This window comes from Sphingobacterium sp. GQ94 (assembly GCF_059758715.1).
Genome location: NZ_JCAXEC010000001.1, coordinates 230,687 through 288,357 on the forward strand (window position 1 = coordinate 230,687; position 57,671 = coordinate 288,357).

At 39.6% G+C, this 57,671-nt stretch carries 41 protein-coding genes (2 of these 41 running past the window's edge); 38 read left to right on the plus strand and 3 right to left on the minus strand.

The features are described 5' to 3' along the window. Positions 1-1,266, minus strand: partial view of an ATP-binding protein gene (locus AC6CHH_RS00995; RefSeq protein ID WP_498278795.1) — the 5' portion only. It extends 174 nt beyond the left edge of the window; the window shows 1,266 of its 1,440 coding nt (coding positions 1-1,266); it begins with the start codon at positions 1,264-1,266; its stop codon lies beyond the left edge, outside the window. 308 nt (positions 1,267-1,574) lie between these two features. Here AC6CHH_RS00995 and AC6CHH_RS01000 point away from each other — a divergent pair, with 308 nt between their 5' ends. The 3 genes from AC6CHH_RS01000 to AC6CHH_RS01010 all read left to right on the plus strand — a co-directional run bounded on the left by AC6CHH_RS01000 (position 1,575) and on the right by AC6CHH_RS01010 (position 3,751). Next, positions 1,575-2,567 (plus strand): sensor histidine kinase, encoded by a 993-nt coding sequence (locus tag AC6CHH_RS01000; RefSeq protein WP_498278797.1) that lies wholly within the window; start codon positions 1,575-1,577, stop codon positions 2,565-2,567. Beyond that, positions 2,564-3,322: a LytR/AlgR family response regulator transcription factor gene (locus AC6CHH_RS01005; protein WP_498278799.1), complete on the plus strand. Its 759-nt coding sequence runs from the start codon at positions 2,564-2,566 to the stop codon at positions 3,320-3,322. Before AC6CHH_RS01000 ends, AC6CHH_RS01005 begins: the two co-directional genes overlap by 4 nt. A gap of 165 nt (positions 3,323-3,487) precedes the next feature. Continuing rightward, on the plus strand, positions 3,488-3,751 hold the full coding sequence (locus AC6CHH_RS01010) for a hypothetical protein (RefSeq protein WP_498278801.1): 264 nt from the start codon (positions 3,488-3,490) through the stop codon (positions 3,749-3,751). Between the two features lie 29 nt (positions 3,752-3,780). Here AC6CHH_RS01010 and AC6CHH_RS01015 read toward each other — a convergent pair whose 3' ends face one another. After that, positions 3,781-7,041 (minus strand): PVC-type heme-binding CxxCH protein, encoded by a 3,261-nt coding sequence (locus AC6CHH_RS01015; protein ID WP_498278803.1) that lies wholly within the window; start codon positions 7,039-7,041, stop codon positions 3,781-3,783. 836 nt (positions 7,042-7,877) lie between these two features. On the opposite strand from AC6CHH_RS01015, the gene AC6CHH_RS01020 reads away from it, so the two are divergent. The 21 genes from AC6CHH_RS01020 to AC6CHH_RS01120 all read left to right on the plus strand — a co-directional run bounded on the left by AC6CHH_RS01020 (position 7,878) and on the right by AC6CHH_RS01120 (position 43,342). Then, positions 7,878-9,449, plus strand: coding sequence for an ADP-ribosylglycohydrolase family protein (locus tag AC6CHH_RS01020; RefSeq protein WP_498278805.1), 1,572 nt, complete (start codon positions 7,878-7,880; stop codon positions 9,447-9,449). Between the two features lie 54 nt (positions 9,450-9,503). After that, positions 9,504-12,662, plus strand: coding sequence for a SusC/RagA family TonB-linked outer membrane protein (locus tag AC6CHH_RS01025; protein ID WP_498278807.1), 3,159 nt, complete (start codon positions 9,504-9,506; stop codon positions 12,660-12,662). 11 nt (positions 12,663-12,673) lie between these two features. Beyond that, positions 12,674-14,263 (plus strand): RagB/SusD family nutrient uptake outer membrane protein, encoded by a 1,590-nt coding sequence (locus tag AC6CHH_RS01030; RefSeq protein ID WP_498278809.1) that lies wholly within the window; start codon positions 12,674-12,676, stop codon positions 14,261-14,263. A 198-nt stretch (positions 14,264-14,461) separates the two neighbouring features. After that, entirely contained in the window at positions 14,462-15,481 is a 1,020-nt protein-coding gene (locus AC6CHH_RS01035) for a LacI family DNA-binding transcriptional regulator (protein WP_498278811.1), read from the plus strand. A gap of 120 nt (positions 15,482-15,601) precedes the next feature. Continuing rightward, positions 15,602-16,534, plus strand: a complete 933-nt coding sequence (gene rbsK / locus AC6CHH_RS01040) for a ribokinase (protein ID WP_498278813.1) — start codon at positions 15,602-15,604, stop codon at positions 16,532-16,534. A gap of 28 nt (positions 16,535-16,562) precedes the next feature. Then, positions 16,563-17,567 (plus strand): GRP family sugar transporter, encoded by a 1,005-nt coding sequence (locus AC6CHH_RS01045; RefSeq protein WP_498278815.1) that lies wholly within the window; start codon positions 16,563-16,565, stop codon positions 17,565-17,567. Between the two features lie 95 nt (positions 17,568-17,662). Further along, positions 17,663-19,204, plus strand: coding sequence for an ADP-ribosylglycohydrolase family protein (locus tag AC6CHH_RS01050; RefSeq protein WP_498278817.1), 1,542 nt, complete (start codon positions 17,663-17,665; stop codon positions 19,202-19,204). 352 nt (positions 19,205-19,556) lie between these two features. After that, positions 19,557-20,111 (plus strand): RNA polymerase sigma factor, encoded by a 555-nt coding sequence (locus tag AC6CHH_RS01055; protein WP_498278819.1) that lies wholly within the window; start codon positions 19,557-19,559, stop codon positions 20,109-20,111. 57 nt (positions 20,112-20,168) lie between these two features. Then, entirely contained in the window at positions 20,169-21,344 is a 1,176-nt protein-coding gene (locus AC6CHH_RS01060; RefSeq protein WP_498278821.1) for a FecR family protein, read from the plus strand. Between the two features lie 201 nt (positions 21,345-21,545). Next, entirely contained in the window at positions 21,546-24,920 is a 3,375-nt protein-coding gene (locus AC6CHH_RS01065) for a TonB-dependent receptor (RefSeq protein ID WP_498278823.1), read from the plus strand. An 18-nt stretch (positions 24,921-24,938) separates the two neighbouring features. Then, the gene (locus AC6CHH_RS01070; RefSeq protein WP_498278825.1) at positions 24,939-26,609 is read left to right on the plus strand and encodes a RagB/SusD family nutrient uptake outer membrane protein; all 1,671 of its coding nucleotides are present in this window, start codon (positions 24,939-24,941) and stop codon (positions 26,607-26,609) included. A gap of 248 nt (positions 26,610-26,857) precedes the next feature. Then, the gene (locus AC6CHH_RS01075; RefSeq protein WP_498278827.1) at positions 26,858-29,641 is read left to right on the plus strand and encodes a DUF1553 domain-containing protein; all 2,784 of its coding nucleotides are present in this window, start codon (positions 26,858-26,860) and stop codon (positions 29,639-29,641) included. A 2-nt stretch (positions 29,642-29,643) separates the two neighbouring features. Then, positions 29,644-31,158, plus strand: coding sequence for a DUF1501 domain-containing protein (locus tag AC6CHH_RS01080; protein WP_498278829.1), 1,515 nt, complete (start codon positions 29,644-29,646; stop codon positions 31,156-31,158). Between the two features lie 20 nt (positions 31,159-31,178). Further along, a complete protein-coding gene (locus AC6CHH_RS01085) occupies positions 31,179-32,105 on the plus strand; it encodes a sugar phosphate isomerase/epimerase family protein (RefSeq protein WP_498278831.1) in 927 nt (308 codons plus the stop codon). 38 nt (positions 32,106-32,143) lie between these two features. Beyond that, on the plus strand, positions 32,144-33,538 hold the full coding sequence (locus tag AC6CHH_RS01090) for a c-type cytochrome domain-containing protein (protein ID WP_498278833.1): 1,395 nt from the start codon (positions 32,144-32,146) through the stop codon (positions 33,536-33,538). A gap of 30 nt (positions 33,539-33,568) precedes the next feature. Then, a complete protein-coding gene (locus AC6CHH_RS01095) occupies positions 33,569-34,768 on the plus strand; it encodes a cytochrome-c peroxidase (RefSeq protein WP_498278835.1) in 1,200 nt (399 codons plus the stop codon). Positions 34,769-34,929: 161 nt separating this feature from the next. Next, a complete protein-coding gene (locus AC6CHH_RS01100; protein WP_498278837.1) occupies positions 34,930-36,003 on the plus strand; it encodes a FecR family protein in 1,074 nt (357 codons plus the stop codon). A gap of 133 nt (positions 36,004-36,136) precedes the next feature. Further along, positions 36,137-39,502, plus strand: coding sequence for a SusC/RagA family TonB-linked outer membrane protein (locus tag AC6CHH_RS01105; RefSeq protein ID WP_498278839.1), 3,366 nt, complete (start codon positions 36,137-36,139; stop codon positions 39,500-39,502). Positions 39,503-39,512: 10 nt separating this feature from the next. Beyond that, positions 39,513-41,378, plus strand: coding sequence for a RagB/SusD family nutrient uptake outer membrane protein (locus tag AC6CHH_RS01110; protein ID WP_498278841.1), 1,866 nt, complete (start codon positions 39,513-39,515; stop codon positions 41,376-41,378). Positions 41,379-41,393: 15 nt separating this feature from the next. Continuing rightward, positions 41,394-42,413: a BT_3987 domain-containing protein gene (locus AC6CHH_RS01115; RefSeq protein ID WP_498278843.1), complete on the plus strand. Its 1,020-nt coding sequence runs from the start codon at positions 41,394-41,396 to the stop codon at positions 42,411-42,413. Positions 42,414-42,505: 92 nt separating this feature from the next. Beyond that, entirely contained in the window at positions 42,506-43,342 is an 837-nt protein-coding gene (locus tag AC6CHH_RS01120; RefSeq protein ID WP_498278845.1) for an endonuclease/exonuclease/phosphatase family protein, read from the plus strand. A gap of 54 nt (positions 43,343-43,396) precedes the next feature. Here the strand turns inward: AC6CHH_RS01120 and AC6CHH_RS01125 are convergent, their stop codons facing one another. Continuing rightward, complete coding sequence (locus tag AC6CHH_RS01125; RefSeq protein ID WP_498278847.1) at positions 43,397-44,011, minus strand: RNA polymerase sigma-70 factor; 615 nt, start codon at positions 44,009-44,011, stop codon at positions 43,397-43,399. A 173-nt stretch (positions 44,012-44,184) separates the two neighbouring features. On the opposite strand from AC6CHH_RS01125, the gene AC6CHH_RS01130 reads away from it, so the two are divergent. From AC6CHH_RS01130 to AC6CHH_RS01195, 14 genes are all read left to right on the plus strand, one after another. Beyond that, the gene (locus tag AC6CHH_RS01130; RefSeq protein ID WP_498278849.1) at positions 44,185-44,730 is read left to right on the plus strand and encodes a hypothetical protein; all 546 of its coding nucleotides are present in this window, start codon (positions 44,185-44,187) and stop codon (positions 44,728-44,730) included. 150 nt (positions 44,731-44,880) lie between these two features. Continuing rightward, positions 44,881-45,936: a dTDP-glucose 4,6-dehydratase gene (gene rfbB / locus AC6CHH_RS01135; protein ID WP_498278851.1), complete on the plus strand. Its 1,056-nt coding sequence runs from the start codon at positions 44,881-44,883 to the stop codon at positions 45,934-45,936. Positions 45,937-45,966: 30 nt separating this feature from the next. Beyond that, a complete protein-coding gene (gene rfbC, locus AC6CHH_RS01140) occupies positions 45,967-46,518 on the plus strand; it encodes a dTDP-4-dehydrorhamnose 3,5-epimerase (RefSeq protein ID WP_498278853.1) in 552 nt (183 codons plus the stop codon). A 32-nt stretch (positions 46,519-46,550) separates the two neighbouring features. Beyond that, a complete protein-coding gene (gene rfbD, locus AC6CHH_RS01145) occupies positions 46,551-47,414 on the plus strand; it encodes a dTDP-4-dehydrorhamnose reductase (protein WP_498278855.1) in 864 nt (287 codons plus the stop codon). 52 nt (positions 47,415-47,466) lie between these two features. Continuing rightward, on the plus strand, positions 47,467-48,336 hold the full coding sequence (rfbA, locus tag AC6CHH_RS01150) for a glucose-1-phosphate thymidylyltransferase RfbA (protein ID WP_498278857.1): 870 nt from the start codon (positions 47,467-47,469) through the stop codon (positions 48,334-48,336). A 110-nt stretch (positions 48,337-48,446) separates the two neighbouring features. Next, the gene (locus AC6CHH_RS01155) at positions 48,447-50,177 is read left to right on the plus strand and encodes a tetratricopeptide repeat protein (protein ID WP_498278859.1); all 1,731 of its coding nucleotides are present in this window, start codon (positions 48,447-48,449) and stop codon (positions 50,175-50,177) included. A gap of 182 nt (positions 50,178-50,359) precedes the next feature. Continuing rightward, positions 50,360-50,872, plus strand: a complete 513-nt coding sequence (locus AC6CHH_RS01160) for a hypothetical protein (RefSeq protein ID WP_498278861.1) — start codon at positions 50,360-50,362, stop codon at positions 50,870-50,872. Between the two features lie 143 nt (positions 50,873-51,015). Continuing rightward, positions 51,016-51,558, plus strand: coding sequence for a winged helix-turn-helix domain-containing protein (locus AC6CHH_RS01165; protein WP_498278863.1), 543 nt, complete (start codon positions 51,016-51,018; stop codon positions 51,556-51,558). A gap of 7 nt (positions 51,559-51,565) precedes the next feature. Then, positions 51,566-52,057: an adenylyltransferase/cytidyltransferase family protein gene (locus tag AC6CHH_RS01170; protein WP_498278865.1), complete on the plus strand. Its 492-nt coding sequence runs from the start codon at positions 51,566-51,568 to the stop codon at positions 52,055-52,057. Positions 52,058-52,069: 12 nt separating this feature from the next. Next, a complete protein-coding gene (locus AC6CHH_RS01175) occupies positions 52,070-53,410 on the plus strand; it encodes a nucleotide sugar dehydrogenase (protein ID WP_498278867.1) in 1,341 nt (446 codons plus the stop codon). Positions 53,411-53,469: 59 nt separating this feature from the next. Beyond that, entirely contained in the window at positions 53,470-54,852 is a 1,383-nt protein-coding gene (locus tag AC6CHH_RS01180) for a nucleotide sugar dehydrogenase (RefSeq protein ID WP_498278869.1), read from the plus strand. A gap of 3 nt (positions 54,853-54,855) precedes the next feature. After that, positions 54,856-56,043, plus strand: a complete 1,188-nt coding sequence (locus tag AC6CHH_RS01185; protein WP_498278871.1) for a UDP-N-acetylglucosamine 4,6-dehydratase — start codon at positions 54,856-54,858, stop codon at positions 56,041-56,043. Positions 56,044-56,045: 2 nt separating this feature from the next. Continuing rightward, positions 56,046-57,188, plus strand: a complete 1,143-nt coding sequence (locus tag AC6CHH_RS01190) for a LegC family aminotransferase (RefSeq protein ID WP_498278873.1) — start codon at positions 56,046-56,048, stop codon at positions 57,186-57,188. 5 nt (positions 57,189-57,193) lie between these two features. Then, positions 57,194-57,671: the 5' portion of a metallophosphoesterase family protein gene (locus AC6CHH_RS01195; protein ID WP_498278875.1), read on the plus strand. Its footprint extends 161 nt past the window's final position; only the first 478 of its 639 coding nucleotides appear in the window; it begins with the start codon at positions 57,194-57,196; its stop codon lies off the right edge, out of view.

Consider the following 57,671-nt stretch of genomic DNA (forward strand, 5'->3'; position numbering starts at 1 on the left):
TAACGCCTGAGGTTTTTCAAAATATCGGTTGCTCCATTTTACTTCTACTCCCCAAACAGGTCTGAATTTTTTATCATCAACTAAAACTAAGTCAACCTCTCCTTCTTTCCAACGAGCATATGTTAAATCAAGGTTCTCACGATGCATCCATTGTGATAGTATAGCAGTTTCTATCATATTACCTATTTCAGAGTCAGTCTCCTTTATTGGAGAAAACAGCGCCGTACGTAATGATGGGTTTGTGAGATACACTTTAAAACTGGTTATACGTTTAAATCTTTTCGCATTTACATCTACTTTGTTCAATACTTTTATTAAGAAAGCAGCTTCTAGATATTCTAAATATTTTTTCAAAGTTTCTTTCACGATACCGCTTTCTCTGGACATTGTCTCATATGAAAATTCGTTAGCTGTGTTATAAGCAATATAGGTAAAGAAACGATTCAATTCTTGAACATCTTTGATTCCGTATAAACTTGGAAGATCTCTTAATAATACTTTATCTACAATATCATTTTTGACATATCTACCCATATCCTTTTGAATTTTCTCGGATAAAACAACTTCTGGATAGCCTCCGAAATTCAGATATTGCAAAAACTCTCTATTGAGCTCATCGATGTCATGAGTAATATAATATGGAATTTGTTTATTGGCATAAGTTATATTACCTTTTTTTATCAAATGATTTTTATTTTTTAAATGAATAAATTCTTGGAATGTTAATGGCGGTAACATAAAGTCCGTAAATCTCCCCGCTCCACTTTCTGTGCTATGCCATTTTAAAGCTGCTGCTGCAGAGCCAGAAACCACGAATTTTGTTTCTGGGTAGGAATCTACTAATATTTTTAAATGCCTTTCCCAATCTTTCAAATATTGAATTTCGTCAAAGAAAACATAGCAACCTTTTAAACTATTAAGTTTTAAAGCTTCTAGACATAAATCCAAAATCTCCTGTAAACTAAGGTGAATATAGATTGGGTTGTCTATGCCTACAAAAAAGATATTTTGTGAATCGACTCCTTCTTCAATCAGCTGATTAATCGTGTGAAACATCATAACCGTTTTTCCCACTCTCCTTGGTCCCATTAAAACCACAGCACGTCGGATCTCTCTTTCAATAACAAAAGGATAAAACAAATCAAAATATAAGCGTTTTGACATTTCCTTATATATCGTTGTAATTTGTTTGGTAATCCACCAAGGGTTTTCATACTGTAAACGTTCGACGATTTTTTCAGAAGGAATAAGCCTGGAATTTCTCATAATATTCTTTATTTATACAAATATAAGTAAAATAAGCTGATCGTAATAGGCTTATTTGTTAGTTTTTGTATCAAATAAGCAATTTATATACTTTTATATTGCTTATTTTTTGATTTAAGAACACATTCTCAATTTACTTTATTGATCTTCTATTGGTGGAAACTCTTATTTTCCGGGTCATTTAGTTCCAATGTAAAACGGGCCATTTTTGATTTCTTAAGATTCCACTATATTTGTTTATCCAAAAAGAAGAAATGAGCGTTTGTTTTAATAATAAATATAATTATCCATTAAGACACTGGATCAAGATGAGTGCAGTTTTTGCACTTTGTCTGGTGTCTGTGTTAATTATGGATTCCTTGCAAAGTAATCAGGGGAAATTTTGGGTAGGTACTCTCATCGTCTTCTTTGGTCTGTATGCGGTTATCTTGGGAAATCTTTTCCTTCATCTCTATCTGGATGAAAAGGATCCAATCAAGTCCCCTTTTTGGGTAAAGATTCTGGCTTATTTAATCACGTTCAGCGTGTGCTTTGTGATGCTTCTGGTTTCCAACCGAATGGGGCTTCTCTCGGGGGAGGAGGCTGATTTGGTGAACGGACCTCCCATAAATTTCATTTTGCTGATCGGTTTTCGGGCTGCAGTGTTAAACATCATCGTTTTGCTGTGGCTATATTTTGTACTAAGTGATCATTATAAGAAAGTTTTGGAGCTCGAACGCTCTAACTTAGATAAATTAAATGAGCGCGCAGAAAATCAGATGCTCCGCCAGCAAGTACAACCCCACTTTGTCTTTAATGCACTCTCGAGTTTAAAAGCACTGATCAAAAAAGATAGTATAGCTGCTGAATCATATCTATTACAGTTGTCCGATTATCTGCGAGATAGCTTTAGCAGATCCGAGGATGATCTGGCCACGGTTGCGCAAGAGCTCAAATTATGTGAAGACTATTTAGCGATGCAGAAAGTCCGCTTTAAGGAGGCGATACAATATGAGGTTAATATCTCACAAAACGTATTGCATGGGAGTTTGCCTGTGTTTTCCTTACAACCCTTAGTGGATAACGCTTTAAAACATAATTTGTATTCTCTGGAGAAACCTCTGATTATTCACATCCTAGAAAGGGATGGATGGATCATTGTCAAAAACAATTATAGCCCTAGAAAGGGGCCAAATGATGAGGCGAATAATTACGGTTTGAATAACCTTCAGGAAAGATTCAGTTATTATTTAAAGGATAGCGTCATAATTCAACAAAACGGAACTTGTTTCGAGGTACATGTTAAAATTATTCCATCATGAGGGTAGTCATCATTGAAGACGAAGATCTAACGGCTGAAGACTTAGCACAAACCTTAAGAAGAGTAGACCCTTCTGTTGAAATTCTTCGCAGATTATCCAGCGTGAAAGAAGCGTTGGAATATCTAAAACTTGGGGAGGCTATCGATTTGATTTTTAGTGATATCCAATTAGGAGATGGGGATTCATTTGAAGTATTCATGAAACACCCTCCTGTAGTTCCAATCGTTTTTTGTACAGCATATGATCAATATATGCTCGAGGCTTTCAAAAACTTTGGAATCGATTACATCCTTAAGCCTTTCTCTGATCAGCATATCCTTCGCGCAGTACAAAAGTATTATCTGATGAAAAGAACTTTCAATATGGGGGTGAAGGATTTACTTGGAGAAATGGAACACAAGTCCATCGCGGTAAAAAATGAACCTAAATCACTTATTGTAAGTAGTGGAGAGCGAATAATTCCCTTGAAAATAAAAGATATTGCTCTTTGTTATATTGAATTTGATAATGTTTTCATAAAGACCTTCTCAGGGAAGGATTATTTGATTAATAAGACCTTAGAGGAACTAGAACTTTCTTTAGATGCAGACTTTTTCCGGGTCAATCGCCAGCATATCATCAGCCGCTCGGTCGTTGATTTTGCGTCCACCGGTTTTTCTAGAAAATTGATTCTTAAGCTCCATGTGGAATACCCCAAGAAAATAACCGTAAGTCGAGAAAAACAACCTGTTTTTGTGGATTGGTTACAAAAATAGTCATCTGAAAATCAGAATAATTTGACGCTGAAATAATATTGCCGTTTCAGCCTCATTTTTGTCCGTTTCAACTGTTTTTTATGTGTATTATTTCACTTACATTGACATATTTGTATTCCTAGTTAATAAAGAGGCGTGCGTTTGGTGTACTATTAAAAAATTGTCATGAAAAAGTATGTATTAATCTTCAAAACCTCCATCCGAACTGCAATTGAGCGGTCGGTGTTGATTACTAAATTATATCAACTCTCAAAAGAGATTATCAATGCAACTGTTGATTTAGATGATGAGGAATTTATCTTAAGAATTGAGGCTGAAAACTTGAACAAACATTTGATTATTCAAACGCTTCAACAAGAGGGCTACGAAGTTGATTTTCTTGCCGCATATGCTCAAAATGAAATAGGTGCACCTCTTCTTCAGAATTAATTTTTAATTTCTCCGTATTCAATTCATCATTACCTGACCTGCATTATCCCGTGCATAATCTGCCAATGTCCCGGAAAAGTACAGATAAAAGGATAATCACCTTTTTGCTTAGGAGCCATAAATTTCAGTTGATAGCTTTGTGCAGCCTGCACCAATGGTGTGGCAAACAAAACTTCTGGCATATCTGGGATAAAATTCTTTTCATAGGCATCCGCTAAAACAGACATCGCATCTGCGGCCTTTCCAACTTTGTCCTTAGCTTGAGGCGTCGTAAATACGATGTTGTGTGGCATCTGGTCATTGTTGTCAAATTGCAATACAACTTGTTCCCCTGCATTAACTCGAAATGTCTTTTTATCGAAAGCCATTTTTCCAGGCAAAGACTTGATCACGTGGGTTGCCTTTAAGGTTTGATTCTCGGACTCCTTCTTTTGAGGTTCAGCGGGTGCTTTTTCTTCTTTTGGCGTTACTAAATCTTTGTGTTGCTGCAGAAATTTCTGAACAGCAATAGATTTTTTCATTTGGTCAAATTCTGCTGAAGAGAGCTGCGGTTCACTATATTTTGCATAGGTAGGATCTTCAGCCACAAATCCAATATACAAGGACTCTCTTTTGGTGGCTACAGAGCTTAAAAGTAGATTTGCCTTTTTATCCTCATCGGCAAGAAAGTTGGGGTCGTTGCTGAACATGTTGACCCAGAGGCCTCGCAGATGTCTAAAGGATTCGTTTAATGCGTAGTCAATATACTCATCCCTTGGGAGTTCGCTTGCCGACAATAATGCTTCAACTGATTTTGGGTCTTTAAAGTGACTAAGGGCAATGATTGCCTCCAGTCTTACCCGCTCAGAGGTATCTTTTGACATATTAATAATCTGCTGCAAAGCTGTAGGAATGCGCTCTCTCCAGTAAAAAAGAACCCGAGTTGATGCAGCACGAACAGAATGGTTTTTACTTTGTAATAATTCTTTTAACAGCTCCTTGTTCACCTTGTTGAATTGCTGGTAGACCCATAGCCCTTCAAGTCTATGTTGTTCCAATTGGCTGTCGGATGGATCTAGTTGTTCAATCCATTTCTCTAGCTCAGGGAGGACTTGATTTTCAGGATACTCACGAAGCATTCTTCTTGCTCTATATCTTGTACGATCCTCAGGAATCCGGAGTTGCTCTAAGAGTTCCGGGATGCTGAGCTTGGTCAAATCAACCCCTTTTAACTTGGCTTTATTTTTATAGGTAATTTTCCAGATTCTTCCCTTGGTATGATCTCGTTTGGCATCTCTGAAATTCTGTTCACCATGCTGTATGATCGGATTATACCAATCCACAACATACAGCGCTCCATCAGGACCAAACTGTAAGTCCACTGGTCTGAAATTAGGATCTTTAGATTGTAGAAGAGGTTGGGTCTCTTTTGCGGTGAGCCCGCTACCTTGCTGATATACTTTGTGCTGACGAATGCCCTGAAAACCAATAAAGGTATTGAAGAGCACATCCCCCTGCATACTATCAGGGAACGCTCGGCTGGAAATAATTTCAAGACCACATGTTTTGGGCTTGGCTTGTGAGGTTAAAAAATCCTTCATTTCCAAATGCTTTTTTGGGTAATCTATGGCAACGGTAAGCGGCGGAGCAAAATAATTCAAACCAGTAGAAACATCAGCAATCAGCTGGGTTCCATCCCGCATAAAAACATCCCCCCAAGGGTTAGCAAAAAGATAAGAGATGTGTTGGTCAAATTTCTTCGTTTTTGGTTCGTATCGCCACACATTTCCATAATCTCCCCTGCGCGGTCCATAAGGAGTTTCAACTTGCGTATGAAGAAACGTTCCCATATTCATATACAATGCTCCATCGGGTCCCCATGTATAGGTATTAAGCGTATGGTGGGAATCTTCCGTCCCGAAGCCTGAAAGAAGGACTTGTTTGGAATCGGCAACGTCATCTCCATTGGTGTCCTTTAAGAAAACGAAATCCGGAGCCTGGGTGAGGTAAACTCCGCCATCGCCAAGTTCAAAACCCAAAGGAAGGTATAAACTATCGGCAAAAACGGTATGTTTATCTGCTTTTCCGTCTCCATCGGTATCCTCAAGAATAAGGATTTTGTCATTTGGCGGATTGCCCGGAGTGTAGTTTGGATAAGACGGCATTGTCGATACCCACAGCCTGCCTTTGGCATCAAAAGTGGCTGCGACAGGATTGGCCAGTGGGAAATCTTTCTCGGAGGCAAAAAGTTCAATTTCAAATCCCTCAGGTAAGACAAATTGGGATTTAGCCAGTGCTAGTTCTTGCTCGCTGGTGGGCGTAATTGTTTGGGTATCACTCTTCTTTTTTCCGGAATTGATGATCGCCGAGATTGCTTGCTGATCAATTGTTTCAGGTGATTTTGCCCCTTCCCAAAGTAAACTATCCAACTGGGCAACCATCTGGTCTATCTTAGCAAGTTCTGAGGGTAATTCCTGCCCTCCGGCCCACTCTTTACGGCGACCATAAATATATTCTCCATTCTGGGATTTGTATTTATAGAAGAAATGTTGATTTTTTTCTTTGACAAGATTTCTCAAACGCTCACTTTGGGCAGAGCCCGACCACTCCGAGACAGAGAAACCCAATGCCTTTGCCATAATCTCGCTAACAAATTTATAACCCGAAGCTGTCAGGTGAATCCCATCGCTAGTCATCGGCTCTTTTGCGCTTGCCATCTGTTTCTTGGTTGGGCCGAATAGATCGATAAAAGGAATGTTCATGGATTTAGCCAGCCGGGCCATTTCCTGGGTGTAGGTTTTCAAGGATTTGTTGTGTTCTTGCGGGTCTGGCAAATCACCTCCCAATTCCTCATGGTAAATGGGGGAGACTAAAATAATCTTTGCAGAATCATTCGCTGCATTTTTCAATTCTTTCAGACTCAATAGAAACGTTTTCAGATCCTGTTTAAATGTGTTTAAACTATCCGGACCCTTAAAAGATTCATTCATACCAAAACAGGCAATAATGATGTCCGCCTGATGCGCTTTGATATGGTCTTGTAGCCCCCCAAAATGTAAAGGTCTTGGACGCAGGTTCACTTCATCAGCATCCCAGCCCAAATTTCTTACATACAGTTTGTGTTCGCTAAAACTCTCATGCAATAACGTCTCAAAATAATTATTCCGCTGCAATCCTTCGGCAAACGAATTACCAATGATCACAAGACTACTTCCCGGTTCTGGTTTAAGAGGGAATACTTCGAGCTTTTGCTCGCAAGACATTAAAAGACAGAGCGAGAGAAAAAATAATAAATTGACTATTCTATTCATAATTTTGAGTTTAACCCAAATTGCCGTTTAACACGTGGGTTTAGGATTTATTCAGTACAACGTCAAAAAACAAGATTGTATGTTAAAAAGGATCCGTGTTTTTTTTGAATTTATAATTGTGACTAAAGAAATAAAAAAAAATGGGATCTGGCATCCTGTACCTCCCTGTATAAGAAGCTGTTTCCCGAATATATTTTACAGTTTCAAGGCTATTAAAGGAAACAAGCAAAATATACATATAACGGATCTGCTCAGGACAGTCCTCCTTGGGATGATGTTACAATCAGGGCATATTCTAAATTTTCATGGAATCCCTTTCTTAAGCAAACTCGAAAAGCCCATTTGAGTCCGGTTATTTCACGATTTTGTGCTTTTGCACAATCGTTTTTACAAAACAAACATCATTTAAATCAATTAAATGTTATTTTTATTTTGTTTTTTAATCAAAACTATATAAATTGCGACAACGTTGGTGCAAATTGTTTTACACCCGTCAACCAAAAGTAAACTATAATTCACCAGTTTCGATTGTTCACGATTGTTCAATACCGCTTGCTTAAAAAGCATAAGCGCGATATATTTTAAATTGAAATTTTAACCTGTCCAAGAAAAAAGTTTCTTGTGCTGTTTAAAATCAATCAATCTTGAATCAGGTAACTTGAAAGATACCCTTGGACGCACTGCAAAAATATTGGAGCAAGTTCGGCAAAAGAGACCAGGTGATAAGAACGTAAATAAAACCTGTTTTTAAATTGAAATACGGGTCAATCATAGGTAATAATGGGGTGAAGAATACCACCAATTTTATGATTGATACCAAACTTAAACTTTAAATTATGAAAAAAAATCATCTTAAAACCTATGTAGCGTATCTTCTATTTGGCGCGACGTGCTTAACGGGCTTCTGCGTTTCGCAATCCCATGCTCAAGAAATAAAATTAAGCCCCCAAACCCTAAAAGATAAAATTAAAGGAGGGTGGGCCGGTCAGGTTATTGGTGTAACCTTCGGAGGTCCGACTGAATTCCTTTATAACGGGACCTATATCCAAGATTATCAATCTATACCTTGGCATGAAGGTTATGTTAAGCAAACTATGGAAAAACAACCGGGTTTGTTTGATGATATTTACATGGATTTAACCTTTGTGGATGTTATCGAAAGGCTCGGTATAGAGGCCCCGGTAGACTCTTTTGCAAACGCTTTTGCGTATGCTGATTATCCATTATGGCATGCGAATCAAGCGGCCAGATACAACATCATTCATGGAATCACAGCGCCAAAGTCTGGACATTGGCACCATAATCCTCATGCCGACGACATCGATTATCAAATTGAAGCTGATTTTGCAGGATTAATGAATCCTGGAATGCCAAATTCTGCATCCGATATCAGTGACAAGGTGGGGCATATTATGAATTATGGGGATGGATGGTATGGAGGAGTTTATGTGGGCGCTATGTATTCCTTAGCCTTTACTTCTAATGACATTCAACAGGTGGTCCAAGAGGCTCTAAAAACGATACCTAAACAAAGTGATTTTTATAAATGTATTCAAGACGTCATTACATGGCATAAACAATACCCAAAGGATTGGAAGATGACCTGGTTTGAACTACAGAAAAAATGGACCGAAGAAGTGGGGTGTCCTGAAGGCGTTTTTGCGCCAATGAATATCGATGCCAAAATCAATGCGGCTTATATTATTTTAGGCTTGCTGTATGGAGAAGGTGATTTTTCTAAAACCATGGAAATATCCACTCGTGCTGGCTTTGATTCGGATTGTAATCCTTCGAGTGCGGGTGGAATTTTAGGAACTATGTTAGGGTATGAAAACATTCCTGATTATTGGAAGAAAGGCCTTAAGGGATCAGAGGATATGGATTTCAAATACACACGTATCTCGTTGAATAAAGTGTATGAACTGGGGTATAAGCACGCTCTGGAAATGATTAGAAAGAACGGTGGTAAGGTGGGGGAACAAGAAATATCCATACGCTCACAGGTACCTCAGACGGTTCGCTACGAGAAAAGTTTTGAGGGTGTTTTTCCAATAGAAAAGATACAGATTGGTCGTAACATTGATTCAGAATATTCATTTGACTTTCAGGGTACAGGACTCGCTCTACGTGGCGGTGCTCATCGGAACCGTGCTGATTCAAAAGAAAACCATTCCTTTAAACTAAAGGTTTTCATCGATGGACAACAGGTTGAGTCTTTTGAGATGTCAACAGATGGGCATAAGCGCAGACACGATATCTTTTGGAAATACGATTTACCCAAAGGAAAACATCAGGTAAAGGTCATCGTGAGCAATCCAGATAAAAATTACCGGTTACATGCCCATGATGTTATCATTTATTCTGATGAACCTAACGATGGTTTCAACAAGCACAGTCATAAGCATTAAATTTTTATAACCAGTTTGATTAAAAAAAAGAAATAACCATTTAATCTTAAAAATATGATGTTTCATTTTCATCAATCTAGCTCGAAAATTTTCGAGACAGGAGCCTTACGGCCCAAATTGCGGGCTAAAGGAATCCATTTTAAAACCACGGCATATTTCATTTTGTGCCAGGTGTTGATTTGTAATACCCTGCAAGCCAGTGAGCTTATCTCTGGCCGGGTTTCTATAACAGCAAACAATTTTCCTTCTTTGGCCGCTCAGGATGATCAAATTTCGGGTAAAATAACCGACTCGGAAGGCCAACCTCTGGAAGGCGTTACGGTCAGTTTGAAGAATTCAGATAAACGTGTGTTGAGTGACTCACAGGGGAGATACTCAATTGAGGCCTCCCCTGGAGATTCATTAATTTTTTCCTCTATAGGGATGCTCACTAAGGAAGTCCTTGTTGGGAAAGTCAGTGTACTTGATGTGGTTCTGCAGGGAAGCTCTACATCCATAGAGGAAGTGGTGGCCATCGGATATGGTGTTCAGAAAAAAGTAAGTATCACTAATGCGGTAAGTAGCATTAATGGGGAGGATATTGCGACAAGAAACTCTCCTAATTTAACCCAGGCCCTACAAGGTAAATTATCGGGTCTGACCATTATTGACAGGGGAGGAGCGCCAGGGGCTCAGGGTTTTACCGCCAGAATCAGAGGAATCACTTCGCTAAACGATAACAGCCCACTTGTCTTAATTGATGGGGTTCCAGGGGATATGTCTTTAATTAACCCCTCAGACATAGAATCTGTATCTGTTCTAAAGGATGCAGCTTCCACAGCAATTTACGGTTCCAGAGCGTCTGCTGGAGTGATATTGGTAACCACTAAAGGGGCAAAGAGTGGAAAGCTGAGCGTAAGCTATGATGGATATGCCGGTTTGGGGAGAGCGAATAACAAGCCAAAGCACATGGATGCTGTGACCTACATGATCCACCAAAATCAGGCAAATATGAATACAACCGGTACAACTGTATTTACCGAAGAGTATATTCAGCAGTGGCCAGCTAATCATGCTCAAGATCCTGAGAAATATCCCGAACCAAATGTGTGGCAGGATGTGATGCTTAGAGATGCGTTTCAACAAAGCCATACATTAACACTTGCTGGAGGAAGTAATGAAAAAATGAGCAACAGACTGTCTGTACGTCATTTACGTGAAGACGGTGTTCTTCCTAATTATGGATTCAATGTCACCGAACTTCGGACCAAAAATGACTATAAAATAGGGAATAAATTAACCCTTAGCTCCAATATAAATATCCGGTTAAATGAACGCGAATATCCAGTTAGTGAGTGGGATACATATAATCGCATGTTTCAAAATAGTCAATGGGGCGTTCCGTATTATAATGATGGCTCTTATGGGCTTTCAGCCGATGGTAACAGCCCTTTAGTCAATGCCAAGGAACGTGGACAATCCAATTCCAAAAAAATGTATTCAGTAGGTATCTTTAAGGCCGATTATCAGCTGAATGACGTATTTAATTTTCTTGCTCAATACTCTACTCAATACGGCCAGGAACTGTTTAATTCTTTCGAAAACAAGTTTGAATTCACCGATAAACTACACCCAGAGAGGAGAATGTTCAATGCGGTAAATAAAATGAGGGATTATAGGAATTGGTCTCGTGAAGACGGAATTGATTTGCATATGGGGGTAAAAAAATCCTTCTTGTTGCATAAGATTAATGGACTTCTTGGGTATTCTGAAATCAAACGTACAGATAGTTGGGGACAGGGATATCGCCAAAACTTTTATAACAATGAGCTTCAAGCAATCTCCATGGGTGCAGATGACCCAACTCAGTCCGCAGACGGAGGAAACTCTCAATGGGGATTAAGGTCTTTTTTCACGCGCTGGAACTATGAATACGATGACCGCTACCTCTTGGAAGCAAATGCAAGGTACGATGGCTCTTCCCGATTTGCTAAGGGAAACCGCTATGGATTTTTCCCTTCCTTTTCGGTGGGTTGGCGCGTCTCTAATGAAAATTTTTGGGGTTCATTGAAAGACTATGTGAATGAATTTAAAATCAGAGGTTCCTGGGGTCAGGTTGGAAGTCAGCAGGTTGGTCTATATAGTTTTATGCAAACCTATAATCAGAGCAACTATTCTTTCAACGGCGCGATGGTTCCTGGATACCGACAAACGGTTCTGGCCAATCAGGATATATCCTGGGAAACCACTACCCAGACCAATATTGGAGTTGACGGATACTTGTTTGACAATCAACTCGGCTTCTCTTTTGATTATTATAAAAAACGGACACACGATATCTTGTTACTCGTTCCCATTCCAAGTATTGTTGGTCTTGGGGCCACAAACCAAAATGCTGGGGTAGTTGAAAACCAGGGTTTTGAATTCCAGCTTCAAGGCCATAAGCGTTACGGTGATTTTAAAGTTGATCTAAGTTTTAATGTGAACTACAATAAAAATAAAGTGACGGATTTAGCGGGAACAGGGCCTCATATTTCGGCCTTTGGAAACAGTGATTATAGAACCATTACCGCTGAGGGTTTACCAATTAACTCCTATTACGGATTCCAGAGCGATGGTTTTTTCCAGACTCAGCAAGAAGTAGATGAGTACGCAAAATGGGATGGATCTGTTGGCCCTGGAGATATAAAATATGTCGATCAAAATAATGATGGGCAATTAACTCCAGATGACTTCGTGGTGTACGGCAATGAAATGCCGGATTGGACTTTTTCCTCCAATATGGCTTTTAGCTGGAAAAATCTACAATTGGATTTGTTTTGGCAAGGAGTAGCCGGGTCAGAAAAAATCATGACAGGAGCCATTATGGAACATGGTATTTGGGGTGGATTTACCCATGAGATCTATGGCAACTATTGGACGCCAGAAAATCCAGGTGCTGCCTATCCCAGACCTACAAAGTTTACGATGAAAAATGCGCAAATTTCAGATTTCTGGATGGTAGACGGCAGATACCTAAGGTTAAAGAATGTTAGACTGGCCTATGCGTTTCCTGAGAAATGGTGTGAAAGAATAAAAGCAAGCGGTTTGAATGTCTATTTTTCTGCGACTAACCTGCTAACATTCTCAGCGTTGAATAAATATAATATTGACCCTGAAATGGAAGGAAGATCTCAAGAATCAAGTTTCCCTCAAACCTCAGTTTCAACCCTTGGAATTAATATTAACTTTTAAATAGAGTCATAATGAAGACGTGTAAAATTTTATTTATAGTCCTATTGGGGTTGTCCCTATTCTCTTGTAAAAAAGGATTGTTGGATTCTCTCCCTAAGGACCGTTTAGCCGGAGAGTTATTTTGGAAAACGGCAGAAGATGCAGTCTACGCTTCAAATGGTGTGTATGCATTGCTGGGAGACCAATGGCGCTACAGTTCTATGGATGCATTCTCTGACCTTGGTCATTTTGTCTTGCAATGGCGTTCAGAATCAGAACTGGAAAAAAACACATTCAATGCAAGTAATAATGTGATTGCCAATCAATGGAGTTACCATTATTCCCTTATCCGGGCTGCAAATAACTTTCTGGAAAATGTTGAATTGGTGCCTGAAATAGATGCCGATCTGAAAAAACGATTAATTGCAGAAGTTAGGACGCTTCGAGCGTATGCATATGTGAATTTGGTTATGGAATTTGGAGATGTACCTTTAGTGATCAAAACCATAGACGCGCAAGAGGCCAAAACAATCCCAAGAACATCTTCAGAAGAAATTTGGGATTTCGTCTCTCTGGAACTCACGAGCGCAGCATCCGACTTACCCATTTCTCAACAGGAAAACGGACGTATTACAAAAGGAGCAGCACTTGGAATAAAAGCCAGGGCGATGTTGTATGCCGCGCGCTACAAGCAGGCAAAAGACGCAGCCTTGCAAGTTATGCAGCTTGATCATTATCAAATTGACGACTCCTATGCCAGCCTTTTCGATTATCAAGGTAAGAATTCACAGGAGGTTATTTTTAGCAGGCAATACGTTAAGGATTTAAATGCTCATGCTATTTTCGCGTTTTTTACGCCTAACAGTATACTGGCCTTGCAATGTCAAGTGGTACCAACAAAATCGTTGGTGGATGCCTATTTGGTGAAATCAACGGGACTACCTATCGATGATCCAAACAGTCATTTCGATGCGAAAAACCCGTACAAGGACAGAGATCCTCGTCTGCATCATACGATCTTTACTACAGGTGATCTGCTACCGAATGGAAAAATTCTCAATACGCTTCCAGGTAGCGGCACAGCGGACGATATTTCTTCTTCAGCGGAAAATGTCTCACCGACGGGTTGGTATTTTAAAAAGTATGTCAGTAAATCAGATTTTGCTAACCCATGGAATAGTGGTTTGAACTTGATATATTTACGATATGCAGAGATATTGCTTATTTACGCAGAATCTGCAGTGGAACTAAATGAAATTGACCAATCCGTATTGGATGCTTTAAACCAAATCAGAACTAGAAAAGATGTAGATATGCCCGCCGTGAGCTCACAGAATCAATCTGAACTTCGGAAGGTGGTTCGTAGGGAGCGAATGGTCGAATTAGCGATGGAAGGGCAGCGCTTATACGATATCCGTAGATGGAAAATTGGCGAGACGGTAATACCTGGAACCGTTAAAGGGATGACTTATGTGAACCCTAAGAATCCTGACCAATTAATTACCGTCAATCTTTCTGGATATGTTAAAGAGTTCGATGCAAAGAAACATTATCTGTGGCCAATTCCTTTTCGGGAATTAAACTTAAACAAAGAATTGGTCCAAAACCAAGGGTACCAATAAATGGATGTGGTTATATGCAATGTACCCTAATGAGTGGCATATTGAGCTGAGGGAGGTAGAATATCTCCAGCTCATCTCATCCAGGGAAAAGGAATGCGGGTACTTCCGTATATTTCCACCTCAATTTATTAATTTTAAAAATATAGGTTTTATGTAGGTTTGTTCTAACTGAGGCTTGTAGAAGGAAAATATAGATATATGGAAAAGATCGTGACAATTAAGACTATAGCTGGAAATACAAATTTATCCTTAACGACTGTTTCTCGTGTGTTGAATGGTTCAGCTGAAAAATACCGTATTGCAGCAAAGACCTCAAAGTTAGTGCTCGAGGAAGCGAATCGATTGGGATATATTCCTAATATGGCGGCTAAGACCTTGCGATTGAACAAAAGCAGGACCATAGGATTATTGCTGCCCTCTTTGAGTAATCCCTTTTTCTCCTTAGTGGCAAGTACCGTGAATCAACTGTTGCATGCCCGTGGATACGTGGTGTTGATGAGTGATTGTAATAATGACGCCGAGGAAGAGAAAAAATTGCTCAGGACGATGTTATCGCAGAATCTAATGGGACTTTTGGTTATCCCAACCGGTGAGAAAAGAAACTTTAGTGATTTAACCTCAAGCCGCTTACCGAGCATATTTATAGACCGATATTTTAAAGATGTAGCTTTTAATCATGTGGCCACGAACCATTATGGTTCCGTACAACAATTAATGGGTTTGCTCTACGATAACGGACATAGGAAGATTGCCTGTATTCAGGGGGACTTGAATGTCATGTCGAATATCTTGAGAATCGATGGGTATAAAAATTTTATAAAAGAGAAAAACCTTGACTTCTCCTATATTGGCGGAAGCAGTTTTACCTCAGAGGAAGGTTATATTGAAACAAAGATTTTATTGCAAAAACAAGATAAACCAACCGCGATACTTGCTTTAAGCGATACCATTTTGTTAGGTGTACTCAAGGCCTTGAAAGAAGAAAAGTTACCGATTCCCGATCAGATGTCCGTGGTTTCGATCGACAACTCTGAATACCTGGATTATTTGGAAGTCCCCATCACATCGGTCTCGCAACCTGTACGGCAAATTTCAAATTTAGCGGCTAAATTACTTCTTGGATTAATTGAAGTCGCTCATGAGGAGAAAGCCAACGATAACCATTCCATTTTATTAGAATCGCATATTATACATCGTGCATCCGTTAAAAAAATCTGATAGCACGTAAAGAAATCTTACATTTTGATCCGTAGTTTAAAACGACGCTAATGAACCGTTGTGGACCTTATTGGAAGAAAAGCACAATCGTTGTCGTTTTACAACGTAATAACATTACAAATGATAAAAAATAAAAATATAGTAGTCATAGGGAGTACCAATACTGATATGGTTGTTTATTCCGATAATTTTCCTAAACCCGGAGAAACGGTAATAGGCAATAAATTTTTAATGAATTCAGGAGGAAAGGGTGCTAATCAGGCTGTGGCAGCAGCCAGAATGGGTACAGAAGTTATTTTTATTTCCCGGCTAGGAAATGATATTTTTGGCCATCAGGCGATGAAGCAATTAAAAGAAGAATCCATAAATGTCTCTTTTATGGAATTTGATAATGATCTGAGTTCTGGAATTGCACTTATAACGGTCGACCAGCAAGGAGAGAATTGTATTGTCGTTGCAGCAGGGGCGAATGCTTCTCTATCCCTAACGAACGTAGCCATTTTTGAGCAAGCTCTCACTCAGGATTCGTTTTTGTTAATGCAATTAGAGATTCCAGTAGACGCTATTTTAAAAGCAACACATTTTGCTAAGAAACGGAATGTAACGGTTATTTTGAATCCCGCACCAATGTCCGATACGCTCCCTGGAGAACTCCTTGAAATGGTTGATATTATAACTCCAAACCAGGAAGAAGCATTTGCGCTCTCGGGGATTAACGTTCTGGATGAGGATTCCGCATTCAGAGCATGTCAAATCATATCTGCCCTGGGGCCTGAAGTTGTGATTATTACCATGGGAAGCTTAGGTGTTTTTGTTTACAATAAGGGAGAGCACTATTTTATTCCGGCGTACCCGGTGATACCAGTTGATACGACCGCTGCTGGGGACGTTTTTAATGGTGTTTTAGTCAGCGCCTTAAGTCAGCAAAAGACACTGATACAGGCTGTGGATCAAGCAAATCTGGCTGCTGCGTACGCGGTCACAAAAAACGGCGCGCAATCCTCAGCTCCTAAGATATCCGAATTGGATTTGTTTCGTAAAAATTATAAATAAGATTTATTAACCTCTTATACTATTCATTATGTTTATTGTTAAAGAATACTCAATAGCTATTCTACTCTGTGTTATTACCATGCTCTGTTGGGGATCTTGGGGAAATACACAGAAGATGGCTTCAAAAAACTGGCGATTCGAACTCTTTTATTGGGATTATGTCCTTGGGATGCTTGCCGTTTCGTTACTCTCTGCCCTTACCCTAGGCAGTATGGGATTACAGGGCCGTTCTTTTTTAGATGATTTGGCTCAAGTCGAAATAGGTAATTTGGGTTTAGCATTTATCGGAGGCATTATTTTTAATGCCGGGAATATTTTGTTGTCTGCATCGATTGCCATTGCAGGAATGTCTGTTGCTTTTCCTGTCGGAGTTGGCCTTGCTTTGGTTCTAGGCGTGATTATTAATTATTTAGGGGCTGCCAGCGGAAATCCATTTTTTCTTTTTCTGGGTGTCTTTTTAGTCGTTGTTGCCATTGTCTTGAACGCAATAGCCTATCGATCTCTGAAGGTAAGTAAAGAACAACCCTCAGCTAGAAAAGGTCTTTATTTGGCTATTGCCGCCGGTATTTTGATGGCCTTTTTCTACCGGTTTATTGCCGCATCAATGGACTTGGAAAACTTTGTATCTCCCCAGGCCGGTAAGATGACCCCTTATACAGCCTTTTTTATTTTCGCATTAGGGGTTCTTTTTTCAAATCTTTTTTTCAATACCTGGTTAATGAAGAAACCTTTGGTAGGGAAGCCCACGAATTACAAGGCTTATTTCTTAGGATCTGTTTCGAACCATTTAACGGGATTTCTTGGAGGCATAATCTGGGGTGCAGGAAACGCTTTGAACCTGATTGCCGCTGGAAAAGCCGGTGCAGCTATTTCCTATGGGCTCGGACAAGGGGCCACCTTGGTTGCCGCGCTTTGGGGTGTGTTTGTCTGGAAGGAATTTAAAGGAGCCTCCCGGGGTATAAACCAAGGCCTTTTAGCAATGTTCATCTGTTTCATACTTGGACTTCTATTGATCATTTACGCAGGCAACTAAAAGGATCATACGTAAAATCCGTCAAAAGACATCCGTTCTCTACGGATTAACATGGCCTGAGAACCAACACAAAACTAAACCTATAAACTTAAAAAATGAAAAAGCAATTATATTTCTTACTAATCAGTGCACTTATGGTCTCGTGTGCCGATCAAAATAAAACGACAGAAACCGTCATAAGCAAATCGGAATTGATGGACAAGATTAAAGGAGGCTGGGCTGGACAGTTGATTGGCTGTTCCTATGGCGGACCAACTGAATTTAAATACTTGGGTAAAATGATCCATGATAGTATTCCCATTGAGTGGAAACCAAATTCCATTGCATGGTATTATGATAATTTCCCCGGTTTGTATGATGATTTGTATATGGATATGACCTTTGTTTCTGCCATTGAAGAATATGGCGTAGATGCGCCCGTAGACTCTTTTGCAAACGCTTTTGCGAACAAAGGATACGATCTCTGGGCAGCAAATCAAGTCGCCCGCTACAACGTTTTACAAGGAATGAAGGCTCCGCAGAGTGGACACTGGCTAAACAACCCACATGCCGATGATATTGATTTTCAAATTGAGTCGGATTTCATCGGACTGATGCATCCTGGGATGCCCCAATCTGCCTCCAATCTCGCGGATAAAATTGGTCACATAATGAATTATGGGGATGGATGGTATGGAGGGGTATTTGTTTCGACAATGTATTCTTTAGCGTTTGTTTCTCAGGATATTAACCAAGTCGTAAAACAAGCGATCACGGCTATACCACAACAGAGCGATTTTTATAAATGTATTACGGATATTATTCAGTGGCATGAGCAATATCCAGAGGATTGGAAAAAAACCTGGGCGCTTTGCCAAGCGAAATGGAGCAACGAAGTTGGTTCTCCAGATGGGGTTTTTGCACCCTACAATATCGATGCAAAGATAAACAGTGCCTATGTGGTGATCGGTTTATTGTATGGAAAAGGAGATTTCTTTCAGAGTATCGATATATCGACCCGGTGTGGACAAGACTCAGACTGTAATCCTTCGACGGTGGCCGGTATCCTGGGGACCTTATACGGATATGATCGTATCCCTGAAAAATGGAAAGCTCCATTAAAGCCGGTTGTCGATAGAAATTTCGCGTATACGGAGTTCTCCCTCAATGCTATTTATGAACTTGGTTATAAACATGCTTTGGACAGAATTGAGGCAGAAGGGGGAGAAATCAGGGAAAATGAGGTGAAGATTAGAGGGCAACAGGTCCAAACCGTTCGGTATGAAAAGTCGTTTGAAAACCATTTCCCGACAGCTTCCCTGCCGCTCAATGACCAACTCGGAGGAGATCAAAAAACAACTTTCGTTGACTATACCTTCAAGGGAACAGGAATTGTTGTAAAGGGACATGTTAAGGGACCCCAGGACTACATCGCTAAAGTACAAATTAACCTTGATGAAGAGATTCGCGATACGGTTAACTTACCTGTAATGTCCAAAGCGCGCCGTTATGAACTCTACCATGTCTATCAATTGTCTAAAAAGCAACATAAACTTACCCTGAAGTTATTAAACCCGATAGATAGTGCAAACATCCATATCGGTGGATTGGTAGAATATTCAGATGACCCCGCTATTTGGTTATCAAAGAATGACTAACGTTCTCAGAAAGATTTGTGAAAAGCAGTAAAAATAAAAGCAAATGAGGTGGAGAATGCTCCGCCTCATTTGCTTTTAACATTCCAGCAACCGCGTACTTATCAATCGCGAGCTATTGATTTGTTTACCCAACTAGCTCAGCGCGTTTCAGATCCTAGATTGGAAAAAAGGAACTTCGCTATGCATCCACTAATGACAATAACAAGAATTTAACTAACCTTATCTGTACATAGTGCCTGATTATTAGAGAGAAACGCTTTAGTGGTTTACGGATATAATGTTTTGAAGACATCAGGGGCTCATGAATAAATTCACTTGTGAATTCATTGATTTTTTGTAATATTTGTTAAAGATGTTAGAATCCGAAAAATATTCCACCTTGTTAGAACTTCTCAAAAAAGGGGATGAGCGTGCTTTTTCGGAAATTTATGAAGCCTTTTGGGAAAAATTATATTTCCTTGCTTATCAGAAACTTAATAACCAAGAATCGGCTGAAGGGGTTGTTCAGGATGTTTTTCTGACCTTATGGAGAAAGCGGGAAGAGTTGATGATCAATAATCTTTCCCACTATTTAGCGGCCATGGTGCGTTACGCCGTATACAGAACCATCGCAAAAGAAAGTCAAAGCAGAAAACGAGACATCCGCTTCCAAGATAGCCAGGGAATTCACTTCTCTATCGAAGAGTCCATAGAGAACAAGATGCTCTTAGATAAAATTTTTGAATTGTCTAATTATCTACCCGAAAGATGCAGGCTCGTTTTTCAATACAATAAATTAGAGGACCGCTCTCTGGAAGAAGTCGCCGAACTATTAGGGATATCAAAAAAGACTGCAGAAACTCATCTTACCAAGGCATTAAGAACCATTCGGTTAGGAATGCGAAGCTTCCTTTTTTTCTTTTTTTAATTTCAACTAAGGGTATAATCGTCTCGGCTAACTCTCTCTGTAAATAGAGCATGGAGAATGACCGAAAATGAACTACAAGATCTTGCCTTAAAATTTATCAACGGGCAATCCACTCCCCAAGAGGAAGAGCGTTTGCACCAATGGTATCAAAATAAAGGCATACATCAGGATTCTTTATTTGTACATCAATCTGAAAATGAAAGTTCAGAACAAATCAAGGATCGCTTGTTTGCTTCTATTTCTGAGAATTTAAAACAACAAAGGAATCCTATGCGGAGTATTCATCAAAAGAAAATGCGCCGTTTAGGGTCTATAGCTGCCTGCTTGATCCTATTTATAGCTGTAGGAATAGGTTATTATTCTTCAGCAGATAGGGAAGAGCCCATTCATTATACAAAATTATTAAAAGGAGACGTAGGTCCAGGTGGAGAGAATGCGATATTAGAAATTGGTGATCGCCTAACTATCAATTTGGATCAGGCACCCCTTGGCCGGATAGATTATGCCGCCGGGGTGCTGATTCAAAAGGATGCTAAAGGCGTGATATCCATCCATACAGATAATACGGTTAGGGGTTCATCCGGCCAAATGTATGCCATCCGGACTCCCCCGGGAGGGCAATATCAGATAAAATTTCCCGATGGAACAAAGACTTGGTTGAATTCTTCCTCTGAGCTTCATTTTCCCAATACTTTTTCGCAGACCTATCGCCAGGTAGAGCTAAAGGGCGAAGCTTTTTTTGATGTGTCAAAATCGCTTGATAAAAATCAGCAACATATCCCTTTTTATATCCAGGGGCAAGAGCAACGCATAGAAGTATTAGGAACCCGCTTTAATGTCATGGACTATCCGGGAGAATCGGCCACAACAACGCTTATTGAAGGTTCTGTTCGTGTTCATTCCCTACAAAATAACTCCTTCGGTATGTTAAAACCTGGCCAACAGGCTCAACTGATTCAGGGAAAAATAGAGGTACGGCCAGTAGATACAGAATCTATTGTGGCTTGGCGAAATGGCGATTTTATCTTTTCAAACGAGAGTCTGAAGAGTATCATGAAAAAGATTGAAAGGTGGTATGACGTTGAGGTGGAATATGAACAAGGACTTGCTGTAGGAAATTTTTCAGGAGCAGTCTCCCGGTCAAAGAATTTATCTGAGGTCCTGAAAATCATGGAGTATACAGGAAAAGTGAAATTTAAGATTCAGGGGAGGAGGGTCTTGGTTATGAAATAATTTTAGATTCTCTGCTAAAAAATATGGTTTACTCAAAAAGTAACCAGAAGTACTCGACATACTTCTGGTCGTGCTGGGTTCCGTATAAAGTTAAAATTCGATTTAATTACCAATTATAAGAAACCAACCTTCAAATGTATGAATTTACTTTATGTTAACGCAAAAGTACGCTTGCGCTATGCCCTAAAATGCCTAATTATAATGAAACTAATTCTCGTATTACTGGTCACTACCTTTCTACAGGTTGGATTTTGTGCTAAAGCTCAGAAAATCACTATTTCCAAAGTGAATATTTCTTTGCATCGTGTTTTGAAAGAAATCCGTAACCAAAGCGGGTATGATTTCTTTTTTGCTGAGGCATCTCTGGATGAGACCAGGAGAATAGATATTGATGTAAAAAATGAACCCCTGGAACAGGTCCTGAATTTGGTTTTTAAGAATCAATCCCTGACTTATGCCATTGTAGGAAATGCAATCATTGTAAAGAAGAAGACAAGTGGCCTTGGAAATGAGTCTATTGTCCAACAAAATATCAAAGGAAAGGTGGTCGACGACCAGAATGTACCTCTGGCTGGTGTCAGTATATCCATTAAAGGAAGCGATCAGAGCGTAGCAACGAATGATCAGGGGATCTTTAGTATTGTGGCCGGGGGAACTCAGGTATTGTTAATCAGTTACGTTGGTTTTATTTCCCAAGAGATTCCCATAGCGAACCGTTTGGAAATCGAGGTGGCATTAAAACCTTTGATTGCTAATTTAGATGAGGTGGTCGTAATAGGGTATGGAACTAAATTGAAAGGGGAGCTAACAGGTTCTGTTTCTAAAGTGAACAATAAAGTCTTTGAGACAAGGCCAATTACCAACACGCTGAATGCTCTGCAAGGAGCTCTTCCTGGAGTGACCGTGACCCGTGGCAGTGGTGGCCCTGGAAAGGAAAACTATTCCCTGCAAATCCGAGGAGCATCCTCAATAAGTGGGAGTAAACCTTTGGTGCTAATCGATGGTGTTCCGGGAGATTTGAATCTTCTGAATCCGAATGATATTGCCGATGTGACCGTACTGAAAGACGCTGCGGCCTCTATTTACGGCGCCCGTGCAGCGGATGGTGTTGTTATCGTAAGTACAAAAAAAGGAAAAAAGGGAACGCCAAGTGTGCTGTATTCAGGGAACTACGGGGTAAAGAAACCTCAATTTCTAAAGCAAAGAACCAATACCTTGCAACTCGCAGAGATGTATGATCAAGGGATGAGAAATGTCGGCTTGCCAGGAGTTTCTGAAGACGTTTTTGCTAAAATTAAGGCCGGTGCTGAACCTGATCCAACGGGCTGGCTTAAATACTTGGAAAATTTCCCTGGTTTTTATCAAAGTCACGATTGGATCGATGACGTATATGGTAAAGGGGCTCAACAGACTCATAATCTTAATATTTCCGGAGGAGGTGAGAACAATACCTACCTTTTTTCAGCAGGATACAGTGGCGATAAAGGCGTTTTTAAATATGGAGAAAATCATGCTGACCGGTACAATCTGAGAATGAATTATGATTTTAAGTTATTTGATGAGATTAACCTTGAAACCAGAACCAGCTTCGAAAATCAAGGCGTGACTGAACCCACGGGACTTTCAAATGTTTTGTATTTTGTAAATCAGGTGGGAAGCTATGTGCCAATCTATAATCCCCAGGGACAGCTTTATAAATACCAAGGAGGGTTTCGTAACCCCATACAACATCTCCAAGAGGCTGGGCTACGCAAAACGAACCATTCACGACTGGCCACAAATATCAAGGGGGATATGCACCTGTTTGAAGATCTGCAACTGGTCCTTCAGGCAGGAATTAATTTAGATTATTACAATGGAAGTACAACTAATCCTTCATTTAATCAATACAATTGGGATGGAAGTCTGTTTGATGTAGCCAATGCCTTGAACAGTGCAAACTATACCAATGAAAAAAACATGTATAAAATAGCCACCGGGTATTTAGACTACAACAAGGTCTTCCTGGAGCATCATAAATTTAACCTCATGCTAGGGGCATCGCATGAGGTGAATGACAATCAAAACCAAAGCATAACAGGATATAACTTCGCCAGCAATGAGATCTTTACCTTGAATTTGGCTGATCGAACCAAAACCGAATATGCTAATTTCACCGGGTATGCCTCCGACTGGGCATTAAGCTCTTATTTTGGACGGTTTAGTTATGCCTATAACAAAAAGTACCTTCTTGATTTCACGACAAGGATGGATGGGAGTTCAAAATTTGCACGGAATAAAAGGTGGAGCGCCTTATTCCCTTCGGTAGCCCTCGCATGGAATCTTTCGCAAGAAAAGGTCATTCAAGACTTACAGTTCTTTGATGCCCTTAAGCTCAGGGGATCCTGGGGACAATCGGGAAATCAGGAACTGAGTTTCGGAAACTACGACTATATTTCCCTGATTTCCATTACGGGGAGCTATCCCCTGGGCTCTCCCAAAGCAGGATTACCTGGAGCTGTTCCCAATATCGCCTCTCAAGAGAGAACCTGGGAAACGATTGAGACCAAAAATATCGGTCTGGATATGGCCTTATTTAATTCGAGACTGAGCGCAAGCATCGAATATTATATAAAGAGTAATAAAAACATGCTGGTTGTGGACCAATTGCCAGCGACCCTTGGGGGGGCCGCCCCAACGCAGAACCTTGGTAAACTAAGGACCAAAGGTTGGGACCTTTCTTTAGGATGGGCTGATCAGAAAGGAGACTTTAGGTATAGTGTAACGGCCATGTTGAGCGATAGTAAAAACAAGTTATTGGAGCTCAAGGGAAATGATTCCTATAGTGAAGGCCTGGTGAAGGTAAGGGAAGGGTATTCTTTGAACTCGTATTTTGGCTACCAATACGAAGGCATTATCCAGAACGAAGAACAATTGGCCAGCTATAAACAATTAGAGAATGTCCCGGTAAACATCAATCTTGGCGATGTCATGTATAAAGATATTGACGGCGATGGAAAAATAACGGCATTCGGTGATCCTTTAATGGGCACAAGTGGAGACATGAAATACCTGGGGAATTTATTGCCAAGGTATACGTATTCCGCGAATATAAATTTATCCTATAAAAGATTCGAATTAGGCGTGTTTTTACAAGGCATCGGAAAACGAGAAGGAATCCGTACGGGTGAGTTTAGCTTTCCCTTTACTTCTGTCTGGATGCAACCCTTGGAATATTTTTATGGAAAAAACTGGACGCCTTCGAATCCCGATGCAATGTATCCTAGAATTATCCCAGGAGAGGTGGGCTTTAATGAATTAAGGGACTGGAACTGGAGAACCTCCGCCATGCGAATGAATAATCTTGCTTACTTGAAATTGAAAGTTTTAACGCTTGCCTATACACTTCCTGAGGAATTAACCCGCAAAGCAAAGATGCAAAATGTGCGCATCTATGGCAGTGCTCAGGATTTGTTTACCTTTTCAAAAGATACCTGGAACAATTCGTTTAATCCAGAGGAGACGTGGGAACGCACTGACGAACAGACTTATCCGTTCAGCGGAGTGGTTTCATTAGGACTTGATATTAGATTTTAAAATAAACGCAGAAGAACCATGAAAAATATATATTTTACCCTAATACTCTTTGCAAGTTTGCTTTTTGTTGGCTGCCAAAAGGGGTTAGACCTGATTCCTAAAGACACCATCTCTGACCATACGTTTTGGAAAACACAAGCCGACTATAAACTGGCAGCAAATAATCTATATCTGTCTTTGGAAGGCTTTAATACCAGAGACACAGAATCCGACATTGCTTTCAACGATCCCAATTCAATTAGCAACGGAACTTATCAAACCACAGAGAATGATAGCAAATGGACGAACCCTTACGTTTACATTCGACGCTGCAACAACATCATTGAAAAAGCAGCCGAATCTCCTATTGCCCAAGAGATACAACAGTTTGTTGCGGAAGCTCAGTTTTTCAGAGCATATAATTATTGGCAGCTGTTTAGACTCTATGGAGAAGTTCCATTGATTACCTCGGTCTTAAAGGTAAATGATGAATCATTATATGCGCCTAGGGCAACTCGCAAGGAGACAGTTGATTTAATCTTGCAAGATTTAAAGCAGGCAGCTGCCATTTTACCTGAGCAAAAAGACATCCCAAAGGAAGACGCGGGAAGGATTTCCAAAGGAGCAGCTCTTGCGTTGTTGGTTAGAGTTGCCCTGTTTGAGGGGACTTGGGATAAATTTCGTCAAGGGACGCAGCATGATGCCTACTTGGATCTAGCCATACAAACTGCCAGCACCATCATGAGCAGTAACCAATATGCCCTATTTACAGCAAAAGGGGATCAAAGCTACCGTTATTTATTCATCGATCAGGGAGATGAATCGAGTGAATCCATCTTGGACCGGGGCTACCAAAGAGATGTTTCCCCTCAGGGGTTTCCCTACACAGTAGGAATAGGATCTTTACTGCCGACCAAGGGATTGGCCGATCTATACCTATGCTCGGATGGACTACAAATCACAAAATCCCCCTCCTTCAAAGGATATAATACCACGACTTCTGAATTCCAGAACCGGGATCCTAGAATGACCATGACCATCTTGATTCCAGGGACATCAATCCCTCAACCATGGTACGCAACACCTACTCCGAGCTGGCCGTTCTATCCTCAACGGAATGGAAATACAGGCTATACCACCTACAAATTCTTGTCCGAGGAGGCTTATGCTAATGCCCGGGCAGGTAATTATAGCTATGATTTACACATCATTCGGTATGCAGAGGTTCTTCTTGCCTATGCGGAGGCTACCTATGAGCGAAATGGACAGATCAGTGATGCGGATTTAAATAAATCAATAAATCTGACCCGTTCCAGAGCCAAAATGCCCCCATTAAGCAATGCCTTTATCAGTAACCATGGGATGAATATGCGCGAAGAAATCAGAAGAGAACGAACAGTGGAGTTAGCTTTGGAAGGCTTCCGTTATGATGATCTCAGGAGGTGGAAAACTGCAGAAACAATCTTACCTCAAGCGATCAAAGGAATACGGATTGTTGGAACACCTTGGGCAGATCCGATCATTATCGAAGGAGTAGATCGAAATCCATATGGCGGGGCAAGTTGGCAAAAAAATACAGACGAAAAGGGCTTTATCATCGTCGAAAAAGCGAGTTCGAGGTCGTTTGATCCGCAGAAACATTATTTGAGGTCCCTTCCAACCCGGGAAATTTTTATAAACCCAGAATTGAAACAGAATCCCGGATGGTAGAAGATTAGGGTCTACAGAAGTATAGGCCCTAATTAGTCGATGAAAAATAGTTTAGGGCTAAGGGTTTTACAGCAGTGGCTGGCTCTTAATTAAAGTATATAAACCTATTTAATAATAACAAAAGCAAAAAACCAGTGTAAATTTTTACAAGTAGTTATTCTTTAACGAGAAGTGTAATGCAGAATAAATCTTCTTAATACTCAATAAATGGGTAACTTACAATGAGGATAATTGGTTAACAAGGAAAAATGAACAAGAAACGATTTACTATTTTGAACTATAAAAAAGCTGTTCTACTGGCCACGATTTGCATTGGATGTGCATTGTTTGTCTTTCTGACCACAAAACAACATACTATTGATTTTAATACCGAGGTTAAACCCATCATAAATGCATCTTGTATCAGTTGTCATGGCGGGGTGAAGAGTTCAGGTGAGTTTAGTTTGCTGTTTCGGGAACAGGCCTTGGCGGTCACTGAATCGGGAAAACCATCCATTATCCCGGGCGAGCCTGATCAGAGTGAAATGATCAGAAGATTAACGCTGGAGGATCCTGAGGAACGCATGCCACAAAAACACGAAAGACTTCCAGATGATCAAATCGAAACCTTGCGCGAATGGATAAAACAAGGGGCTGTATGGGGAGAACATTGGGCCTATACGCCTTTACAAAAAGTAGAACCTCCAACCCCCAGAGGAATGCTTTGGGGATTGATTCCAGCCTCAAAACCTGAATGGGTGAACAATAACGTTGATTATTTCATTTATGATAAATTAAAAAAAGAAGGATTGGAGCCCTCTGCTCAGGCAGATAAGGCTACTTTGCTGCGACGCGTTAGTTTAGATTTAATTGGCCTGCCAGCTGGCGAATCTTTAAGCAAGAAATTTTTAGAAAGTGACAGCGACCAAGCGTATGAAGAACTAGTTGATTCCCTATTAGCCTCACCCGCCTATGGCGAACGATGGACGACTGTTTGGTTAGACATCGCCCGCTATGCTGATACCAAAGGCTATGAACGCGATGGAGATCGGAATGTTTGGCGCTATAGGGATTGGTTGATCAATGCCTTTAATACCGATATGCCTTATGATGAGTTTATTACTCAGCAGCTTGCAGGGGATTTATTGCCAAACCCAAGTGATGAACAGTACATTGCCACGGTTTTTCACCGCAATACCATGACCAATGATGAAGGGGGGACTGATAATGAGGAATTTCGGACGGCCGCGGTTCTGGATCGAGTGAATACGACCTTCGAGGGACTGATGAGTACTACTTTTTCCTGCATTCAATGCCATAGTCATCCTTATGACCCATTTAAACATGAAGAATATTATCAGGCCGCCGCATTTTTTAATGACAGCAGAGATGAGGATACTTATGATGAATATCCATTGTTACGGCATTATGAGCAAAAAGATGATGCAAAATTAGATTCTATCGTGCATTGGGTTCAAGCAAATGGATCGAAGGGGCAGGCCGGTAAAGTAAAGACATTTTTAAAAACCTGGCAGCCGGCAATAAATTCCCTTGTTGCTGATCAATTTGTGAATAGTGATTTGAACGACACCAAGTGGTTGATGTTTAGGAATAACGGGTCAGCTCGCCTGGCCGCAGTTGACTTAAATCAAAAAACGCAGTTGATGTTTCGTTATATGGGTTACTTAAACGGCGGAACCTGGAGTATTCGTCTGGATTCACCGAAAGGAACCTTACTAAAATCTATCCCAATGGAGCAAACCAGTGGATGGAAGATTACCAGCACGGATATCCCTCAAGTTCAGGGCGTGCATGATTTGTATTTAAGCTATAGCAATCCGAATTTAAAAAATCCAGATCAATCGGGAATCCAATTCGATTGGTTTCATTTTTCTTCTGGTCTGCCTGGTGAAGGAAAACAAGGATTTCAAGGAATCCAAAGTGCGTATTGGCAGTTGATGAATGCAAAAGTCAGCTCCACACCCATCATGATGGATAACCCGGCAAGCATGCACCGCAAAACACATGTATTCGAGCGGGGAAATTGGTTAGTCAAAGGAGAACAAGTGGAAGCCGATGTGCCAAATTCGTTGAATCCAATGCCAAAAGGAGCTCCTAAAAACCGATTGGGACTCGCTATGTGGATGATGGATGAACAAAACCCATTAACTTCGAGAACCATGATCAATAGACTTTGGGAGCAGATATTTGGGGTTGGTATAGTAGAAACCATGGAAGATATGGGAAGTCAGGGGGCAGATCCTACACATCGGGAGCTCCTGGATTACCTTTCCTATAAATTCATGACTGAATACCGCTGGAGTATCAAAAAGGTATTAAAAGAAATTGTTTTATCAGCCACTTACATGCAGGAGGCGAAAATTACCCCGGAGCTGTTGGAGAAAGATCCTTTGAACCGCTTCTACGCCCGGGGTGCAAGGGTACGCTTATCGGCAGAACAAGTTCGTGATCAGGCGCTAGCCATTAGCGGACTTTTAAGTGCTAAAATGTACGGACCGAGTGTTATGCCATGGCAGCCCAAAGGTATCTGGCTATCTCCTTATAATGGTGCAACTTGGAAAAAAAGTAAAGGCGAGGACCAATACCGAAGAGGCGTATACACCTTTTGGAAGCGTACCGCGCCTTATCCTTCTATGGTTACCTTTGATGGAGCTACCCGGGACATCTGTTCCACACGCCGCATTCGGACCAACACCCCTTTACAAGCTTTGGTTACTCTGAATGATTCTGTTTATCTGGAGGCCGCGAAACATTTCGCTTTCCGGATGAAGGAGGCCTGTGATGATTCACAAAATCCCAAACAAATTATAGCTAAAGGGTATGAAATGGCCATGTTAAAGGCAATTGACGACAACCGGCTCGAAGCATTTGTGAAATTATACAATCAGGCTTTACGTGAATTTAAGGAAAATCAAACAAAATCCATGGCCATGCTTGGCCAGCAGAAACAGCACCAAGGGCCAGAAACGGCGGCAATGATTTTGGTCGCTAATGCAATGTTAAACATGGATGAATTAATTACAAAAAATTAGCGATGACTAGAGATGAATTAAATAACCAACGTTTGGTAATTGAAGCTCAAAATGCAGTTCGCAAGCTACAAACACGCCGACATTTTATAAAAGAAAGTGCGATGGGTTTAGGTGGGTTGGCTCTGGCCTCTTTATTCAAAAGTTGCGGCTTTGGAAATAATGCCACATCGGGCACAGCCAGTGCTTACGATGCGGCAAATCCACTAGCACCTAAAATGCCCCACTTCCCAGGAAAGGCTAAAAGTATCATATACTTACACATGGCCGGAGCCCCATCGCAGTTGGAGCTCTTTGATTATAAACCTGAATTGGAGAAGCTGAATGGACTGGATTGTCCTCAATCCTTATTGGAGGGGAAACGATTTGCCTTTATTCGAGGGGTTCCCAAGATGTTGGGACCCCAAGCTAAATTTGCCCAGCATGGACAGAGTGGAGGCTGGGTGAGTGAAAATTTACCTCATTTTTCAAAAATTGTCGATGAGGTTGCTTTCCTGAAAGGCTGCACAACAGATCAGTTTAACCATGCCCCTGCACAATTGTTGATACATACAGGTGGAGCGCGACTGGGAAGACCTAGTATGGGTGCCTGGGCAACCTATGGTTTGGGTTCTGAGAATCAAAACCTGCCAGGCTATGTCGTTTTGACCAGTGGCGGAAAATTTCCCGATGCCGGTAAAAGTGTCTGGGGAAGTGGTTTTCTTCCGTCAGTCTACCAAGGCGTTCAATGCAGAAGCGAAGGGGATCCAGTACTGTTTGTGAGCAATCCAGACGGTATCGATTATGACCTGCGCCGGGCATCGATTAATGCCATTAATGAAGTAAATAAAGAGCAGTACAAAGAATATAACGATCCAGAGATTCTATCCCGGATAGCTCAATATGAGATGGCTTATAATATGCAGATCTCTGTTCCTGAGGTGATGAATATCAACGATGAACCGGAATACATTCATGAAATGTATGGAACAAATCCGGGTAAAGAATCCTTTGCCAATAATGTGTTACTTGCTAGAAAATTGGTTGAAAAGGGGGTTCGATTCGTCCAATTGTTTGATTGGGGCTGGGATAGCCATGGAACAGATCCCGGTACTGCGATTGATAAAGGATTTATCAATAAATGCAGGGAAGTAGATAAACCCATGACAGCGTTAATTCTCGATTTAAAGCAACGCGGACTTTTAGAGGACACCTTGGTGGTTTGGGGAGGAGAATTTGGACGAACGCCGATGCTTGAGAACAGGGGAGGGAAGGAAAACCCATTTATCGGACGAGATCATCATGTGGATGCCTTTACCATGTGGATGGCAGGTGGAGGTGTTAAAAGAGGCTACACTTATGGAGAGACCGATGAAATTGGCTATAATGTGATCAGCGGAAAAGTTACACCTTTTGACATGCAGGCAACGGTGCTGAATCAGTTGGGCTTTAACCATGAAGAATTTACCTATACCTTTCAAGGAAGACCCTTTAGATTGACAGACGTAGAAGGACATGTTATCCAGGATATTTTAGCCTAAAAATCAACCAAAAATAAATTATGAGCAATAGACGTGATTTTCTAAAAACAAGTACGCTGGCTACTTCAGCCCTTCTACTCTCTTCGGTGAATAGTTTTGCTGCAACTGAAAAGCCGCAAAAGAAAAAAGCAGGCAATTTTAACATGAAAATTTTTGCCACCGATTGGGGATTTCCCGGTAGTCAAGAAGAATACATAAAAAAAGTGAAAGAAGAGGGCTATGATGGTATTGAAGCCTGGTGGCCAGCAACCAAGGAAGCTCAAAACAACTTGTTTGCTTTACTGAAAAAATACCAGCTGGAAGTTGGGTTTTTATGCGCGGGCTCTGGAGAGCAGTGGCAGCAACACTTAACGAGCTTTAAAGCAGCTAGCCAAACGGTAGTTCAGAGTGCATTTAGACCTTTGTATGTGAATTGCCACTCAGGAAAAGATTACTTCAGCTTGGACGAAAACTGTGCATTCATCGACCATACGACTAAATTATCGAACGAATCTGGTATTCCTATTTATCATGAAACGCATCGATCCCGCATGTTGTTTGCCCCTAGTATCGCAAAACAATATTTTGAAAAAAGACCAGATCTGCGGGTTACTTTAGATATTTCGCATTGGTGCAACGTGAGTGAAAGTTTGCTGCAGGATCAAAAAGAAACCATTGATTTAACTTTAAGCCGGACCGGGCATATTCACTCCAGAATAGGTCACCAACAAGGGCCACAAGTCAGTGACCCTCGCGCACCGGAATGGCAGGGTGCTGTAAAGGCTCATTTTGCATGGTGGGATAAAGTGGTTGAGATGAAAAAGGAAAAGGGTGAGACGCTGACCGTATTGACCGAATTTGGCCCACCAGATTATATGCCGGTTTTACCATATACCAGAAAACCAGTAGCCGATCAATGGGCAATCAATGTGTACATGATGAAATTGTTCCGGGAGCGTTATGCTTAAGAGCCATTTTTTTTCCAATTTAAATAAAGAAATTTTACGTGATATTAGCCACCATTACCGAATTTATAGGCCGTTTTCATCCTCTTTTTGTTCATTTACCCATTGGTATATTACTCATTGGACTTTTATTTCATTGGCTTTCCAAGATTGACAAGTTCAAGCATTTACACTCAGCGGTCCCTGTTTTGATGTTTTTCGGCGCGATCTCAGCAGGCTTTTCTTGCCTGAGTGGCTATATGTTGTCCAAGAGCGGAGATTATAACGGCAGTACGCTCGACTGGCATATGTGGATGGGGATTGGGGTGTTCGTACTCGCGGTTCTTTTGTGCTTTAAGTTCACAAAATTCCTCAGTGAAACCATATACACTCTTTTAGGTATAGGACTCTTTGTGTTGCTTTCGGCAACAGGACATTTGGGCGGTAGCCTGACCCATGGCGAAGATTACCTGTTTAGTGCACTGGGAAATAATTCCGCCGAAACGGACCTTAAGAAGGTGATCCCTGATGTTCAAAAAGCAGCCGCCTATCAGGACATTGTACAACCTATTTTGCAGAGTAAATGTTATAGTTGCCATGGACCAAACAAACAAAAAGGAAAATTCAGAATGGATTCTTTCGCTGATTTAATCAAGGGTGGAGAGCAAGGGAATGCAATTGTGGCGGGAAATGTGCAAAAGAGTGAAATCATGCGGCGCATCTTGTTGCCAAAAGAAGACAAAAAACACATGGCTCCCAGCGGCAAAACGCAACTAAGCCAGGATGAAATTGCTTTGCTACATTGGTGGATTCAAACAGGGGCCGACCAAAAACAATTGGTCAGTGAAATGGAACAGCCCGAGAAAATTAAACCGTTGTTGTTGGCTTTGCAAAGTGAAGGGGAAGAGGCCAAGTCTTTGCCTATAATTCCAGAGCAGCCCATTAAAGAAGCCAATGAGAAAGCAATTCAAAAATTAAAAGATGCTGGGATAGTGGTTATGCCGGTTGCTCAAAACAGCAACTACCTCATGGCTAACTTCATCATGGTTCCACAGGCCACAGATGAACAGGCCAAGCTGCTAAAAGAAATTCAGTCACAGTTGGTTTGGTTAAAAATAGGGGATACTAAAATCACCGATAAGGCACTTTCGGTGATTGGCAAGTGTCCCAACTTAATTCAATTGCAATTAAATAATACACAGGTAAGTGATAAGGGGATGAGTTTGTTAAAGGATTTAAAACACTTGCAGACCATTAGCTTGGTTGGTACACAGGTGAGCGCGGATGGTCTGCGCGCTCTAAGCGAATTGAAGAATTTGCAATCCATTTATCTTTACCGCTCCAAAGTAGATAAAAACCAGATCCAGGACTTATCTAAAATGTTTGCAAATGCAACTTTGGACACGGGGGGCTATACTGTTCCTACTTTACCGAGTGACACCACTTTTATTAAATAAGTGGATTTTTGGATAGAAACAAGTTAAGGCATGCGTTGTTTTTGGGTATTTTTATGTATTTCAGTCTTATTGGCCGCCTTGATGTTCTTAGACTCGTGTAGAGATAAGTCATCCTCGTCTAAAAAGCAAGAAAAGCAAGAAGCTCAACATGATTCTCTTGCATTATTTGATGCATTACCACTTAGCTACAAGAGTCCAAAAGATAATCCAACGACAATTCAGAAAATAGAGCTCGGCCGATTGCTGTTTTATGATCCGATTCTCTCTGGGAATAAAGATGTTTCTTGCGCGTCTTGTCATCATCCTGAGTTCGGCTATGCCGAAAGTTTACCGCTCTCAATTGGGGTAGGAGGAAAAGGTTTAGGAGAAAACCGTTTTTTCATTAAACCCGGAGAACTACCCTTTACCCAGCGAAATTCACAAACTTTGCTGAATACAGCCTACAATGGAATTGATAGACATGGAGACTATCAGCCAGAACTGGCACCTATGTTTTGGGACCTTCGAGCTAAGGGATTAGAAGGACAAGCCAAACTTCCAATTCAACAATTGGAAGAAATGAGGGGAAAAGACTGGCCCCAGGAGACCTTTATCCAGGAAATAGTGAAACGCTTAAATGCCAATCAAGAATATAAAGATTTGTTTTTTGAGGCATTTAATGAAGGAGACACCATAAGCGAAGAGCGTCTCTTCAAAGCGTTGGGGAGTTTCCAGCGATCGTTGGTTGCTCATAATTCGAAATTTGATCAATACATGCGAGGAAATAAAAAGGCGATGACAAGTTCCGAAATAAAAGGAATGAGTGTATTCATTTCTGCGGGCTGTGCTGGTTGTCATAATGGGCCCATGTTTTCAGATTTTGGAACCCATGTATTGGGGGTCCCCGATAATGAGCAGGTTGCTAAAATTGATTCTGGTTACAAGAATCAATTTGCGTTCCGCACCCCCTCCCTGCGTAATCTGCGTTTTACAGCACCTTATATGCACTCGGGTAAGATTGAATCTTTGCGGGGGGTGCTTACATTTTATGAGGACTTAAAAAACAAACCCCTTCCCAGTATCCATGTGAATAAAAGCCAGCTCTCCCCACTAGCCAAACAAATAGACTTGAAATTCAGTGATATCCCGCTCATTCTAGACTTTCTAAACACGTTGAATGATGATCAGTATGACCGTAAAATTCCAGTTGTTGTGCCTAGTGGATTGCCCGTTGGGGGAGCTATTAGATAGGACAAACACAGGAATATATGTATTAGTTAGAAATAAATAGATGGTCATTAAATAAATCCTCGTCCGCCAATTCAAAACTGTCTTTTTTACTTAACGAAAATATTTATACTATTTTTCACAGGCGATACCTACCAAATCTATCGAATGGGATATAGTATAGTATGGAGCCTAAAGAGATCATAAAATTAATCGAGAAATTAACTAGTAATTCTATTCTACCTGATGAATTGGTCCGGTTAAAGGAAATTTATGGTTCCAGCGAGCATACCAAAGAATTGTTAAAGAATATGGGCATTCAGTATGCTGAACTACTTGAAAAAATAGATTCATATGAAGAGTATCCAAACAGTGAAAAAACAAAAGCAAAAATTCTTTACGAGATAAACCAGCAGCAGAATGTGCAGCCAATTGATAATCTCGTTCCTGAACCAGCCCAAACCCTTCAGAAAAACCGGTCCAAAAGAAATACGCTTTTCATGTTGGCGGCGGCCGCTGTTCTTTTACTAGCCGGATTTCTTATTCTTTATCAACCAGCAGCTAAGGTTAGCCAGATCGCCTGGGAAACGATTCGGACAAACCATGGGGAGCGTAAGCAATTTGTCTTAGAGGATGGTACTTCAGTTATACTGAATGGAAATTCATCCTTTTCGTATTCGAAGAACCGGTTGGAAAACATTCGCCTGGTCAAACTCCGGGGTGAGGCTTTTTTTGATGTAGCAGAACAGAAGCATAGACCATTTATGATCGTGACTCATGACTTTGTCACCAAAGTACTTGGTACCTCTTTCAACATTGACTCAGACATAGAACGGTCTATTGAGGTCAACTCGGGGAATGTATTGGTGTATCAAATCGATCACATCGTGAGCGAAGGATTGTTGAGAAATGAGTTAGCCTCATTCCAAGAGAAGGTAAGCACCAAGAGCGCATCGAATGTTTCCTTGCTAAAAGGGGAGAAAGCCCGGTTGATGGCTCAGGGATGGTCTGTGGATAAATTCAAAAACAAAAATTGGCATAACCATGAGCTGGTTTATCAGAATGAACCTCTCGAACAGGTCTTAAAAAAGGCATACCGCTATTTTGGAGATTCTGTTTCCACAACCAAGGAACTAGCGAAAACAAAAATATCCATCACCTTCCGTGATAAAAATGTACAACAAGTTCTAAGAACATTGGCTGAACTCTCGGGCGCCGATTTAATTAAGAGAAATGATCATGAATGGGAAATAAAATAACAAAAAACCTATAATAATCAGAGGTGCAAGGCACCCCTGACTGTTTCATTATGCACTAATCAACCGGCCTGAGAAACTAACTGATTAGCAGCATTAACCAACAAAGTATAAACCTTTATTAATTATTGCAAAGATGCAAAAAATACGACTTATTTTTTACAACTATCAATTTCGAGAGATCATGCGTAGATCCTTTATGATTTGGAGTTTTTTATTGACCTGCTGTATTGTACTGGCCAGCACGGAAAGTTACGGACAAAAAGAATTGGATAAAACCATTCACGTAAATTTCGAAAACCGTAGTTTACAACAGGTTTTTGAAGAACTTCAAAGCACTTATTTAATTCCTTTGGCTTATAGCAATTCAGATAGTTATCTGTCCAAGACCATTAATTATTCGGCAAGAAAATCAGCTAAAGAAGTTTTATCAGATATCTTGAGTCAGGTTAACCTTACTTTTGAGTTAAAACACGATTTTGTTCGAATTATTAAAAAGCCACTTGAAAAACCAAAACCTAAGGTCCTTCAGGATGAAATTACAGGAACCGTTCGAAACATCGAAGGGGAACCGTTAGCAGGCGTAAGTATCACCGTAAAGGAGAACCCGAATATTGGGACAACAACAGACTTAAATGGTAAATTTATTCTTAGTGTACCCCAGAATGTAACAATAGTTGTCGATTTGATGGGGTATCAAGTGACCGAAATTCCTGTTGGAGAACAAAAGACTTTTCAAATAGAACTTCTGGAAACTCAGGCTGGAATTGATGAAGTTGTGGTGGTGGGTTTTGGTACCCAAAAGAAGATTAGCTTAGTGGGTGCACAATCCACAGTGAAAGCAGAAAGTTTGCAAGTGCCTGTAGCCAACCTGAGTAATGCGTTAGCTGGAAGGATTGCAGGGGTTGTATCCGTTCAACGCACAGGGGAGCCCGGATTTGATGACGCCCAAATTTGGATTCGAGGGATTTCAACCTTTAGTCAGGGTTTAAGTGAGCCTTTGGTGTTGGTGGATGGAACGCCAAGAAAAATGGCGAATGTTGATCCAGAGGATATTGAAAGCTTTACCGTGCTCAAAGATGCCTCGGCAACCGCTGTATATGGCGTACGAGGAGCGAATGGCGTTGTAATTATAAAAACAAAAAAAGGAGTCGCAGGGAAACCAAAATTTAATTTTCGCTATTATGAGGGAGTTACTCAATTTACGACCCTTCCGGAGTTTGCTGATGGAATTACCTACATGCAGATGTCTAATGAAGCCCTAACCAATCGCGGGGCAGCTCCCATTTATTCCGAGGAAAGAATACAAAAAACCGCCAGTGCAGAGGATCCCTATTTGTATCCCAATGTAGATTGGATGGGCGCCTTGTTTAATAAATTTGGTCACCAGCGCAGAGGAAACGTGAATGTGCATGGTGGATCTGACCGCTCAACCTATTACATGGGTATAAGTTACTTGGATGAGGTGGGCTTATACAAACAAGATGATCTGGTAAATTACAATAACCAGGTTGGATATAAACGGTATAATTTAACCTCTAATTTAAGTTTAAATCCAACCAATACGACAAAAATAGATCTTGGTGTTCAGGGATATCTGGCCAATGCAAATTATCCAGGAACCGGACAGTCAGATATTTTTGCCAATGCGTGGATCGTAACGCCTGTCATTCACCCTACTGTTTATGAGAATGGAACTATTCCGGATCAACGTTCCGGTGGACTGATTAATCCATATGCTGGGTTGACACAAACTGGGTATGCAAATCAGTGGAGAAACCAATTGTTTTCCAATTTACGGGCAACTCAGGATTTACCCTTCATCACCAAAGGATTATCAGCTACGGCAATGTTTTCGTTTGATGTGTACAATTACACGAGTATGCGTAGAACCAAAAGCCCTAATACCTATTTAGCAACCGGACGTGATGAGAATGGAGAAATGCAATACGAGCAAACCCGTGAGGGAGATCAATTTCTTTCTTTTGCACGAAGTTCTCAGGGCGAGCGTACTATTTACATTGAGGGAGCTTTAAACTATAACCGGAGTTTCGGCAAACATACAACAACAGGGATGTTCTTATTTAATAAGAGTGATATGTTGAATTCTCAGGCTTCAAGTCTTATTAATTCCCTTCCCTACCGCTACATCGGGGTTTCTGGTCGCGCGACCTATAGCTATGCCGATAAATACTTCTTGGAAGCTAATTTCGGTTACAATGGATCTGAAAACTTTGCTCCCCAAAATAGATTCGGGTTTTTTCCATCCGCAGGTTTAGCCTGGGTGTTTTCCGAAGAATCCTTCTTTGAAGGAATAAAGGACGTTTTTCCAGTAGCTAAAGTTCGATTCACCCATGGAAAAGTAGGGAGCAGTAAATTGATTACCGGATCAACCGAGACCCGTTTTGCCTACATTTCAACCATTGATGAAACGGGAGGATACAGCTTTGGCAAAGACCGTGGAAATAATTTTGGCGGATTAAATATTGGTGAGTATGGGGTGAATGTGACCTGGGAAACCTCAACCAAAACCAACCTTGGACTGGACTTGCAAACCAAAAACAATGAATTTAATTTCCAGGTGGATTACTTTAAGGAACGACGTGAAGGTATATTTATCCGTAGAGGAAATGTACCTAGCTACGTAGGCTTACAATCTTCGCCATATGGAAATCTTGGGGTAATCGACAATCAGGGTATAGATGGATCGTTGACGTATTCTAAAAACTTGGGCGATTTTTCCTTCCAAGTTCTGGGAAATTTTACCTTCAATAGAAACAAGGTGGTTGAAAATGATCAACCTGACCAGCTCTATCCATGGCTAGATCGTAAGGGCAAGCGTTTAAGTCAGCGCTGGGGTTTAGTTGCATTGGGTTTATTTGAAACAGAAGATGAAATTAATAATGGGCCATTGCATCCAGGTTTAGTAAAGCCGGGAGATATTAAATTTCAGGATATAAATGGCGACGGAAAGATTGATGATTTTGATCAAATGCCTATTGGTTATGGAACGATTCCAGAATTTGTTTTTGGTTTTGGTCTTTCCTTTACGTATAAAAATTTCTCGGTTTCTTCTTTATTTCAAGGGGTCGGAAATGTGGACGTATTCATGAATGGAGAAGGGGTGATGCCATTTTCTGTTTCCATGAGTAGAGGAAATCTTTTGAGTAATATCGAAGACCGCTGGACAGTTGGTAATCCTAGGCAAGATGCTTTTTATCCCAGACTTTCCGATGGTAGTCCTAATAGTAATTTTAAAGGAAGTACCTGGTGGCTAGAGAACGGAAAATACATTCGTCTAAAGGACCTTCAGGTGAATTATCAATTACCCTCAACCGTAACGGATCATGTGAAACTTAAAAACGCCAGTATCTTTTTTGCTGGTTATAATTTGTTCACCTGGAGTCCATTTAAATTTTGGGATGTGGAATTAGGGGATGGGCGTGGTACACGTTATCCAAACATCAAAACGTATTCCATGGGTCTAAATGTTAATTTTTAAGCTGATCAAAATGAAAACCAATATAATTTCAACACTTAAGCCCCTTCTTGCGGCAGCGGTAATCCTGATGAGTAGTTCCTGTCAAAAGGAGTTTCTGGATCAGGTTCCAGATGATAGACTAACTTTAGAGGAAGTTTTTAGTCGAAGAAAACTCTCCGAAGAATGGTTAGCAGGCACCTATAATTACATCAGAGATGAAGCGCACAGGACCAATTCAACCCCTTGGGATGTTTTATCAGACGACAACGATGTTTCCCAGCGGAATGTTCCGTTCCAAGTGAATTTAGGAAACTGGAATGCCTCCTCAAATTATTGGAACTTTTGGGACCATTATTACAAAGGAATTCGTACGGCAACAACATTTATCAACCATATTGACGGTAATCCGGAAATTCTTCAAGAACGCGAAGGAGAAGCCCTAATTAAGCAAAGGAAGGCAGAAGCAAGGTTCCTTCGAGCCTTTTTCTATGCGGAATTATTAAAACAATATGGGCCCTTTATCATCATTGGAGATCAGGAAATTGCACCTGATTTATCCTTGGATGATCCTTCTTTGCAATTGGCGCGTAGCTCTTACGATGAATGTGTCAACTACATTATATCCGAACTTGATCTTGCCGAGGCAGATTTAAGAGTGGAGCATTATTACAATGGCGATAATGTGCTTGAAAACGACATGGGTAGAGCGAGTAAAATTTTATGCCAGGCCATTAAGAGTAAAGTTTTATTGTATGCCGCTAGTCCTCTTTTTAATGGAAACACAGACTTTGCTGGTTTTGTGAACAAGGATGGAAAGGTGCTCATTAATACAACCTATAGCCAAGAAAAATGGACGAAAGCAGCAGCAGAAGCGAAAAAGATTATTGATTATGCCGAAAGCTCAGGTAAATTAGGTCTATACCGGAAAAATGCTAACGGTGAATTGGATCCGTTTTTATCGTATAGAGATGTGTTCCTTGATTCATGGAACATTGAATGGATTATGGGTCGTAACACCAATACCTTAAGCAATTACCAACGCTCAAGCACGCCTCGATTGGCGAGCGGATACGCCTCTATGGGGCCAACCCAACAACTTGTAGATGCGTATCGTATGGAGGACGGTTCGGTTCCTATTAGCGGATACAACAACGACGGCACACCACGTATTAATTCATCAAGCGGGTATTCGGAATCAGGATTTAGTGAGTTTACGGCTCCAGGAGCTACCCGGAAAAAGAATACATTTAATATGTATGTAAACCGTGAACCTCGGTTTTATGCGACTGTAACCTATAGTGGGAGCGATTGGATAAACAACACCTCATCACTTGGTGTCAGAGATATTCAATTGTATTATACCGGAGAATCAGGAAAAGGAGGATCCCATGATTATTCAGAGACTGGATATCTTTTTAGAAAGAACATTTCACCCACTTACCACCCAACGCAAAACAATGTGGCAAGACCTTTAGTGATGATGCGGTATGCAGAAATTTTATTGAATTATGTGGAAGCACTTAATGAATCTAGCCCGGATCATCCGGATATCCTACTGTACTTAAATCAAATTCGCCAAAGAGGAGGTATCCCCGCCCTTAGTCCGGGTTTGAATCAAGCCGAAATGAGAGCACAAATTCGCTTGGAGCGTCGTATTGAGCTGACCATGGAGCATCTTCGTTATTTCGATACCAGGCGTTGGAAAATTGCGGAACAAACGGATGCAGGACCTTTTTATGGAATGAACGTAGAGGCGGGATCCTCAAACACAGATCCGAGCTTCTTCAAGAGAACTCGTTTTGAAAACCGTGTTTTCCGCAAGAGCTTTTACCTTTTTCCAATTCCACAGACCGAAGTGCAACGCAATCCAAATCTTGTACAGAATCCAGGATGGTAATTAAACGAAAATTCAATGAAAACAAATAGCATAAAACCGCAGAACACTCTATACTGGAGAAATTCTCTTAGAAGGATTGTTAGTATATTGGCCATTACACCTGTATTATTTCTTCAGCAGTGTAAAGAGCCAACTTACCCCATCGAAGACTCCGCAAAATACAGCAATGTATTTATGCAACTGGCTTCAAACGGATCTGTTAGCAAAACATTTAGTATCAAGGATGAATGGGTTAATGTGCCCTTCGGAGCAGGATACGGAGGTATAGATCCGCTATATCAGGCTGTAACGGTAGATTTTACTGTAGATCCAGCCATGGTCGAAAAATACAACCAGACCAATAATACCCAATATACTCTTCCCCCCGAGGATAGTTATAAGCTAACCAGTGAATCGGTGCAGATTCAACCTGGGAAGGCGGGGAGTAACACCACGAATTTAGAAATTAATCCAGCTAAACTAGCGGGAACCAAACATTATTTGATTCCTGTGAAAATAGAAAATGTTCAACCTGTTTTGCCTGTTGCTGAAAACCTGCAAACAACCTTTTTTATTGTTAACGGGTTTTATGAAAGCAATCCGTTTCAGCCCATCTCCCAACAAGGTTGGGAAATCCATGATTATTCGGATGATGATCATGATGCTATTGGAGGTAGAGCTCGCTATTGTATCGACTCGGACGTGAATACTTGTTGGCTCTCGACGTATCGCAGAGTTGATGGTTGGAGACCGGGACACCCACACTATGTGGCAATTGATATGAAAACTGAACAAACGCTACATGGAGTTACCTTATTTGGAAGACTAGGTGCTAAAAATGCCTATTTATTTCCAAAGAATGTACTGATTCAAACGAGCGATGATGGTGAAAATTGGCAGGATGCAGGGACTTACACAATTGCAGCTTCCTCAGAGGACACCTCGGCTACCATGTATTTTGAGAAAAATGTAACTGCGCGCTATTTTAAAGTTACTGTTTTGAGCAGTACAGGCAATGGGGACACTACCGCGGTTGCTGAATTAGCAGCCTTTTAAGTTAATCCAAGTATTAGGATCTATTTACAAGAAATTGAATAGGTCCTAATTAACACCTTAACCAGTCAAAACAAGTCTCTAAATTCAATAAAATGGTACGTATAAATCAACTTAAAATAAATATTTGGATATGGCTTTTACCCTTGTTACTTTCCTGTAGTAAAGGAGAGAACCCAGGTGCAAAAGAACCAGAGCCACAAAAAAAAGAAACCCTAGTTAAGGTCATGACCTATAATATATATGGCGCCAGGAGTGGTGGAATTCCAGACCTGAAGGTTATTGCGGAGGTGATCAAGAAAGCAAATCCGGATTTGGTTGCTTTGCAGGAGGTGGATAAATTCTCAACCCGTAATGCAAAACATGGGGATATCGCTAAAGAGCTCGGCAAATTAACAGGTATGGATTATTTTTTCACCAAAGCCATCGATATTCCAGGTGGTGAATATGGTGATGCTGTGCTTTCTAAGTTACCAGTGAAAGAAAAAAAGGGATTCAATTTGGAGGTTGATCCAGCCCTTGGAGGAGAAAGAAGGTCGGTAGCCCGAATTTTGGTCGAAAAAGACGGGAAAGAATTTTATTTTATCAGTACCCATTTTGATCATTTAGGGGATGAACGCAACCGGATAAAACAAGCGAACGATTTTACGACACTGGTTAGCTCGTTTACCAGGCCCGTTATTGTTGGTTCTGATTTTAACGCACTACCGAATTCAAAGACGATGAATATTCTTTGGAAGAGTTTTACTGCGGGGTGTCTGAACGGAAATTGCAGTCAATTTACCTTTCCTACACCAACTCCGAACCGAACAATCGATTATTTAATTTACTCACCCCTCGAGGCATTTTCAACGCAACTATATACGGTATTCTCGTGGGCTGACAAAGAATCAGACCATTTCCCGGTTATCGCAACCTTCAGGATTAATTAAACAGGTTCTTTAATCGTCTTAATTTAACCGTTTTTTAAGAAAGCTATGAATAAACTAGAAGATAACTAAATCGGTTCCGTGCATTACAAAGTAAAGTAACATTGTTTTAAGTAGGATATCATGCTCTTTGGCGATATAGTCTTTAATCGATTTCATTGCCAGAGACATGTGTTCTTTTACAGTCTGAGTTGATATTTCTAAATTTCCTGCTATTTCCTTATAACTCAGCCCTTCCTCACGGGACATTCTAAAAATACGTTTTCGCTGTGCTGGAAGCCTATTGATCGCCAGATTATAAATAGATCCATATTCTTTATCAAGCAAATTCTCCTCCACTGTGTATCCACTGCTAACCTCTAACCTTTCACAAGAATCCGTGATAAATACATCGGCATGTTTTATCTGTTTTTTCAATTCTTTGTAAACCTGATTTCTGGCGATTCGAAAAAGATAATTCTGGATGGGATGATCAGGTTTTATTCGGTGCCTGGATTTCCATAGGTTTAGAAATGTATCGTGTATGATGTCGTCTATAAGCTCCGAGGATTTGATGTATTTTTTTATGAAACAATATAACAGTTTAACATTCAAATCATAGAGCTGGGTAAAGGCTTGCTGATCTGAATTTCTTAATCGTATATTAATCTGATGTTTGTTATTTGTGTTCAAAATCTATGCTTATGGATATATTAAGTAAAGATAAACAAACCGTGTTAAGGGAATATTAATCTACTTTTACGAATTAAACTATGTAATAAGTTCTCGGTTATTCTGGTTTATATTAATCCAAATATAAATCATAATTGCCGGGAATGCAATAAATCCTAAATATTAAACCGTCTATGAAAAGTAAAGACCTCCTTATTGAAATGCTAAAAGAGCGCTATTTATTTGAGCTCTCCAGGAAAAACAAGTTTGATACTATTTTTTCACTACCTGTTTCGGTTTTAAGCATAACCATGATCGGACTATTTTATGTGTTGAATGAGATTTATTCTGATCAGCTTCCTGCGATTTTCCGAATTCTGTTTATCTCGGTTATTTGTATTGTCTTGATTATGGCTATCTGCTCTATATTGGCTCTTGTTTACGTATTTAATGGGTTCAGAGGAACTTATTCAACATTTGCTCAAAGTGATGAGATTTATGCGAATTACCAAAAAATAACAAATGATCATTTGGGGAAAACCGCAAAAGAAAGAGAATCTGTAGTTATCGATGAGCTAAAAGATCGTACGCTCAATTGGTATTTAGTCTGTAATGAACACAACATGAAAACAAATAATAGACGGGCCGCTGCATACCAGGGTTTTAAGCTGATGTTTTCAGGGGTCATCCTATTTGGACTGATTTTAATATTTCTCGTATATTTCTTAAAAATCAATTAGAAGTAATCAAATTCACCGTTCTGTTTATTCAATATAAATGGGATGATTATTCCATCCAATGGGGCTCCTAATAAAACGCACAGGGTGAGGAATTCTTCCCGGATTGCCTAAATAGTTTTAAGTGTAATTCCAAAAGTTTATCTTAGCACTATGAATAGAAGAACCATTCTAATAACAGGTGGAGCAGGTTTTATAGGATCACACGTCATTAGAGAGTTTGTGAATCTGTATCCTGAGGATCACATTGTTAACCTAGATGCCTTAACGTATGCAGGTAATCTTGAGAACCTAAACGATATTCAGCAGAAACCTAACTATTCATTTGTAAAAGCAGATATCAGGAATAAACAGGAGGTTTTTCAGGCCTTTGACTACTACCAGCCTGATGGCGTGATTCATTTGGCCGCTGAGTCTCACGTAGACCGCTCCATTACGGATCCGTTAGCTTTTGTTTCCACCAATGTCGACGGAACGGTGCATCTATTGGAGGCCGCTAGGGCCCTTTGGAATGGCAAGTTTGATGGGAAACGCTTCCATCACATTTCAACCGATGAGGTTTTCGGAGCTTTAGGAGATACTGGTTTTTTTACGGAGCAAACGAAGTATGATCCTCATTCACCATACTCAGCCTCCAAAGCCGCCTCAGATCATTTCGTTCGATCATATCATGATACCTATGGAATGCCCGTGGTGATCACAAACTGTTCGAATAATTATGGACCCAATCATTTTCCGGAAAAACTTATTCCGCTTTGTATACTAAATATCCTCAATCAGAAACCCCTCCCTATTTATGGAGATGGCCGATATACCAGAGACTGGTTATTTGTAATAGATCATGCCAAGGCTATTGATCAGGTATTTCATAGAGGAAAAAACGGAGAGTCCTATAATATTGGGGGATTCAATGAATGGAAGAATATCGATTTGGTCAGGGAACTGTGTAAACAAATGGATGCAAAGCTTGGCAGGGAACCTGGAACATCGGAGAAACTAATCACCTTTGTAAAAGATAGACCAGGACATGACTTGCGTTATGCTATTGATGCCGGGAAGATTAAAAATGAATTAGGCTGGAGTCCATCGGTAACTTTTGAACAAGGGCTATCAAAGACTATTGATTGGTATTTAGAGAATCAAGAATGGCTCTTGCGCGTATCTTCTGGAGCATATAGAACCTATTACGAAAACCATTATGGCAAGTGATCAGCTTGTCTACCTATAGTATATTATAAAATGAACGCAATTGAGACAAAATTAAAAGACTGTTTTATTCTAGATCCTAAAGTCATTGCCGATTCAAGAGGGTATTTTTTTGAAGGATATAACCAAAAGGATTTTGAGCAGAAAACGGGTATACATGTGCAGTTTGTCCAGGACAATCAGTCTTTTTCCACTAAGGGAGTCCTTCGCGGATTGCATGCCCAAAAAGGAGAATTTTCTCAAGCGAAATTAGTACGGGTTCTTCAGGGCGAAGTATTGGATGTGGCCGTCGATGCTCGTCAGGAATCTCCGACATTTGGTCAACATGTTGCGGTTCTTCTCTCGAGTGAAAACAAAAGACAACTTTTTGTTCCACGTGGATTTCTGCATGGATTTGTTGTCCTTTCTGACACCGCGGAATTCTTCTATAAGTGCGACAATTATTATCATAAAGAAGCGGAATGGGGAGTCATTTATAATGATCCAAAATTGGGAATTGACTGGAAGTCTGAAACAAAAAAATATTTGATAGCGGAAAAAGATTTGATTTTACCTAGCTTTGATATGGCAATTCAACATCTGTAAAGCCCAATTAACCATTATATTAATACACAATTATGAGCCCATTAAAAGTATTAATAACCGGAGCCTCTGGTCAGTTAGGCTCTGAATTACGAGCGATATGCTTTGATTCCGAGCGTATGGTTTTTAATTTTCTTTCCAGGACAGAACTGGATTTGGTGAATATAGATGCTATACAAAAGACTATAGCTGAATATCAACCCAACTACATCGTCCATACTGCTGCCTTCACAGCGGTGGATGCAGCTGAGGATGACCCTGTTTTAGCGGATAAAATTAACCATGTTGCCAGTTTAGAAATTGCCAAGTATTGCAAGGCTAATCACACCAAACTGATTTACATCTCGACCGATTATGTTTTTAATGGCGATAAGAAAGAACCTTTAAGAGAAGATGATCCAACACAGCCCATCAATCAATATGGAATGAGCAAATTGAAGGGTGAACAAGCCATTCTAAGTGTTCTTTCGAATGCGATCATCATTCGGACTTCCTGGGTTTATTCCGTTTTTGGGAAGAATTTTGTGAAGACGATGCTTAATTTAATGCGTAACGCCAATGAAGTTTCTGTGGTACATGATCAGTTTGGATCACCGACCTATGCGGGAGATTTGGCAGAGGTGATTAAACAGATCTTGACGATGGGTTACTGGGAACCTGGTATCTATCATTATTCAAACGAAGGGGTGGTTTCCTGGCGCGATTTTGCGGCAGCAATACGAGACTTAAATAAGCTAAAATGTGAGATTAAATCCGTATCAAGTTCAGAATTTCCTACCTTAGCAAAGCGTCCATCTTATTCATTGCTGAGCAAAAGTAAAATCAGAAATACCTTTGCATTGCAAATCCCAAGTTGGCAGGATAGCCTAAGGAAAATGTTGATGCGTTTGAACAACTAATAAGATCGTAGGAATATAAAATATAGAGACGCAAAAAATAAAAGAAGACAGAATGAAAGGAATAATATTAGCAGGTGGATCTGGAACGCGTTTACACCCCCTTACGCAGGTTGTGTCAAAGCAATTGTTGCCCGTTTACGATAAACCCATGGTCTATTATCCCCTTTCAATTCTCATGTTAGCAGGAATTCGGGAAATTCTAATAATTTCCACGCCCAGCGACCTTCCTAACTTTCAAAAACTCTTTGGCGACGGGAAACAACTTGGCCTTAGCATTAGTTACGCGATTCAACCAAAACCTGAGGGGTTAGCACAGGCCTTTATCATTGGCGCCGATTTCATCGGGTCTGATTCCGTGTGTTTGATTCTTGGTGATAATATATTCTATGGAGCAGGACTTCAAGAGCAACTCCGGGTGGCCAAAGAAAAAGTAGAGAATGATAGGCAAGCAGTTGTTTTTGGTTATTACGTAGAAGATCCAGAAAGATATGGCGTTGCAACTTTTGATGAGCAAGGAAATGTACTGGCTATTGAGGAAAAACCTAAAGAACCAAAATCGAATTATGCGATCGTTGGATTATATTTTTACCCCAATTCGGTTATTGAGTTGGCAAAACAGGTTAAGCCATCAGAGCGAGGAGAATTGGAAATCACCGCCGTCAACCAAGCCTACCTAAATCGTAATAATTTGCAACTACAGTTATTGGGCCGTGGCTACGCCTGGTTAGACACCGGGACTCATGAATCGCTATCTGAGGCGACAGAATTTATAAAAACAATTGAAAAGAGAACTTCCTTAAAGGTCGCCTGCTTAGAGGAAATTGCCCTTTTAAAGGGATACATAACGAAAGAGCAATTGCTACAAAACATCGATGGCTTAAAAGGTATCTACTATGAATATCTTCATAAATTAATTAAATAATCAGCTCTTAAAGACACACAAACTCTATTTCTTCCATCAGGTTATTGGAATCTTGTCGAATTATATTTTCTATTTAAGAAAACTAACTTTTTTTTACGAAATTTACAAGAATGAATACCTGGCCAATTGCACTGACTTCTTTCTTCTTTCTTTTTCTATTTAATTTCAGCGGATACGCTCAGAAAAACACTTTTGAGGTTTCGGAATTTCAGAATGAGACGATTCATTTGGAGTCTCTTCTTAAAATGAAAGTTCATTATCAAAAAGATACTTTAGCCTTGATTCGGAGTCTAGAAGAATTAAGAGTTAAGGCACAAGATAAAAGAAGTATTTCCATGGAATGGGCCTACTATATGCTTTTGGCGGACGGCTTTTCTATTGCTTTTGACAAAACCAACCCCCGGTCCAATTATTATTTTAGTAAGGCTATGGAGCTTGTAAAGGATACTTCAGAAGAAGAGCTTAAACATTTAACCCTTATCCGTCAGGGATATTATCATTTTGTATATAGAGAAGTTAAGGAGGCATTCCCGTTTTTTCTCCAAGTGAATGAAACCCAAACGGCAATAGAGCCCAAAAAAATTCCGTTGATAAGTCTTCATTACGGGTATATAGCAAGTTTCTACAGCTATATCGGAGATCAAAAGAAAGCGGTTAAGTTTCTGAAATTCGCCTTACCTTATGCAGCATCCTTAAGTCGAAAAAAAATCGATATGGTTAATGCAATCGGCGTTTATTTGAAAAAAGATTCCCTTTACGATGAGGCTTTCGGATATTATCATCAAGCGCTTAACATTGCCAAACAAGCAAAAGACTCTCTGTGGATGGGAATCATCTCTGGTAACCTTTCAGAAATCGAATACAAGAAAGGAAATACAGACAAAGCCATCTCTTTATTGCAAGAGAACATATTTTTATCTACAAAATATGGCGAATTCAAGGATGCCATGCGTGCTAATTTAGAGCTCGCTAAGTTACGTATCGCTAGAAAAGAATGGTTGTTAGCCAAACATGCCCTGTTAAATAGCCAAAGTTTAATGGAAGACAAGCCTTATTTTCTGCAGTATAAAACTCAAGCGTACAAAGCCCGGGCAGATGTGGCAAAAGGTCTTGGAAACAAAGATGTTGAACTGGAAAATTTACATCTGTACAACCTCCATAGGGATAGTTTAGCCAAACAGGTTAATTATGATAATCTTCAAAAGGTATATTGGCAATGGCAGGCTGACCGGTATCAGCAAACCCTGGAAAGAGAAGAACTTAAAAGAAAACAAATCAATCAGACCTATCAATATTTAGGTGTTTTACTACTCTTGGTTTTTGTGATTATTTTATTATTAATTAATAGGTCTCGCAACAAAATTCTGATTCGGACAACAATTTTAGAAAACAGGCAGCTAACGACGATCTACGAAAAGCAATTAGTCGATCAAGAAGTTTTGGTATTAAAAGACTCATTGAAAGAATTTACAGATACAATAAAAAATAATAACATTACCATTGGCCAATTGAGAGATGAATTAAACAATCAGGCAATGATCTCTCCATTGCAACAGGAACGCATCAAAATTAGCTTGAATACGATGCTCGAGAGTCACATTATGACGGATGAGCGCTGGATTAAATTCAAATATGTGTTTGATAAAGTGTTTCCTAACTACCTCCAAGAAAGAAAAAATGCAAATTCGAGCTTGTCTGAAAATGATCTACGCGTTATCGCGCTTTCAAAACTTGAGCTTAGCAATAAAAGTATGAGTGAGCTGTTGGGCGTGTCCGTAGAAGGGGTCAAGAAGGCTAAACAACGATTGAAAAAGAAAATTGCACTTACCTCTATGGAATAGAGTTCCTGTTTTTGCGAAAGATCAGACTATAGCGCCTAAACTCCATTTACTGCGGTTTATTCGCTAATAATGCCATTTTAAAGATTTGTCCCCCTTTTGTCCACCCTTGAAATTGGGTTGGAAAGCCTCTGAGATTTAAATTTGGTTTTTATAAAATATCAAAGAAAATTAAATCGAAGGAAATGTCTTATTTGTTATTAGCTGTGGCCACTTTATTAATTGTTAGCTCTTATTTGTGGATTAAACAAAAAAATCGAACCATTTTTTCAAGAAATGTGCAACTCACCGTTAGAGTCATAATCGATCCGAATAATGCTGATTTGACCAGAGCCTATGGATGCGTCATATTTCAAACGCCAACATATTCGGAAAATCTAAAGGAAATTGTCGTTACAAAGATTAGTTGCACAAGCCGAATTGTATATTTCAACCATTTTGGAAAATTAAATTTCTTTATTGCTGCTGGAAAAGTGAAGGAAAGCGCTATGCGGTCTGTAGGGTTTTCAATATTTAAATCGGAATTGGAGAGGTATCGCCCCAAGAAAGAATGTTTGGTAGTTCATGGGTACGTAACGTTCTTAAATGGTAAACGTTCAAATTTTATAACCAGCAATCAGTATACGATGGAGGGTTTAGAAAATGTTGAACCGGCAAATAATTTTAAAAATAAAAAGAGAGCGACCGTGTATTCCTGAACCATTGTGTTACAATAAGGACGGCAATCCAGATCGGAAAATTGAAGTCATTGCCTTCAAATCAATCATTTAAGTGTATTTTTCATTAAGATTTTGTTAATTCTTCTAGTTAAGAGAACCTCTATTTGGTTTTTTTATTTTTCATGAGTACTTTTGTTACTCACAAACAAACAATGCTGGAGTCAATCATAACTTCTAAGACCAGATTAAAGCTTTTGATTAAGTTTTTTGTTTCATCAGCAAACAAAGGCTACTTACGTGGAATAGCAGAGGAATTTAATGAATCTACTAACGCGATCCGCAAGGAGCTAAATCAGTTGTCAGAAGCAGGTTACTTGACTAAAACTCAGCAAAACAATAAGATTTACTATCAAGCCAATATCGATCATCCCTTATTTACCTCTCTACAAAATTTAGTAAGAACCTACTTGGGGATCGATCAAGCGATTGATCAGGTATTAGAGCGTGCGGGAGAGATTAGCCAAGTTGCTCTAATAGGTGACTATGCGAAAGGTCTTGATTCAGGGACTATTGAGATTTTAGTAACGGGAGAGAATGTCGATTCGGCATATTTATTGCAGCTAAGCGACAAAACCGAGAAGCTGTTGGAAAAGAAAATTATTATATATTTTGATAAACCCGAACAGGTTCTTCAACAGATAGTTTTATACCAAAAAGAAGAATGATTGCCATATGGAAAAAGCTAAATTCAAAAAGCAAAAGGATTATAACCCTGGTCCAAGAGTAGGTATTACATTTAGTACATTTGATTTATTGCATGCTGGGCATATTATGATGCTGGCAGAAGCAAAACGTCAATGCGATTATTTAATTTGTGGATTACAAATGGATCCAACTCTTGACCGTCCTGAAAAGAACGCTCCAACTCAAACTGTTGTGGAACGATATATTCAGCTTCGCGGTTGTGTTTCAGTAGATGAAATCGTTCCTTATTCCACCGAACAGGATTTGGAAGATATATTAAGGTCCTTTAAATTGGATGTAAGGATTGTTGGAGATGAATACAAAGATCGAGATTTTACAGGTCGTAAATATTGTGAAGACAAGGGAATTGAGCTATACTTTAATGGTAGAGATCATAGGTTTTCAAGTTCCGGTCTACGTAAAATTGTTGCAGAAAAGGAGAATGAAAAGAACGGGGAAAAACTCAGTAAATCGAAGTAAAAGGATATTTTAATGACAAAAAGTATTTTACCCCAAAAAAATCTAGATTCAGATATAAATATAGGAATAATTGGACTTGGGTATGTCGGTTTACCTTTAGCAATTGAATTTGCTAAATTATATAACGTCTTGGGGTTTGATATAGATAAAAACAGGATTTTTGAATTACAAAATATAAAAGATAAAACAAAAGAGGCGGATTTAATTGCTATGTATGACGCAATTGAAAGAAAAAAAAATGGAGCTATTGAAGGTTTGACCTTTACTTTTAGGAAGGAAGAATTAGTCAATTGCAATACTTTTATTGTAACTGTTCCAACTCCAATAGATGAATTTAAAGCACCAAACCTTAAACCTCTATTAAAAGCGACAGAAATTTTAGGGTCTATTATTAAAAAGGGGGATATAGTGATTTATGAATCAACAGTATTCCCAGGATGTACAGAAGAAGAATGTGTGCCAATTTTAGAGTTAAATTCTGGTTTGATTTTTAATGAAGATTTTTTTGTTGGTTATTCCCCTGAACGGATAAATCCTGGAGACAAAATTAATACACTTTCGAATATTATGAAAGTTACATCCGGTTCAACAGAAGAGGCTGCAGACTTCATTGATTCTTTATATAGTTCGATAATAAAAGCTGGTACTTTTAAAGCTGCATCAATTAAAATAGCCGAGGCCGCTAAATCAATAGAAAACGCCCAAAGAGATTTAAACATATCTTTTGTAAATGAGTTAGCATTAATATTTGACCTTCTTGGTATTGATACTAATGACGTATTAGATGCAGCAGGAACCAAATTTAATTTTCTTAAATATAAACCGGGCTTGGTTGGAGGTCATTGTATTTCGGTCGACCCTTATTATCTTGCATATAAAGCAAAAGAATTGGGCTACTATCCAGATGTCATTTTATCGGGTCGAAGAGTAAATGATTCTATGGCTAAATTTGTCGCTTCAAAGGTTATCAAATTAATGATACAGAAAGAGATTTCAATAAAAGGATCTCGAGTATTAATTCTGGGGATTACCTTTAAGGAAGATTGTCCTGATTATCGTGATAGTAAAGTGGTGGATGTTTATTACGAGCTTAAAGAGTTTGGAGTCGAAGTCGATATATATGATCCATGGGTCAATAGTGATGATGTTGCGTTGGAGTTAGGGATATCGCTACTAAGGGAGTTACCAACTAAAATAAATGATTTGCAGTATAAAGGTTTCGATGCTGTGATTTTAGCGGTGTCTCATCAAGAGTTTTTGAAAATCAATTTAAATGAACTTAAAAAAGAAAAATCAGTAATATTTGATGTAAAAGCTATATTAGATAGGAAATTAGTAGATGCAAGATTATAGATCTCACTAAGACAATGAAATGTCAACTAAATTTGGCTCTAAATAAGAATCTTATAATAATGAAACAAATAAAAAAAATAACGTGTATCGGTGCGGGCTATGTGGGAGGACCTACTATGTCAGTAATTGCCCAGAAGAATCAAAATATTGAAGTCACTGTAGTCGATCTTAATGAAGCTAGAATAAAAGCTTGGAATGATTCAAACTTGGAAAATTTACCTGTTTTTGAGCCTGGTTTGGACTTAGTTATTAATGAGGCTCGTGGGCGGAATTTGTTTTTTTCGACTGATGTAGATAGAGCAATTGACGAAGCAGACATGATATTTATTTCTGTAAATACACCTACTAAGACTTATGGAAAGGGAAAGGGGCAAGCTGCGGATCTTAAATTTATTGAATTATGTGCTCGACAGATAGCTGCAGTTGCTAAGACAGATAAAATTGTTGTTGAAAAATCAACGTTGCCAGTTCGTACTGCTGAAGCCTTAAAAAGCATACTGGATAATACTGGAAATGGAGTGAATTTTCACATTCTTTCAAATCCAGAGTTTTTAGCAGAAGGAACAGCTATAGCAGATTTGCATAACCCTGATCGTGTTTTAATTGGGGGAGAAAATCCAGATGCAATTGATGCATTAGTAAAAGTATATGAAAGTTGGGTTCCACGTGAACGCATATTAACAACAGGTTTATGGTCATCAGAATTGTCTAAATTGGTTGCAAATGCTTTTTTAGCACAGAGAGTGTCTAGTATTAATTCTATTTCTGAATTATGCGAGGTGACTGGAGCAGATGTTGATGAAGTGGCAAGAGCAATAGGTTATGATAGTCGAATAGGGTCTAAATTTTTAAAAGCATCAGTAGGTTTTGGGGGGTCTTGTTTCCAAAAAGATATCTTAAACTTGGTTTATATAGCAAGATCTTATAATTTGACAGAAGTTGCCAACTATTGGGAGCAAGTAATATTGCTAAATGATCATCAGAAATCACGATTTGCACAAAAGATAATACAAACAATGTATAATACCGTAAATGGTAAACAAATTGTCTTTTTAGGATGGGCATTTAAAAAAGATACAAATGATACTCGTGAGTCGGCAGCAATCTACGTTGCAGATCATCTTTTGGAAGAAGAAGCAAATATTATTGTCTATGACCCGAAAGTATCTGAGGAACAGATATATAAAGACTTAGATTACTTGGGGACACGTCTGCCACAGGAAAATCGTCGCTTAGTAAAGGTAGTGAATGATCCTTACGTGGCACTAGCTGGGGCGCATGCTTTAGCGGTGTTAACAGAGTGGGATGAATTTAAAAATCTTGAGTGGAAAAGAATCAAAGACATAATGAAACGACCATCTTTTATTTTTGACGGTCGCAAGCTTCTAAACAAGAGTGAATTAGAAGCTCATGGGTTTTCGTTTTACGGAATAGGAGGGTAATTTATGGATGCATTAAATTTAATAGGAAGAACTAAAGAACTGCTTACAGGAGATATTTTAAATAATGAGGCTGAACTTCAGAGGATAGTCTCAGCTTCTAAATTCTTGGTTATAGGTGGGGCGGGATCAATCGGTCAAGCTACAACTAAAGAAATTTTTAAAAGGAATCCGAAAAAGCTTCATGTTGTAGATATTAGTGAAAACAATATGGTGGAGCTTGTTAGGGATATCCGTAGTTCCTTTGGGTATATTGATGGCGATTTCCAGACTTTTGCATTAGACATCGGTTCAATTGAATATGATGCATTCTGGGAAGCTGACGGGGAATACGATTATGTTTTAAATTTGTCCGCACTGAAGCATGTTAGAAGCGAAAAGGATCCCTTTACATTAATGAGAATGATTGACGTTAATGTATTTAATACAGATAAAACGTTAAAACAGTCGATTGAGAAAGGGGTAAAGAAATATTTTTGTGTTTCTACAGATAAAGCCGCAAATCCTGTAAACATGATGGGGGCCTCTAAAAGGATAATGGAAATGTTTCTTATGAGGAGAAGTCAAGAAATTACCATTTCAACAGCTCGGTTTGCTAATGTTGCGTTCTCTGATGGCTCTTTATTGCATGGTTTTAACAAACGTATCGAAAAGAAACAGCCAATTGTAGCGCCAAATGATATTAAAAGATATTTTGTAATACCAAAAGAATCTGGAGAATTGTGTTTGATGTCTTGTGTTTTTGGAGAAAATCGAGATATATTTTTTCCTAAATTGAGCGAAAATCTTCACTTGATAACTTTTGCAGAAATAGCAATTAAATATCTGAAAGATATTGGTTATGAGCCATATTTGTGTCAATCGGAGGACGAAGCTCGCGACTTAGTTCACACCTTACCAAAAGAAGGTAAATGGCCTTGTTTGTTTACAAGCAGTGATACTACAGGAGAGAAAGATTTCGAAGAATTTTTTACGGACCATGAAACTTTGGATATGGACCGATTCGAAAATTTGGGGGTTATTAAGAACGAGTTAAATTTTGATGAAGAGAAACTAAATTTATTTGAATCAACAATTTCTCAATTAAAAAATCAAAAGAAATGGAACAAGGAAGAGATCGTTGAATTATTTTTTAAAATGATCCCTGATTTCGGACATAAAGAAACTGGTAAGTATTTAGATTCAAAAATGTAATCATGTCAGATTTTAAACAAATGGTCTCTTTTATTAGGGATCAATATAAAACGGATAAGTTCATTCCTTTACACGAACCAAGATTTCGGGGGAATGAAAAAAAATATTTACTAGATACAATTGATTCTACTTTTGTCTCATCCGTTGGTGCTTATGTTGATCAATTTGAAGGAATGATGGAAAAAATCACAGGAGTTTCAAAGGCAGTTGCTGTTGTGAATGGTACATCATCATTACAAGTATCCTTACGATTGGTAGGCGTTAATGCGGGGGATGAAGTTATAACTCAAGCATTGACATTTATTGCAACGGCTAATGCAATAGCTTATAATCATGCTTCACCAATATTTTTGGATGTAGATTTAGACACGATGGGATTATCTCCTGTTGCTGTAGAAGCTTTTTTGCAAGAATTTGGTGAACTTCGAGATGACGGGTGTTACAACAAATCTACAGGAAAAAGGATCTCTGCTTGTATGCCAATGCATACTTTTGGTTTTCCAGTTCATATGGATGAACTAATGCAGGTCTGTGATAAGTGGAACATTCCAGTAGTTGAAGATGCTGCCGAATCCTTGGGGAGTTATTACAAGGGTAAACATACTGGGTCAATAGGACGGATTGGTGGCTTCTCATTTAACGGCAATAAAACTGTTACTTGTGGAGGTGGGGGTGCTATCGTAACAAATGATAATGATTTAGGTAAACACGCAAAATATTTAACCACAACTGCGAAAAGACCACATCCATATGAATTTTTTCATGATGAGATTGGATATAATTTTCGGATGCCTAATTTAAATGCTGCTTTAGCATGCGCTCAACTCGAAATGTTACCAGCTTTTATCGAAGATAAAAGATTGCTAGCAAAAGGCTACGCCGATTTCTTTACCGACCAGGGGTTTAAATTTCGTCAAGAATTACCGGACACAAAAGCGAATTATTGGTTAATGTGTTTGGAATTGGAGGGTAAGGATCAAAGAGAAGAATTGTTAAAGTTTACTAATGAAAATGGTATAATGACTAGGCCAATCTGGACGTTAATGTTTAGACTTCCAATGTACAATCATTGTCAAACGGACTCTCAAAGGAATGCCATATTTTTAGAAGAAAGAATTGTAAATATACCAAGTAGTGTCAGATAAATAATATGGAATATTTAGTGTTTTCAGATATCCATGGAAATCTTCCAGCATTTGAACAAGTTTTAAATAAGGAAAAAGATGTTGAAGGATACATCAATATTGGGGATGTAGTAAACTATGGTCCATGGAGTAATGAATGCGTTCAATTGATGGACTCCCTTAAAAATACCATTAATATTGTGGGTAATCATGAGGGATATTTTATTACGGGTGTTTGTGATGTTAAAAATGAGTTAGTTCAAAGTTTTTTCAAAATTACTTTTGAGGATTTTAGTGAAAGAGATAAGATAGAAAAATATAGTCATTCTGTTTTATTTGAAGGATTTAAACTTGTTCATACAATTCATGGTAAGGAATACGTTTTTCACGATTCCGTAGTCGAATGGGATGAAAATCTTATTTTAGGGCACTCTCATCAACAATTTTTGAGATATAGAGAGAACAAACTAATGCTAAATCCAGGAAGTATTGGACAAAACAGAA

Coding starts and splice junctions, on each gene's coding strand:
- AC6CHH_RS01000 (WP_498278797.1), top strand. CDS start 1,575: ATGAGTGCAGTTTTTGCACTTTGTCTGGTGTCTGTGTTAATTATGGAT.
- AC6CHH_RS01005 (WP_498278799.1), top strand. CDS start 2,564: ATGAGGGTAGTCATCATTGAAGACGAAGATCTAACGGCTGAAGACTTA.
- AC6CHH_RS01010 (WP_498278801.1), top strand. CDS start 3,488: ATGAAAAAGTATGTATTAATCTTCAAAACCTCCATCCGAACTGCAATT.
- AC6CHH_RS01015 (WP_498278803.1), bottom strand. CDS start 7,041: ATGAATAGAATAGTCAATTTATTATTTTTTCTCTCGCTCTGTCTTTTA.
- AC6CHH_RS01020 (WP_498278805.1), top strand. CDS start 7,878: ATGAAAAAAAATCATCTTAAAACCTATGTAGCGTATCTTCTATTTGGC.
- AC6CHH_RS01025 (WP_498278807.1), top strand. CDS start 9,504: ATGATGTTTCATTTTCATCAATCTAGCTCGAAAATTTTCGAGACAGGA.
- AC6CHH_RS01030 (WP_498278809.1), top strand. CDS start 12,674: ATGAAGACGTGTAAAATTTTATTTATAGTCCTATTGGGGTTGTCCCTA.
- AC6CHH_RS01035 (WP_498278811.1), top strand. CDS start 14,462: ATGGAAAAGATCGTGACAATTAAGACTATAGCTGGAAATACAAATTTA.
- rbsK (WP_498278813.1), top strand. CDS start 15,602: ATGATAAAAAATAAAAATATAGTAGTCATAGGGAGTACCAATACTGAT.
- AC6CHH_RS01045 (WP_498278815.1), top strand. CDS start 16,563: ATGTTTATTGTTAAAGAATACTCAATAGCTATTCTACTCTGTGTTATT.
- AC6CHH_RS01050 (WP_498278817.1), top strand. CDS start 17,663: ATGAAAAAGCAATTATATTTCTTACTAATCAGTGCACTTATGGTCTCG.
- AC6CHH_RS01055 (WP_498278819.1), top strand. CDS start 19,557: ATGTTAGAATCCGAAAAATATTCCACCTTGTTAGAACTTCTCAAAAAA.
- AC6CHH_RS01060 (WP_498278821.1), top strand. CDS start 20,169: ATGACCGAAAATGAACTACAAGATCTTGCCTTAAAATTTATCAACGGG.
- AC6CHH_RS01065 (WP_498278823.1), top strand. CDS start 21,546: ATGAAACTAATTCTCGTATTACTGGTCACTACCTTTCTACAGGTTGGA.
- AC6CHH_RS01070 (WP_498278825.1), top strand. CDS start 24,939: ATGAAAAATATATATTTTACCCTAATACTCTTTGCAAGTTTGCTTTTT.
- AC6CHH_RS01075 (WP_498278827.1), top strand. CDS start 26,858: ATGAACAAGAAACGATTTACTATTTTGAACTATAAAAAAGCTGTTCTA.
- AC6CHH_RS01080 (WP_498278829.1), top strand. CDS start 29,644: ATGACTAGAGATGAATTAAATAACCAACGTTTGGTAATTGAAGCTCAA.
- AC6CHH_RS01085 (WP_498278831.1), top strand. CDS start 31,179: ATGAGCAATAGACGTGATTTTCTAAAAACAAGTACGCTGGCTACTTCA.
- AC6CHH_RS01095 (WP_498278835.1), top strand. CDS start 33,569: ATGCGTTGTTTTTGGGTATTTTTATGTATTTCAGTCTTATTGGCCGCC.
- AC6CHH_RS01100 (WP_498278837.1), top strand. CDS start 34,930: ATGGAGCCTAAAGAGATCATAAAATTAATCGAGAAATTAACTAGTAAT.
- AC6CHH_RS01105 (WP_498278839.1), top strand. CDS start 36,137: ATGCAAAAAATACGACTTATTTTTTACAACTATCAATTTCGAGAGATC.
- AC6CHH_RS01110 (WP_498278841.1), top strand. CDS start 39,513: ATGAAAACCAATATAATTTCAACACTTAAGCCCCTTCTTGCGGCAGCG.
- AC6CHH_RS01115 (WP_498278843.1), top strand. CDS start 41,394: ATGAAAACAAATAGCATAAAACCGCAGAACACTCTATACTGGAGAAAT.
- AC6CHH_RS01120 (WP_498278845.1), top strand. CDS start 42,506: ATGGTACGTATAAATCAACTTAAAATAAATATTTGGATATGGCTTTTA.
- AC6CHH_RS01130 (WP_498278849.1), top strand. CDS start 44,185: ATGAAAAGTAAAGACCTCCTTATTGAAATGCTAAAAGAGCGCTATTTA.
- rfbB (WP_498278851.1), top strand. CDS start 44,881: ATGAATAGAAGAACCATTCTAATAACAGGTGGAGCAGGTTTTATAGGA.
- rfbC (WP_498278853.1), top strand. CDS start 45,967: ATGAACGCAATTGAGACAAAATTAAAAGACTGTTTTATTCTAGATCCT.
- rfbD (WP_498278855.1), top strand. CDS start 46,551: ATGAGCCCATTAAAAGTATTAATAACCGGAGCCTCTGGTCAGTTAGGC.
- rfbA (WP_498278857.1), top strand. CDS start 47,467: ATGAAAGGAATAATATTAGCAGGTGGATCTGGAACGCGTTTACACCCC.
- AC6CHH_RS01155 (WP_498278859.1), top strand. CDS start 48,447: ATGAATACCTGGCCAATTGCACTGACTTCTTTCTTCTTTCTTTTTCTA.
- AC6CHH_RS01160 (WP_498278861.1), top strand. CDS start 50,360: ATGTCTTATTTGTTATTAGCTGTGGCCACTTTATTAATTGTTAGCTCT.
- AC6CHH_RS01165 (WP_498278863.1), top strand. CDS start 51,016: ATGAGTACTTTTGTTACTCACAAACAAACAATGCTGGAGTCAATCATA.
- AC6CHH_RS01170 (WP_498278865.1), top strand. CDS start 51,566: ATGGAAAAAGCTAAATTCAAAAAGCAAAAGGATTATAACCCTGGTCCA.
- AC6CHH_RS01175 (WP_498278867.1), top strand. CDS start 52,070: ATGACAAAAAGTATTTTACCCCAAAAAAATCTAGATTCAGATATAAAT.
- AC6CHH_RS01180 (WP_498278869.1), top strand. CDS start 53,470: ATGAAACAAATAAAAAAAATAACGTGTATCGGTGCGGGCTATGTGGGA.
- AC6CHH_RS01185 (WP_498278871.1), top strand. CDS start 54,856: ATGGATGCATTAAATTTAATAGGAAGAACTAAAGAACTGCTTACAGGA.
- AC6CHH_RS01190 (WP_498278873.1), top strand. CDS start 56,046: ATGTCAGATTTTAAACAAATGGTCTCTTTTATTAGGGATCAATATAAA.